The organism is Kitasatospora sp. NPDC091276 (genome assembly GCF_040684355.1).
Classification (GTDB): domain Bacteria; phylum Actinomycetota; class Actinomycetes; order Streptomycetales; family Streptomycetaceae; genus Kitasatospora.
This window is the reverse complement of record NZ_JBFBFU010000005.1, coordinates 113,090-168,154: the sequence shown is the minus strand read 5'-3', so window position 1 is coordinate 168,154 and position 55,065 is coordinate 113,090. Positions and strand designations below refer to the sequence as shown.

Genomic DNA, 55,065 nt, shown 5'->3' with positions numbered 1-55,065 from the left:
CAGCCGGCCGCGTACTGGCCGCGCACGGTGTGCCGGCCGAGGTCGGCCGGGAGCTTGACGGCGCTGAGCACCTTGAGCTTCTCGGCCACCAGCGCCTTCGGGTGGAAGGACGCCGGCTCCTCGATGGCGGTGAGCGCCATCAGCTGGAGCAGGTGGTTCTGGATGACGTCGCGGGCGGAGCCGATGCCGTCGTAGTAGCCGGCCCGGCCGCCGATGCCGATGTCCTCGGCCATGGTGATCTGCACGTGGTCGACGTACGACCGGTTCCAGATCGGCTCGAACATCTGGTTGGCGAAGCGCAGCGCCAGGATGTTCTGGACCGTCTCCTTGCCCAGGTAGTGGTCGATCCGGAAGACCTCGTCCCGGGGGAAGACCTCGTGGACGATCCGGTTCAGCTCCTGGGCGCTCTCCAGGTCGTGGCCGAAGGGCTTCTCGATGACCGCGCGACGCCACGAGCCCTGCGGGGGGTCGGCCAGGCCGTGCTTCTTGAGCTGCTGGACGACGGTCGGGAAGAACTTCGGCGGGACGGACAGGTAGAAGGCGAAGTTGCCGCCGGTGCCCTGCGCCTTGTCCAGCTCGTCGATGGTCTCGCGGAGCTTGTCGAAGGCGTCGTCGTCGTCGAAGGTGCCGTGGACGAAGCGCATGCCCTTGGCGAGCTGCTGCCAGACCTCCTCCCGGAACGGGGTGCGGGCGTGGTCCTTGACCGCGTCGTGGACCTCCTTGGCGAAGTCCTCGTCGTCCCACTCGCGCCGGGCGAAGCCGACGAGAGAGAAGCCCGGCGGCAGCAGACCGCGGTTGGCCAGGTCGTAGATGGCCGGCATGAGCTTCTTGCGGGACAGGTCGCCGGTGACTCCGAAGATGACCAGACCGGACGGCCCCGCGATGCGCGGGAGCCGTCGGTCGGCCGGGTCACGAAGCGGGTTGACGGGGGCCGGCGGGAGATCGTCCGCGTCCGACTCCGAGGTCAACTCGGGGAAATCAGTGCTCACTTGTTGGGCTCCGCTTTCGTGCGCTGGCTGTGTGAGCGAACGGTCACTTCTCGCCGGCGAAGGAGGCGAGCGAGGCGGTGACGGTGTCGAGCAGCTCGTTCCAGGACTGCTCGAACTTCTCCACGCCCTCGTCCTCCAGCACCTGGACCACGTCGTCGTAGTCCACGCCGGCGGCGGCGATGGCGTCCATCACGGCCTTGGCGTCGGCGTAGTTGGGGACGATGGTGCCGCCGGTGACCACGCCGTGGTCGGCGGTGGCCTCCAGGGTGGCCTCGGGCATGGTGTTGACCGTGCCGGGGGCGACCAGCTCGGTGACGTACAGGGTGTCCGGCAGAGCCGGGTCCTTGACACCGGTGGAGGCCCACAGCGGGCGCTGCGGCTTGGCGCCGGCGGCCTCCAGCGAGCGCCAGCGGGCGCTGCCGGCGGACTTGCCGTCGACCGAGCCGAAGACCTCCTCGTACGCCTGGTAGGCGAGGCGGGCGTTGGCCAGGGCGGCCTTGGAGCGCAGGTCCCGGGCGTCGCCGCCGATCTTCTCCAGGCGCTTGTCGATCTCGGTGTCCACGCGGGAGACGAAGAAGGAGGCGACCGACTCGATCTGGGAGAGGTCCAGGCCCTTGGCCTTGGCGGCCTCCAGGCCGGTCAGGTAGGCGTCGATGACGGCCTTGTAGCGCTCCAGCGAGAAGATCAGCGTGACGTTGACGCTGATGCCCCGGCCGATCACCTCGGCGATCGCGGGCAGGCCGGCCTTGGTGGCGGGGATCTTGATGAAGACGTTCGGGCGGTCGACCAGCCACCACAGCTGCTTGGCCTCGGCCACGGTGGCCGCGGTCTCGTGCGCCAGGCGCGGGTCGACCTCGATGGAGACCCGGCCGTCGCGGCCGTTGGAGGCGTCGTAGACCGGGCGCAGCACGTCGGCCGCGTCGCGCACGTCCGAGGTGGTGATCATGCGGACGGCCTCGTCGGTGGTGACCTTGCGGACGGCGAGGTCGCGCAGCTGGCCGTCGTAGGAGTCGTCGCCGCCGCCGATGGCCTTCTGGAAGATGGTCGGGTTGGTGGTAACGCCCACCACGTGCTTGTTCTGCACCAGCTCGGCGAGGTTGCCGGTGTTCAGCCGCTTGCGGCTGAGGTCGTCCAGCCAGATCGCCACGCCTTCGTCGCTGAGGCGCTTCAGTGCGTCAGTCATGGTGCTTCAGTCCTTTTTTGTTCTGCTTCGTGGGGTAGTCAGAGGGGGCCGTGCGCCCGCGTGCGGGCGGGCGCACGGCCCGGGGGGCGTCAGCGGTTGACGGCCTCAAGGGAACGGAGGGCGTTGTGGGCCTCGGCCACCACGCGCTCGGCGGTCAGGCCGAACTCCTCGAAGAGCACCTTGTAGTCGGCGGAGGCGCCGAAGTGCTCCAGCGAGACGATCCGGCCGTGGTCGCCGACCAGCTCGCGCCAGCCCTGGCCGATGCCGGCCTCGACCGACACCCGGGCCTTGACCGACGGCGGCAGCACGCTGTCACGGTAGGCCTGGTCCTGCTCCTGGAACCACTCGAAGGACGGCACCGAGACCACCCGGGTGGCGATGCCCTCGGCCTCCAGCACCTCGCGGGCCTTGACGGCCAGCTGGACCTCGGAGCCGGTGCCCAGCAGGATCACCTGCGGGTCGCCGCTGGAGGCCTCGGCCAGGATGTAGCCGCCCTTCGCGGTGCCCTCGGCGGAGCCGAAGACCTCGCGGTCGAAGGTCGGGACGTTCTGGCGGGTGAGCGCCAGGCCGACCGGGCCGGGGTGGGTGGTCTGGCGCTCGATGACGGTGCGCCAGGCGACGGCCGTCTCGTTGGCGTCGGCCGGGCGGACCATGGCCAGGCCCGGGATGGCGCGCAGCGAGGCCATGTGCTCGACCGGCTGGTGGGTCGGGCCGTCCTCGCCGAGGCCGATCGAGTCGTGCGTCCAGACGTAGGTGACCGGCAGCTTCATCAGCGCGGCCAGGCGCACGGCCGGGCGCATGTAGTCGGCGAAGACCAGGAAGGTGCCGCCGTACACGCGGGTCTTGCCGTGCAGGGCGATGCCGTTCATGGTCGAGCCCATGGCGTGCTCGCGGATGCCGAAGTGGATCGTCCGGCCGTACGGGCTGGCGCTCTTCAGCGGGTTGCCCTCGGGGAGGAACGAGCTGTCCTCGTCGATGGTGGTGAGGTTGGACTCGGCGAGGTCGGCCGAGCCGCCCCACAGCTCCGGGATGACCGCGCCGATCGCCTTGAGGGTCTCGCCGGAGGCCTTGCGGGTGGCGACGTCCTTGCCGGCCGGGAAGACCGGGACGGTCTTCTTCCAGCCCTCGGGAAGCTCGCCGGCCTGGATGCGGTCGAACTCGGCGGCGCGCTGCGGGTCGGCGGCGCGCCAGGCCTCCAGGGACTGCTCCCACTCGGCGTGGGCGGCCTTGCCGCGCTTGATGACCTCGCGGGCGTGCTCGATCACCCTGTCGGAGACCTCGAAGGTCTTCTCCGGGTCGAAGCCCAGGACCTTCTTGGTGGCGGCGATCTCGGCGGCGCCGAGCGCGGAGCCGTGGGCCTTGGCGGTGTTCTGGGCGTCCGGGGCCGGCCAGGCGATGATCGTGCGCATCGCGATGATCGACGGACGGGTGGTCTCGGCCTTGGCCGCGGCCAGCGCGTCGGCCAGGACGGCCACGTCGATGTCGCCGTTGGCCTTCGGGGCGACCCGCTGGACGTGCCAGCCGTACGCCTCGTAGCGCTTGAGGACGTCCTCGGAGAAGGCGGTCTCGGTGTCGCCCTCGATCGAGATGTGGTTGTCGTCGTACAGGGCGACCAGGTTGCCCAGCTTCTGGTGACCGGCCAGCGAGGAGGCCTCGGCGGAGATGCCCTCCTCCAGGTCGCCGTCGGAGACGATGGCCCAGATGGTGTGGTCGAAGGGGGACTCGCCGGCGGCGGCGTCCGGGTCGAACAGGCCGCGCTCGTAGCGGGCGGCCATCGCCATGCCCACCGCGTTGGCGATGCCCTGGCCGAGCGGGCCGGTGGTGGTCTCCACGCCCGCGGTGTGGCCGTGCTCCGGGTGGCCCGGGGTGCGGCTGCCCGCGACGCGGAAGGCCTTGAGGTCGTCCAGCTCCAGGCCGTAGCCCGACAGGTACAGCTGGGTGTAGAGGGTCAGGCTCGTGTGCCCGGGGGACAGCACGAACCGGTCGCGGCCGACCCACGAGGGGTCGGTCGGGTCGTGGCGCAGGAAACGCTGGAAGATCAGGTACGCCGCGGGGGCCAGCGACATGGCCGTCCCGGGGTGTCCGTTGCCGACCTTCTGGACGGCGTCCATGGCCAGGACCCGCGCTGTGTCAACCGTGCGCTCATCCAGTTCGGACCACTCGAATGCGTTCGTCGGCGTCGTGCTCACCCTGTCTCAGGGCTCCTTCCGTTGTGAAGAGTGACCCCGTGAAAGGGGACCGGGTCGGCCACGGCGCTGTGGTCTCGACGCTGGGTGGTGCCGGTCACGGAGGGTAGATCCCGCTTCTGCGTGCGAGCCTACCGTCCGCCCCGGGGCTCACCCTCCGTGCTGGGACAACCAGGAAATCCGGATGGTGATTCCCACCAGGGCGGTCTGCCTGATTTTGTCCCAGGCTCTCCTGTTTTACGGCACCCTGCCGCCCCGGTGGTCAGGACGGGTTGCGGCGGCGCGCCGGAACGGCTCCGTGGCTTCACCCGGTCGGTTCACCCGGGGGTGTGCCATCGGCCTCGCCGGGGGACCCCGGAGCCGGATGGGATATATGGAGCGTCTAAGGTGGCGTGGTACGCGCAGAGCGGACGATTTGGGACCCTTCGTTCCTGTGGACGCCTGCGAGGATTCATCTTCAGTTGGGGTGTTAGTGACCGCCGTCGAAACCCGTCCCGCCGGGGTCACCGGGGCGACTCCTGCGCACCGGCCCATCGGGGCCCGTGTCGGCGCCTTCGTCGCACTGACCAAGCCACGGATCATCGAACTGCTGCTGATGAGCACGGTGCCGGTGATGTTCCTCGCCCAGCAGGGCGTCCCGAACATGCTGCTGGTGCTGAAGGTCGTGGTCGGCGGCTACCTCTCGGCGGGCGGCGCCAACGCCCTCAACATGTACATCGACCGCGACATCGACGCGGTGATGTCCCGCACCGAGCGCCGGCCGATCGTCACCGGGATGGTGTCGCCGCGCGAGGCGCTGGTGTTCGGCATCGCCCTCGCGGTCGTCTCGACGCTGCTGCTGGGCTTCGGCGTCAACTGGCTCTCCTCCGGACTGGCGCTCGGCGCGCTGCTGTTCTACGTGTTCGTCTACACGCTGGGGCTCAAGCGGCGCACCTCGCAGAACATCGTCTGGGGCGGCATCGCCGGCTGCATGCCGGTGCTGATCGGCTGGTCCTCCGTCACCAACTCGCTGTCCTGGGCGGCGGTCGCGCTGTTCCTGGTGGTGTTCTTCTGGACGCCGCCGCACACCTGGGTGCTCTCGATGAAGGTGCGCGAGGACTACGAGCGGGCCGGCGTGCCGATGCTGCCGGTGGTCAAGGGCAACGTCGCCGTCGGCAAGCAGGTCGTCGCCTACTCCTGGGTGATGGTGGCGACCTCGCTGGCGGTGTGGCCGCTGGGGCACATGAGCTGGCTGTACCCCGTCACCGCGGTGCTGCTCGGCGGGTTCTGGCTGCGCGAGGCGCACGCACTGTACGGCCGGGCCAAGGCCGGGGTGGTGGGCGCGAAGCTGAAGGAGATGCGGCTGTTCCACTGGTCGATCACCTACCTGTCGCTGCTGTTCGTGGTGTGCGCGATCGACCCGTTCGTGAAGTAGGGCCCGTCCGACGTCGAAGAGCCCCGGTCCGGTGGACCGGGGCTCTTCGCGTTCTCACCGGGTCGGCAGCTCGGACGGGCCGACGTGGTCGTCCAGCCAGTCCCGGAGCGGCTGGGAGGCGCGCAGGAAGGCGGTGATCCGGGTGCGGGCGCCGCGGGTGCCGAGCCACTTCGCGGGCGCCCACTCCTGCCAGGCGACCAGGCCCTTGTGGCGCAGCAGCTCGATCCTCGGGTGGTCCTTGGGGAAGCCGCGCGGAGCGGTCCTGAGGGAGTCCCGGCCGTGCACCTGGGGGCCGTCCTGCTCCACCGCGGCGATCACCCGCTCCAGTTCGGCGCCGCTGACGTCCTCGGCGACGGCGGCGCGGTAGCGGTCCAGCTGGTCGGGGGCGAGCTGGTACATCCCGTTGCCGCAGGCCAGGCCGTCGGCGGAGAGCTGGACGTAGCCGCCGGTCTCCAGGTGGGCGCCGATGTGCGTCTTGTACGGGGACTTGTCGGCGCTGAACCGGACGTCGCGGTTGGGACGGAAGATCTTCCCGGGCCCGAACTCCGGTTCCAGCTCGGCGAGCAGCAGCTCCATCGGGGTCCGTACGTCGTTGTCGTACTGCTCCTTGTGGGCCTGCCAGAAGGTCTTGGAATTGTCGGCTTCGAGGTGCTCGTAGAAGTCGAGCGCCTCGGCCGGCCAGCCGGAGAAGGTCACGCCTCCAGTATGTGGCCCGGTGCACAGGGCGCTCCCGTCGCCAGCTCGACTACCGGTGGGTAGCATGCGGGCATGAGCAGCGCAGAGACCGCCACCGCCACCGCGCCGGACGCCCGTACCGAGCGCCGCGCCAAGCGCATCGCCAAGCACCTCAGCAGCTTCGCCCGCCAGCACGGGGGCGGCGTCGACGCGGTCGTCGAGTACGTCGGCGCCGTGGCCACCCGGATCGTCGTGGTGGGCGCGGACGGCGCCTGGGGCGACCAGGTGGCCCCGAGCTACGCCGTCGGTCGCCGGGCCGCCGAACTGGCCGGGCTGACCCTGCACGACGACTTCGAGGGCGAGCTGGCCCTCAAGGTGAAGACCGGCCCGTACGAGTGGAAGCGCATGGCCGGCATCCAGCTCGGCGGCTGATCACTTCGGCGCGCACGGCAACGGCCCGGCTCCCCCCGGCTTAGGTTCTAACGGTCCTCGCAACTCCCACAGATCGCGGGTGTTGCGAGGACCGTTAGAACCTAAGGAGGATGGGGGCCTTCGACGAGGTTCAGACGGTGGCAGCCTGTGGGGTCTGTGCGGGCAACTGCTCGGGGGCGGGGGCCTCGTCGGCGCGGGTGCGCAGGGCGAGGGGGATGCGGAGGGCGGCGATCCAGGTGAGGGTGGCGCCGAGCATGTGGAGGCCGACCATCAGCTCGGGGGCGTCCGTGAAGTACTGGATGAAGCCGAGGACGCCCTGGAGGAGCAGGACCGCCAGCAGTTCCCTGGTGCGGGCCTTCGCCGCCGGCGGGGCCTTGATGGCGGCGAAGACGAAGATCATCGCGATGGTCAGGCCGACCGAGACGAACGCGAGGTCGGCGTGGAACTGGGCCAGCCTGTCGTAGTCGATCGGGATCCGGGGGACGATCTTGTTGTCCTTCGGCGTGCCCGGGTGGTGGCCGGCGCCGGTGACCAGGGTGCCGGCCGCGACCAGCAGTCCGACGACCAGGACCAGCACGTAGGAGAGCTGGTGGATCGGGCGGGCCACGGCGAGCTCGGGGGTGCCGTCGCCCTCCTTCGACCGCTCCCACATCAGCAGCGCGACCCACACCAGCGCCATCGCGGCGATCATGTGCAGCGCGACGGTGTACGGGTTGAGGCCGGTCAGCACGGTGATGCCGCCGAGCACCGCGTTGCTCATCACCAGCCAGAACTGCGCCCAGCCGAGCTTGGTCATGCTGTGCCGCCACGGGCGGTGGCAGCGGGCGGCCAGGATGGCCCAGCCGACGGCGGCGCTCAGCACGTAGGTGAGCATCCGGTTGGTGAACTCGACGACGCCGTGGAAGCCCATCTCGGCGGTCGGGGTCAGGCTGTCGGCGGTGCAGCGGGGCCACGTCGTACAGCCGAGGCCGGAGGCGGTGAGGCGGACGGCGCCGCCGGTGACGACGATCACCACGCTCATCACCAGCGCGGCGAACGCGGCGCGCCGGACCATCACGGCGGACGGCTGCCAGCGGTCGGCGAGCAGGGAGAAGGGATTAGGCACGGGGTCAATCGTAGGCGGCCTTACAGCCGATCTTGGGGCGGGGCGCGGGTGCCGCGCGGGCGCCGCCCGCACCGGGCCGGATGGGGTGCAAACCGGACTCTTCGGTCAAGGCGGTCATTGGTCTTGACCAATCACCGGTGAGGCCGAAAGAGTGCGGATTGGTCCATACCTTTTTCGGACCTCTCCCACTCCTCCCGCACAAGCGGAGACCTGCACATGCGCATACCCACGTCCGCCGCCGCGCTCGCAGTCGGCGGCTCGCTCGCACTGGCCGGCCTGATCGCCCCCGCCGCCGCCCACGCCGCCGACCCCGGCCAGGAGTGCCGCAGCCTCGGGGTCGCCAACCTCTACGGCGAGTTCATCGAGGGCGACGACACCCACACCCCCGACGCCGAGGGCGCCGTCGCGGTGGGCGGCAACGCCGACTTCACCGGTGGCTTCTCGGTCGGCCAGGAGCTGACCCCCGCCGAGGTCGACGCCCTGCCCGGCAAGAACGCGCTGGTGGTCGCCGGCCGCATCACCGGCCACAACACCCAGGTGATGAAGGGCAACGGCGTCTACGGCTCCAAGGCCGACGGCGCCGTCGTCCAGGCCCACCAGGGCGCCACCGCCCAGGGCGCCTCCCCGATCGACTTCAAGGCCGAGTTCGCCAAGCTGCGCGCCGCCGCCACCGCGCTGGCCGCCGCGCCGCAGACCGCCGGCGCCACCGTCCAGGCCGACGGCGCCAAGCTCACGTTCACCGGCGGCGACGCGAAGTACAACAGCTTCACCGTCGACGCCGCGAAGCTCCAGGGCGCCAAGGACGTCTTCCTCAAGGTGCCGGCCGGTTCCGTCACCGTGGTCACCGTGACCGGCGGCTCGTACGACATGGCGGCCGCCGGGACCACCGGCTTCCACCTGTGGGACGAGGCCAAGGCGTCCTTCGTCCTGGACGACAAGCTGCAGAGCGCGGCCGGCGGGGCGATCCGCGCCAAGCTGCTGTGGAACTTCCCCACCGCGACCAAGGTGGTCAAGAGCAGCAAGGCCGCCTGGGCCGGCACCGTGCTGGCGCCGAACGCCGCCTTCGACCTCGGCAGCGGCGGCCCGGTCAACGGTTCGGTCATCGCGGCCTCGCTGACCGGCAAGGGCGGGGCGGAGACGCACCACTACCCGTTCGCCGGCTGCCTGCCCGGCATCGTCGTCCCGACGCCGTCCACCACGCCCACCGTGCCGCCGGTGGTGCCGAGCGGGACGCCGTCGGCCTCCACCACGCCCGGGACTCCCGGCACCTCGGCCACCCCCGGGACCTCGGCGAGCCCCTCGGCCACGCCCTCCGCCCCGGTGAGCGGCAAGCCGAGCGCGGGTGCCTCGGCCAGCCCGTCGGCCACCGCCTCGGCGGGTGTGCCGGCCGTCTCGGCCTCGGCCTCGGCGAGCCCGTCCGCCCAGGCGAACGCGGGCGGCAACCTCGCGCACACCGGTTCCGGGCCCGTCGTGCCGCTGGCGATCGGCGGCGCGGTGGTGCTCGCGGCCGGTGGCGCGATCGTGGTCGTCACCCGGCGTCGGGCGGCGAAGAAGGCCTGATCATTTCGCCGGTCGACCGGTGCTGCGCCCTCGGTGATTGAACCTGATCACCGAGGGCGCACGTATTTCAGTCAGGTGACGAAGTTCATTCAAGTTTGCCGAATCCGCGTTCCGCGAGGTGGCAGCTGTGATGGGCTGGTCATACACATCAGACGACGGACCAACAGACGAAATTCGGTCGTACGGCGGGGTGTGGAGAGGTGCGGGAGTGCCGGTAGAGTCCCCCGGACAGTCGTAGCGGGCCACCGCGAAACCTTCAACACGCCTGCTGCGCAAGACCGTTCTGAGGGGAACAGCGTAAATGGCGCGACAGCAGCGGCACATGCGGATCGGCGCGGCGGCACTCGCCGGGACGGCAGCGGCCGGAATTCTCCTGCCTCTGGCGCTGGCAACCAACGCCTCGGCGCACGTGCCGAGTTGGTCGGTGACCTGCGACAAGATCGTGATCGATCTGATCAACTACAGCCCGAAGCCCGACGTGAAGAACACCGTCAGCCTCACCATCGACGGCGAGAAGGTCCTGGACGCCAAGGCCTTCCCCGCGGAGTTCCACGGCACCTTCCCGGTGAAGGACCACACGGCCCCCGTCAAGGCGAACCTCGTGGTGAACACGACGGAGACGCCCAACGAAAAGGGCTGGAACATCAACGAGACCAAGACGATCGAGCCGTGCCACACGCCGACTCCGACGCCGACTCCCACGCCCACCAAGACCTCGACCCCGACTCCCACCCCGACCCCGTCGCAGACCACGACTCCGACGCCGACTCCCACCCCCACGCCCACCAAGACGCCGCCTCCGTCGGCCTCGCCCACCGCGAGCAAGACCGCGACCGCGACGCCGACCCCGACCCCGGTCCCGACGCCCACCACCAGTGGCCCGGCGCTCGCCCAGACCGGTAGCAACGACGCCACCCCGATGATCGCGGCGGCCGGCGGCGGCGTGCTGCTGGTCGGTGGCGCGCTCGTCCTGCTGGCCCGCAAGCGTCGCGGCAGCCAGAGCTGACGTTCCGTCGGTGACGTGAGACCGCCCCCCGGCCGAAGCGGCCGGGGGGCGGTTCCCGTGCGGGGCGGCCTCACGCGCGTGCGGCCTCATGCACGTAGCGGTTCACGTGCGGGGCCGGGGCTACTCCCAGCGGAAGAAGCGGGCCGCGGCGGCCAGGCCGAGAACGGCCCAGCCGGCCAGGATGCCGAGGTCGGACCAGGGCACCCCGGCGCCGTGCTGGAGGACCGACCGCAGGCCGTCCGAGAGCGCGGAGATCGGCAGCAGTTCCAGCACCGACTGCACGGCCGAGGGGAACCTGCTCAGCGGCACGATCACCCCGCCGGCCAGCAGCAGCAGGATGAACACCAGGTTGGCGGCGGCCAGCGTGGCCTCCGCCTTGAGCGTGCCGGCCATCAGCAGGCCCAGGCCGGAGAAGGCCGCGGTGCCGAGCACCAGCAGCGCGACGACCGACAGGGGGTTGCCGTGCGGGGACCAGCCGAGCGCCAGCGCGATCGCGGACAGCAGCGCGACCTGCAGCGCCTCGGTGACCAGGACGCAGCCGGTCTTGGCGGTCAGCAGCGCCCAGCGCGGGAGCGGGCTGGCGCCGAGCCGCTTCAGCACGCCGTAGCGGCGCTCGAAGCCGGTGGCGATGGCCTGCCCGGTGAAGGCGGTGGACATCACGGCCAGCGCGAGCAGGCCGGGGGCCAGGAAGTCGACCCGCTTGCCGGGCCCGTCCACCGCGACGATGTCCACGGCCGAGAACAGCACCAGCAGCACGGTCGGGATGACCACGGTGAGCAGCAGCTGTTCGCCGTTGCGCAGCAGCATCCTGGTCTCGAAGGCGGTCTGGGCGAGCAGCATCCGGCCGACCGGGGCCGCGCCGGGCTTGGGGGAGTAGTCGGTGGTCGTACTCACGAGCGCAGGTCCCGTCCGGTCAGGTCGAGGAAGACGTCTTCGAGGCTGCGGCGCTGGACGGACAGCCGTTCGGGCAGGACGCCGGAGGCCGCGCACCAGCCGGTGACGGTGGCCACCAGCTGCGGGTCGACGGGCGCCTCGACGCGGTAGCCGCCGGGGGTGGTCTCGGTGGCGGTGGCGCCCTCGGGCAGTTCCTTGAGCAGCGGGCCGAGGTCGAGCCCGGGCGGGCCGTCGAAGCGCAGGGCGTTCTCGGCGCCGCCGCGGCACAGCTCCTCGGGGCTTCCGGTGGCGATCACCCGGCCGCGGTCGATGACGGCGACCTGGTCGGCGAGCTGTTCGGCCTCGTCCATGTGGTGGGTGGTGACGACCACGGTGACTCCGTCCCGGCGCAGGTCGCGGACCAGCTCCCAGGTGGCGCGCCGGGCCTGCGGGTCGAGTCCGGCGGTGGGCTCGTCCAGGAAGACCAGCTCGGGGCGGCCGACCACGGCCATGGCCAGGGCGAGCCGCTGCTGCTGGCCGCCGGACAGGCGCCGGTAGGCGGTGCGGCCGCAGGAGCCGAGGCCGAGCCGTTCGACCAGCGCGTCGACGTCCAGCGGGTGGGCGTGCAGCGCGGCGGTGTGACGCAGCATCTCGACGGCGCGCGCGCCCGCGTACACGCCGCCCGATTGCAGCATGACGCCGATCCGGGGGCGCAGCGCGGCGTTCTGGGCGACCGGGTCGAGGCCGAGGACGCGGACGGTGCCGGCGTCGGGGCGGCGGTAGCCCTCGCAGGTCTCGATGGTGGTGGTCTTGCCGGCGCCGTTGGGGCCGAGGACGGCGGTGATCGCGCCGCGTGCGATGGTGAGGTCGAGGCCGTCCACCGCGGGCTTGTCGCCGTAGTGCTTGACCAGCCCGGCGATCTTCACCGCGGGTTCGGAGTGCATACCGGCGAGTGTAAGAGGCCCCGACGCCGGGCCCGGACGGCGCCCTCGATGATCGTTTTTGCAGGTCAGGTAAGGCTTACCTGCGTGACAGATGACACGAGTGAGGCCTGCATCACGGCTTGTCCTGTCGGAAGTAATTACGCAACACTGGTGTTGTGAAAAACATGCGCGAGCACGCCACGCCCCAGGAGGCCGAGTCGGCCCCCGGGTGCGACGTGCCCGTGACGGCGGCCGAGGTGCTGCTGGAGGGCCACCGCGCCACCCGGGACCGGGTCGCCCGGTCGATCCTCGACCACGGCCCCTCCTCCGCCGCCGACCTGGCGACCCGGCTCGGCCTCACCGCCGCCGCCGTCCGCCGCCACCTGGACGGACTAGCCGCCGCCGGCCTGGTCGAGTCCCGCGAACAGCGGGTCTACGGCAGCCGTGGCCGGGGCCGCCCGGCCAAGGTCTTCGCCCTCACCGACGGTGGCCGGGACGCCTTCTACCAGGCGTACGACCAGCTCGCCGCCGACGCGCTGCGCTGGATCTCCGACTCGGTCGGCGGCGGCAAGGCGGGCGAGGAGGCGGTCGCCGCCTTCGCCCGGGCCCGGTTCGGCAAGCAGGGCGAGAGGTACCTGGAGCTCCTGCGGCTGGCCGAGGCGGGGGAGCGCACCGAGGCGCTCGCCCAGGCGCTGAGCGCGGACGGGTACGCTGCCACGGTGCGGCGGGTCCCGCCGGCCGTGGCGAAGGCCCCGGCAGGCGCCCAGCTCTGCCAGCACCACTGCCCGGTCGCGCACATCGCCGAGCAGTTCCCGCAGCTCTGCGAGGCGGAGACCGAGGTCTTCTCCCAGCTGCTGGGCACCCATGTGCAACGGCTGGCCACCATCGCCCACGGCGACGGGGTCTGCACCACCTATGTGCCGGCACCCGGTGCCGCATCGTCGCCTGCCCGGCGTTCCGCGGGCCGCGGCTCCGATGCAGTGCCGACTGCCGGTACGTCCACCGAAGATTCAGCGTCCGCGCGTTAGGAAGCTCGCATGACTGACACCGTTTCGCACCCCGAGCTCGAGGGCCTGGGCACCTACGAGTACGGCTGGGCCGACCCGGACACCGCCGGTGCCGCGGCCAAGCGCGGGCTCAGCGAGGAGGTCGTCCGCGACATCTCCGCGAAGAAGAACGAGTCCGAGTGGATGCTGAACCTGCGTCTCAAGGGCCTGAAGCTGTTCGGCAAGAAGCCCATGCCGACCTGGGGCTCCGACCTCTCCGGCATCGACTTCGACAACATCAAGTACTTCGTCCGCTCCACCGAGAAGCAGGCCGAGTCCTGGGAGGACCTGCCCGCGGACATCAAGGCCACCTACGACCGGCTGGGCATCCCGGAGGCCGAGAAGCAGCGCCTGGTCGCCGGTGTCGCCGCCCAGTACGAGTCCGAGGTCGTCTACCACCAGATCCGCGAGGACCTGGAGGAGCAGGGCGTCCTCTTCCTGGACACCGACACCGCGCTGCGCGAGCACCCGGAGATCTTCAAGGAGTACTTCGGCACCGTCATCCCGGCCGGCGACAACAAGTTCGCCGCGCTGAACACGGCGGTGTGGTCCGGCGGCTCGTTCATCTACGTGCCCAAGGGCGTCCACGTCGACATCCCGCTCCAGGCCTACTTCCGGATCAACACCGAGAACATGGGCCAGTTCGAGCGGACGCTGATCATCGTCGACGAGGACGCGTACGTCCACTACGTCGAGGGCTGCACCGCGCCGATCTACTCCTCCGACTCGCTGCACTCCGCGGTCGTGGAGATCATCGTCAAGAAGGGCGGCCGCTGCCGCTACACGACCATCCAGAACTGGTCGAACAACGTCTACAACCTGGTCACCAAGCGCGCCGTGGCGTACGAGGGCGCGACCATGGAGTGGGTCGACGGCAACATCGGCTCCAAGGTCACCATGAAGTACCCGGCCGTCTACCTGATGGGTGAGCACGCCAAGGGCGAGACCCTGTCGATCGCCTTCGCGGGCGAGGGCCAGCACCAGGACGCCGGCGCCAAGATGGTGCACATGGCGCCGAACACCTCCTCCAACATCGTCTCCAAGTCGGTGGCGCGCGGCGGCGGCCGGACCTCCTACCGCGGTCTGATCGAGATCGGCGAGGGCTCCAAGGGCGCCAAGTCCAACGTGCTGTGCGACGCGCTGCTGGTGGACACCATCTCCCGCTCGGACACCTACCCGTACGTGGACGTCCGCGAGGACGACGTGTCCATGGGCCACGAGGCGACGGTCTCCAAGGTCAGCGAGGACCAGCTGTTCTACCTGATGAGCCGGGGCATGACGGAGTTCGAGGCGATGGCGATGATCGTCCGCGGCTTCGTCGAGCCGATCGCGCGCGAGCTGCCGATGGAGTACGCGCTGGAGCTCAACCGGCTGATCGAGCTGCAGATGGAGGGTGCGGTCGGCTGACGTCCAGCCGCTGACCGCCCACCGACTTTTCGAGCTTTTCGAGGAAGAGAGCACTACGACAGCCATGGCTGACGTCAACACCACCACCGGCTCCACCACCGCCGGGTCGATCGAGGTCGGCACCGCCGGCGCCGGCGCCCAGCTCGCCGGCCCCGGCACCGGCCGCGCCACCGTCCAGCAGCCGATCGACGCCCGGGTCGCCGTCAAGCCCTCGTTCGAGGTCGGCGACTTCCCGGTGCCCACCGGCCGCGAGGAGGACTGGCGGTTCACCCCGATGCACCGCCTGGGCGGCCTGCACGACGGCACCGCCGCCGAGGCGGCCAAGGGCGAGGACAAGGTCGAGCTGAGCCTGCCGGACGGCGTCACCGCCGAGACCGTCGGCCGCGACGACGCCCGCCTGGGCAAGGCCGGCAAGCCCGTCGACCGGGTCGCCGCGCAGGCGTTCAGCGCCTTCGAGCAGGCGCTCGTGGTCACCGTCCCCCAGGACGCGGTGCTCACCGGGCCGGTCAAGATCGACGTGCACGGCGAGGGCGGCACCCGCTTCGCCCACGTGGTGGTCGACGTCAAGCCGTTCGCCGAGGCCGTCGTGGTGATCAACCACACCGGGACCGGCACCCGGGCCGCCAACGTCGAGCTGCTCGTCGGCGACGGCGCCAAGCTCACCTTCGTCTCCGTCCAGGACTGGGACCGCAACGCCGTCCACGTCGCCCAGCAGACCGCGCTGGTCGGCCGGGACGCCTCGCTGAAGTCCGTGGTCGTCACCTTCGGCGGCGACGTCGTCCGGATCCACCCGCGGGTCAGCTACGCCGCGCCCGGCGGCGAGGCCGAGCTGTTCGGCCTCTACTTCGCCGACGCCGGCCAGCACCTGGAGCACCGTCTGGTCATCGACCACGACACCCCGCACTGCCGCTCCAACGTGGTCTACAAGGGCGCGCTGCAGGGCCAGGACGCCCACGCCGTCTGGGTCGGCGACGTGCTGATCCGCGCCGCCGCCGAGGGCACCGACACCTACGAGCTCAACCGCAACCTGGTGCTCACCGACGGCGCCCGGGTCGACTCGATCCCCAACCTGGAGATCGAGACCGGCGAGATCGTCGGCGCCGGCCACGCCTCCGCGACCGGCCGCTTCGACGACGAGCAGCTGTTCTACCTGCGCTCCCGCGGCATCCCGGCCGACGAGGCCCGCCGCCTGGTGGTCCGCGGCTTCTTCGCCGAACTCGTCCAGCAGATCGGCGTCGCCGAGATCCAGGACCAGCTGATGGAGAAGATCGAGGCCGAGCTGGAAGCGGCGGTCTGATCCAGATGACCTTCCTCCGTGCCTGCGCGCTGAGCGACCTCCAGGAGGACGTGCCCAAGCGCGTGGACCTCAACGGCGTGCCGGTCTCCGTCGTCCGCACCGACGAGGGGGTGTTCGCGATCAACGACACCTGCTCGCACGCGAACGTCTCGCTCTCCGAGGGCGAGGTCGAGGACTGCATGATCGAGTGCTGGCTGCACGGTTCCAGCTTCGACCTGCGCACCGGCAAGCCCTCCGGCCTGCCCGCCACCAAGCCGGTCGCTGTCTACCCCGTAAAGATCGAAGGGGACGATGTGCTCGTCTCCGTCAACCAGGAGTCCTGAGTACCCATGGCAACGCTTGAAATCCGCGACCTGCACGTCTCCGTCGAGGCCGAGAACGGCCCGCGCGAGATCCTCAAGGGCGTCGACCTGACCGTGAAGCAGGGCGAGACCCACGCGATCATGGGTCCGAACGGCTCCGGCAAGTCCACCCTGGCCTACTCGCTCGCCGGCCACCCCAAGTACACCGTCACCGGCGGCTCGGTGCTGCTGGACGGCGAGGACGTCCTGGAGATGTCCGTCGACGAGCGCGCCAAGGCCGGCGTCTTCCTGGCCATGCAGTACCCGGTCGAGGTCCCGGGCGTCTCGGTGAGCAACTTCCTGCGCACCGCCGCCACCGCCGTCCGCGGCGAGGCCCCCAAGCTGCGTCTGTGGGTGAAGGAGGTCAAGGAGGCGATGGCTGCCCTCCAGATGGACCCGGCCTTCGCCGAGCGCAACGTCAACGAGGGCTTCTCCGGCGGCGAGAAGAAGCGCCACGAGATCCTCCAGCTGGAGCTCCTCAAGCCGAAGATCGCGATCCTCGACGAGACCGACTCCGGCCTGGACGTCGACGCGCTGCGGATCGTCTCCGAGGGCATCAACCGGGTCCGCTCGACCGGCGAGGTCGGCACCCTGCTGGTGACCCACTACACCCGCATCCTGCGGTACATCAAGCCCGACTACGTCCACGTCTTCGCGGGCGGCCGCATCGTCGAGTCCGGCGGTGCCGAGCTGGCCGACAAGCTGGAGAACGAGGGCTACGAGGCGTATGTGAAGGGGGGCGCGTCCGAGTGACGCATCCGTTCACGGGTCTGCTCGACACCGACGCGATCCGCAAGGACTTTCCGATCCTGCAGCGTGTGCTGCACGAGGAGAAGCCGCTCGTCTACCTGGACAACGCGGCCACCTCGCAGAAGCCGCGCCAGGTGCTGGAAGCCCTGACCGCCTACTACGAGCGGCACAACGCCAACGTCCACCGCGGCGTGCACGTGCTCGCCGAAGAGGCCACGGCGCTCTACGAGGGCGCGCGGGACAAGGTCGCGGCCTTCGTCAACGCGCCCAGCCGCAACGAGGTGATCTTCACCAAGAACGCCTCCGAGTCGCTCAACCTCGTTGCCAACATGCTCGGTTGGGCCGACGAGCCGTACCGGGTGGACGCCGACTCCGAGATCGTCATCACGGAGATGGAGCACCACTCCAACATCGTTCCCTGGCAGCTGCTGTCGCAGCGCACCGGCGCGAAGCTGAAGTGGTTCGGGCTCACCGACGAGGGCCGGCTCGACCTGTCCGACATCGACGAGCTGATCACCGAGAAGACCAAGGTGGTCTCCTTCACCCTGGTCTCCAACCTGCTCGGCACCGTCAACCCGGTCGAGACGATCGTCCGCAAGGCCCAGTCGGTCGGCGCGCTGGTCGTCATCGACGCCTCGCAGGCCGCCCCGCACATGGTGCTGGACGTCCAGGCGCTGGAAGCCGACTTCGTCGCCTTCACCGGTCACAAGATGCTCGCCCCGACCGGCATCGGCGTGCTCTGGGGCCGCCAGGAGCTGCTGGAGGACCTCCCGCCGTTCCTCGGCGGCGGCGAGATGATCGAGACCGTCACCATGGGCTCGTCCACCTACGCCCCGGCGCCGCACAAGTTCGAGGCCGGCACCCCGCCGATCGCCCAGGCGGTCGGGCTCGGCGCGGCCATCGACTACCTGTCGGACATCGGCATGGAGAAGATCGCCGCGCACGAGCACGCGATCACCGCGTACGCGGTCGAGCGCCTGCTGGAGGTCCCGGACCTGCGGATCATCGGCCCGCGCACGGCCGTCGACCGCGGCGCCGCGATCTCCTTCACCCTCGGCGACATCCACCCGCACGACGTGGGCCAGGTGCTGGACGAGCAGGGCATCGCCGTGCGCGTCGGCCACCACTGCGCGCGGCCGGTCTGCCTGCGGTACGGAATTCCGGCGACCACGCGGGCGTCGTTCTACCTGTACTCGACGCCGGGCGAGGTCGACGCACTGATCGACGGCCTGCACCACGTCCGGAACTTCTTCGGCTGACGGGACAGGGCAGGACATGAAGCTCGACTCGATGTACCAGGACATCATCCTGGACCACTACCGCAACCCCCACGGCAAGGGGCTGCGGGACGGCGACGCCGAGGTGCACCACGTCAACCCGACCTGCGGTGACGAGATCACCCTGCGGGTGCGGCTCGACGGCTCGACGGTCGCCGACGTCTCGTACGAGTCCCAGGGCTGCTCGATCAGCCAGGCCAGTGCCTCGGTGCTGAACGACCTGGTCGTGGGCAAGACCGTCGGCGAGGCGCAGACCGTCCAGGAGGCCTTCCTGGAGCTGATGCAGAGCAAGGGCCAGGGCGAGGGCGACGAGGAGGTGCTGGAGGATGCGGTCGCGTTCGCCGGCGTCTCCAAGTACCCCGCCCGGGTCAAGTGCGCCCTGCTCAGCTGGATGGCCTGGAAGGACGCCACCGCCCAGGCGCTCGCCCAGCACCCCGCCGTGAACGACTGACCCGCAGAGGAGGACAGACCATGAGTGACGAAACCCCCTCCGCTGCGGAGGACCAGCCGAACGGCGTCGTCATCGTCGGCACCACCGCCGGCACCGTGTCCGTGGAGGACCTGACCGAGGCCCTGATGGACGTCGTCGACCCCGAACTGGGCATCGACGTCGTCAACCTGGGCCTGATCTACGGCATCCACATCGACGAGTCCGACGTGGCCACCATCGACATGACGCTCACCTCGGCGGCCTGCCCGCTGACCGACGTCATCGAGGACCAGGCCAAGACCGCCACCGACGGCCTGGTCCAGGACCTGCGCATCAACTGGGTCTGGATGCCGCCGTGGGGCCCCGACAAGATCACCGACGACGGCCGCGACCAGCTCCGCGCCCTCGGCTTCAACGTCTGACGGACGGCTTTTCCGTCAACCCGCTGCCGCGCAAACCTCTCCTTCGGGGGAAAGGTTTGTGCGGCAGTGGTGTGTCCGCGCCTCAGTGGGCGCTGGCCTCGCTGTGACGGGAGCCGGGGAAGGGTGTTCCGGTTGCGAGGAGTGCCCCGCGCTCGACGGCTCCGCGTAGGACGGTGGCGATCTCCTGGGGCAGGAGGCTGATCGCGTCGAGCGCCTCGGTGGTGAGGGGGAGCTCCTCCAGGAGGTACTCGCCTCGGCCTTCCTGGCTGAACTCGGGACCGCTGCGGTCCTCGAAGCTCCACTTGTCGATGGTGGCGAGGTAGAAGTCCTGGCGCTCGTCGTCCGTCTCGATGGTGTGGAGGAGGCTGACGATCTCGGCTTCGCCGGCGATCTCCTCGTGGACCTCACGTCGGAGGGCGTCCTCGGGGCCGGCGTCGGTCGGCTCGATCTTGCCGCCGACGATCACCCAGTACGGGTCGATGCCTGGGCGGATGCGCTTGATCAGCAGCATGGTGTCGTTCGGGGTGAGGAGGACGGCGCGGACGCGGTGCTGCATGGTGGCCTGCTTCCTGTTCGGTGGGACGGCGGGTCAGTGAAGGATCCAGCCGCCGTCGACGTGCAACGACTGGCCGGTGATGAAGGACGCGCTGGGTCCGGCGAGGAAGGCGACCGCGGCGGCGACGTCCTCGGGGCGGCCCCGGCGCTGGACGCACTGGCGGTGGATCTGGTCCTCGGGGCGGGCACGGTGGTGGGCGGGCAGGCCGTTCTCCGCCTCGACCTGGATGGCCCCGGGTAGGACAGTGTTCACGCAGATTCCGTCCGGTCCAAGCTCCCTGGCCAGTGACCTGGTGAGGCCGAGCAGCCCGGCCTTGGCGGTGCTGTAGGCGGTGAGCCCTGGGCGGCCGGTGCGGGCGTTGACACTGCCGATGTTGACGATGCGCCCCCATCGGCGCTCAGCCATGCCGGGGGTGATGGCCCGGCAGGTCCGGTAGTGGATGGTCAGGTTGGACTCGATGGCGCGGGCCCACTCGTCTTCGCCGAGCTGGTCCCATGGGATGCGGGGGTAGGCGCCGGCGTTGTTGACGAGGATGTCGATCGGGCCGAGTTCGGACTCGACCTGGCTGGCGAGCGCGGCGACGGCGTTGGGGTCGGTGAGGTCGGCGCTGACCTCGATGCCGGTGCGGCCCTCGCGTCGCACGTCGCCGAGGACGGTACGGGCCTGGCGGATCTGGGCGAGGTGGTTGACGGCGACGGTGGCTCCGGCGGCGGCCAGGGCCCGGCTGGTCATGGCGCCGATCCCGGTGGCCCCGCCGGTCACGAGGGCGACCCTGCCTTGGAGCGGGAGGACGGCGATGGGCAGTTCAAGCGGCGTGAGTGCGGTCATCGTCGGTCCAATCATCGGGGCCGGTGGCCGGTGAGGGCTGGGTGTGGGCGAAGGTCTCGCCGACGGCCTCGGGGTGCTGGGTCTCGGCGAGCTTGGCCAGCAGCAGGAGCAGGTCGTGGCCGGTGAGACGGGCGGGCGGGATCACGCCGAGGATCCGCAGGGCGAGGAAGTGGCGGATCTGGGCGAGGAACCGATCCGGATTGAGGTCGGCGGCCGGGGCGAGGTCGGCTCGTACACGCTCCAGCAGACGGGTGATCGCCGCGTGGCGCCCGGCGCCGACCGGCCAGGTGTAGCGGACTTCCAGACGGCGGTGGCGCTCGTCGTGGTCGATGTGTTCGAGGTGCGGGGTGGCGACCGGTGGCAGGTGCAGCGGCAGGGTGCGGGCGTACACGTCGGGCTGGTAGGTCGGCACCAGCCAACCGCCCATGCCGAGCAGGTACCAGAGGAGGGTCGCGATCTCACCGGCGAGCGTGTTCCGTCCGGCGTACTCGAAGTCGAGCCAGCACAGCGGGTCGGCGATGTTCGGTTCGGTCGGGTCGCCCTGGGTGAGGGCGGTGACCCAGGTACGGCCGGGATGGAGCGCTTCACGGATCTCCCAGACGATGGCGGGCAGATCGAGCCGCAGCGGGACGCCGTTGACGACGAAGATGTGGCCCGTGAGGGTGTGCACCGGCGGCGGCTGGTCGGTACGCGGGGCGGGGACGGCGAGGTGACCGGACAGGTACCAGGAGTCGATCCGACCTCCGGGGCGAATACGGTCCTGGTAGAGGCCGGGCACGCAGGCTGACAGCGGCTCGGTCCGGCCGCTGTCAGCCACTGCTGCAAGCAGGTTGTCGCAGACGGCATCGATCAGCGCGGTGACCCGGGGCAGGGTGCTCGGGTGGCGGTCGGCGGTCGAGATGACGTCGCCGAGCAGCATGCTGCACCGGCCGGTGGCGAACACGTCCTCGTAGGCCACGACGTGCTTGCCGGCTGTTTGGCCGCGGCCCAGCAGCCGTGGCACTGGCAGTGCGTGGGCGATGGCCTGCCAGCCCTGGACCTCGGCGTCCGCAGCGGCCGGGGCGAGGAGCTTGCGGAAGGCCGGCGTTGAAGTGGCAGGGGCGTTCATGCGCGGCTCGTGGGCAGGGCGATGGTCGACAGCCAGTGGCCCAGGACGATGTTGGCCAAGTAGACCGCTTTGTCACGGTGTTCGCGTGCCTCGCGACGCAGGCCGGGGTCAGCGCCGGGCTCGCGGTCGAGGAAGACGCCCAGCGCGTCGTCGTCGGAGGCCCGCTCGGTGCCCTCGAAGCGGAGCATCACCTTGGCCAGCAGCGCGGTGATCTTGAACAGGGCGCGGAGGTCGGGGGCACCCTTGAGGAGCTGGCGCCGGATCTCGATGGCCGCCTGAACGCCTGCCTCGACGCTGGCCGCCACGTCGCTGGCCGCGTCCGGGGCGGGCAGGGCCAAACCAGGGCGGCACCACAGCGGCACGAGGCCGCCTGAGCCGATCAGCGCGAGGACGTGCAGCAGTCGGGAGGTGACCGCCCCGGTGCGGCACTCGTCCTGGGTCAGGACGGTCAGGCCGAGCTTGACGCCGCCGAGTTCGGCTTCGAGTTCGGCAAGAGCCCGCCGGATCCCGGGGATGCTCTCCTGCCCGGCGACCACGAAGACGTCCAGATCGGACCAGCCGTGCTGGTACTTCCCGCGTGCTCCGCTGCCGGTGACCGCGAGGAGGTCGATGACGGGCGGCTGCTGAAAGGTTGTGCGGTCCAGCAGCGCGGACAGGTAGGACTCCAGATGGACGGGCAGGCCCAGCGTGTTGACCGGCGCGCTGGACGGCTGCCGCAGCGGCCAGCGGTGGGCCAGCGCGATGCCGTCGAGGCGGCGCTCCAAGTGCAGGCGGCCGCGGTTATTGTCGACGACCTCGTGCGCGAGCGCGGCGATCCCGGCAGCCCCGCGACGGGCTTTGACGGCGTCGCGCTCGACCACGTCCTCGGGCCCGGCGGTGCCGCGTTCTGCACGGACCTCCGGCGTCGCGTCGACGTACACGACGGTCAGCTGCTCGCCGAGCATCTTTCGAAGTTCGGTGGTCGCATCCTGGTCGTGCAGCGACTCGATGGTGACGTGGCCGAGGAAGTGGTGGGCCGCGCAGTACCGGTCGAGACCGTCGATCAGCAGCTCAGCCCGCACCACGGCCGGGATCTCGTACGGGTAGGCGATACCGGCGGGCTGGGCGGTGGCTTCGATCAGGTAGCCGATCTTGAGGCGGGCGTATCCGTGCCTCACCCGCAGGTACTCGCCCGCCGTGCTCTTGCCGCTCTCCGACATGCCGCCGAGCGCGATCACCCGGACCCCTGGCAGGGCGCGAGCCGGCACGAGCGGGGTGATCGGGTGCAGAAGCCGACGAATCTCGTCTTGGACGGCCACGACCCGGCGCTCGCCGATCACGATGGCCTCGGCCCACCGCCCTTCGTCGGCCAGGCGGTGCACCTGCAGGTGGAGGTGCCGCTGGTAGTCCGCGTAGATCGGGGTGACGTGCCGCTCGTGGGAGAGGCTGCGGGAGGTGCCGATCACCGGGTCGTCGTCGTGGAGGAGCACGATGCCGTGTTCGGCGGCCTCAGCGGAGCGCAGGTCGGCGGTGTAGGGCTCCAGCAGCTTGCCGGCCCGTTCCGCAGCCTCGGCGGGGCTGAGCCGTTCACGCACTGCGACGGTCGCTGCCAGCGAGGCTTCCAGCATCGGGATGCCCCGGTCCATCAGGCGCACCGGTGCGGTGGTGGGCCTGCGGGAGCGCTCCAGGTAGGAGCTGGCGAGCACGTCGACCACCTCCTCCATCGGGCCGCGCTCGAACCACCAGGCCCCCATGCCCGTGGACTTGATGCGGTCCCAGCGCGGGTCGTGGTCGTCCAGCGGCCCGGTGGCGTGGCCGCCGGGGCCGAGGCGGCGGGCCAGGATGCCGATCTGCTTGGTCTTGCCGACGTTGTCGGGACCGCTGAACGCGATGGTGACGGGCCGGGAAGACGTGGGGTCGTGCTCGGGGGAGATGGACACGATTTCCTCCAGGGGCTGCGCAACGACTGTGGGGCAGGGGGGCGGCCCTCGTCCGGGCGCCGCTAGGGCGTCCGGACGAGGGCCGGATCGGGCTACCGGCCCGGGTACGGCGGCTTCGGCGGACCTGGTGGTGCCGGGGGCGGAGGCGGTGGGGGCGGTGGAGGCTGAGGGGCCTCCAAGATCGGCACGGCCGTTTGCGGCACGGCGAATCTCCCTTCGGTGCGATGGGGTTCCCGGCCCGGCGGGTCGCCAAGGCCGGCGAAGAGGGGCGGCTCCGGCTGTCGGGGTTCACCCGGAGTCGCCTGGCCCCGCCCTGGGCCGGGGGTGCCGTTGATGCCGGGGCAGGAGTAAAGGGATCAGGCAGGCGATGGCGTGTCGAGAATCGACTCCGAGGGTTCGGTCCGGTCCATGGGGCCCGCCTGGACGTGGTGCTGGATCAAGCCGACAAGAGAGCGAGAACGACGGCGTGGCCGAGTACCCACAGCCCGGTGAGCACGTCGCCCACAGGGTCGCGGTGCGCGCCCCGGTGCCGGGGGTTCATGCTCGGTCCGCGGCGATGTCGGCCCGCATCGTCTTGCCGAGCGAGTCCAAGTCGACGCCCCAGGCGACGGACAGGCGGTCGACCAGGGCCAGGCCGCGGCCGCACTCCGCGTCGTGGGCGGCGCCGATCAGGACCGGCAGGGCGCGGGAGCCGTCTCGGACGGAGATCCGTACGGCCTGGCCTGCCCGGTTGGTCACCCGCGTGATACTGACCCGCATGGCGGTCAGGCAACCGGTCTTGGCGGCGTTGGAGACCAGCTCCGTGACGATCAGCTCGGCGTCGTCGGCCAGGTGGGGCAGGTTCCACTCGGTGAGCTTGGCGCGGACCATGCGGCGGGCAGCGAGGGCCGATGCCGGGGTGTAGGGCAGCCGCAGGGTCGCCAGGCTCGACGGAACGTGGGCGAGCGCAGGGCGCTGGTGATGGAGCGTCAACATGTGCCCAATGTCGCGGAGTTCTCACCGTCCGTGAACGGACGGCGTGTATCACTTCCCGAAGTCGTACCGGCGCCGGGTGATACGCCGCGTATCAGTCCTCAGTTGATGATCACGGATGTTCCGAGGATCGATGAGAGCTTGCGTAGCTTGGCCGTAGTTGCGCTGCCCGCGCTCGCCTTCTGCGCGATCACCCCGGGCAATCCCTGATGACGAGCCCAACCAGGGGCGGCCGAGCACACCTCAAGCAGGGTGTCCAGGGCGGTGTCGGACTGCCGGGTCTCGGCTTGTGCGAGCGCCACGTCCAGCATCATCCGGTTGCGCGCCGACGGGGTGAGCGAGCTCATGTCGGCGATCGAATCGAACAGGCCGAGCGCCCTCCCCGGCCGACTGGTCGAGACGGAGATGCCGATCGCCTGTGCGGTGACCGTCGCGGGCCCGAACGCCGTGCCGTTCACCATGACATCCCGGCCCATCCGAGCCGCGACCGCATGCCCCTGCGACAGCAGGTCGTCGGCGCCGTCCACGTCTCCTTGGCGGGCGGCGACGACGGCCGCGAAGGTCACGTGCCATCCGTAGGTGGCGAGCATTACGAGATCTCTGTCCCCGTACCTGGGCTCGATGGATTCGTACGACATGCGGGCGGTCTCCTCCGCCTGGTCGAGCCGGGCATCCCGCAGGTAGATCCACGACCGGCCGGATGCGACCATGGCCGAGCGGACGGTATCCCCGCCGCGGTCGGCCTGGTGCTGCGCATGCCCGATCCCGGCGTACGCGAGATCGCGGGCGCCGAACTGGTTTGCCACGTAGGCGGCGAGCCGGTAGGCGTCGGCGAGGATGCCCGCCGCCGCACTCCCCTGGTCGACCGGAGCGGCTTTCAGCGAGGCGGCGGCTTCGCGTAGCGCCGGGGCGACGCGCACTCCGGCGCCCACGAAGTCGCCGGAGCGGTAGGTCTTCCATGCGGAGGCGAGCCCGGCCGCGAGTTCGGCCGGGGGCGGGGGTTGCACATCGACGCCGACCCCGGCGGCGGTGTCGTGAACGGCGCGGGACAGCTCACGCATCATCGCCCGGTCGGCACCGTGCATCGCGCGGCGGGGGGCCTGTTGGCCGAGGATCACCGAGATGTCGGCGTGCAGCGCGGTCGAGATCCGCAGTAGCGTCTGGAGGCTGCCGCCGAGGTTGCGTTCCGCCTTGCGGATCGTCGCCACCGACAGGCCAGATGCTTCGGCAAGCTGTTCCTGTGTCATGTCCGGCCCGCGTAGCAGCTTGATGCGCTCGCCCGTGGTGTAGTCGGTCCACTGCGTCATCCTGGTCCCCTTCCGGGTACACGGCCGTACTCGGAAGGTACCCGTTCCCAGGGGTGGGCGGACACGCTTCAACCCGTCTGATGGACGGGCCTTCGTCAACCTGGTGCCGCGCAAACCTCCCCTTCGAGGGAAAGGTTTGTGTGGCAGCGGTATGTGTGCCAGCGGGCAGCAAAGGTGGGGCTATGTCGCCTTTTGTTGCGTTCGGGCAGTGGACCTTGCCCGAATCGCCCTACGCGCTCTGGGTTCGGGGCGAGCTCGATGAACAGCTGGGGCTACCCGAAGTGCTGCGGGTTGAGGTGATCGGTGGGGAGTTCGTTGTGACGCCATATCCGCCGGTGAACCACGCCCTGATGCTCAGGGACATTCATGAATGGCTGTTCCGCGCCGAACTCGGGGGTGAAGGTTTCCCGTGGCAGGTGGTGCAGCATGTCGGCGTCGATCTCGCGGAGATCGGAGATGGCTACTGCTCCGACCTCATTGTGGTAACCGCTGAGGTGGATCTGTTGGCAAGGGCAGAGGATCGATACCTCAGTCCAAGCGAGATCAGCTTGGTGGCTGAGGTCACCGCGCATCCCAGCGCACACAGTGACCGGCGCCCGGTATTCGGTAAGCCCACCAAATGGAGCGGGTATGCGCGGACCGGGGTGCCGTACTACCTGCTGGTGGACCGGGATCCGCGGCAGCCCGGTGTCACGCTGTTCGGCGAGCCGGACCGGAGTGAGGGGGCGTACGAGGTGTTGGGGGAGTGGAAGTTCGGAGAAGCCGTCCGATTGCCGAAGCCCTTTGACATTGAGATCGGCACCGGCAAATGGAAGCCCTGGACGTAGGCCGGGGTGAATGCGCCGCCGCCCGGGACTTCGGTCCCGGGCGGCGGTGTTTTTGGCTGCGGTAGGTCAGGACTGCCTGGGTTTGCGGGCGACGGCGAGGGCCAGGGCCGCGCAGAGGAGGGCGGCGACGGCGGCGAAGCCGCTGACGGCGGGGAGGAGGCCGTAGTGCTGGACCAGGGCGCCGACGATCACGATGGGGAGGGAACTGCCGAGGTAGACGATGACCCAGAGGGCGGAGAGCTCGGAACCGCGGCGCTCCGGGTCCATCGCGGCGGCCGCGCTGGTGAACAGGGAGCGGAAGGCGATGCCCTGGCAGGCGCCGCCGAGGATGCTGCCGATGAAGAGCAGGGCGGGCGTGCCGGTGTACTGGGCGGCGACGACCAGGGCCAGGCCGGCGGCCAGGCCGGTCATGCCGAGGGCGATCACCAGACGGTCGGAGGTCGGCGGGACGACCAACTGGGCCAGCGCGGAGGAGCCGAGCAGCAGGGCGGCCACGATCGCGCCGGTCAGGTGCGAGGAGGTGTGCAGCAGCTTGGCGGAGAAGGCCGGGGCGAGTGCCAGGTAGACGCCGAACACCGCGTACGAGATGAAGCCGGCCGAGGCGGCGAGCAGGAACTCGCGGCGGCCGGCGACCGGCAGGGCGAGTCGGCGCGGGCGCAGGTGGGCCGGGGTGGTGATGCGGGGCGGGGTGGTCGGCGGGCGGTTGCGGCCGGGCATCCGCGGGTGGACGAGGGCCAGCGGCACGCAGAGTGCCAGCAGGGCGATGGCGTGCAGCAGGAAGGGCGTCAGCAGCGGGTCCGCGCCGTTGGCGAGCAGGGCGCCGACCACCGGGCCGAGCGCGACGCCGCCGGCGGAACAGGCCAGGGTGAGCTTGGCGGCGAGCGTCGGGTGGTCGGGCAGCAGGTCGCCGAGGGCGGCCCCGGCGGCGCCGGTGGAGAGGCCGACGGCGATGCCCTGGACGGCCCGGCCGGCGGCGAGCTGCCAGAAGCTGCCCGAGGTGGCGAACACGACGTCGCCGGCGGCGGCCAGGGCGACGGCGGGCAGGATCAGGGCGCGGCGGCCGAGGTGGTCGGACCAGTGGCCGACCACGGCGAGCACGGGGACCAGCGCGAACACGTAGATCGTGAAGAGGATCGTGGTGTCGAGCGGGCCGAGGCCGAGGCGCTGCTGGAGGAGCGGGTAGATCGGCGTCGCCAGGTTGGCACCGATCAGCATCAGCAGCAGGGCGGCGGCGACGAGGCCGACGCGGACACCGCGCAGCGCGTTCCAGCGGCTGACCGCGGCGAGCTGGAGCTGGGCGCGGGGCGCGAGCTCCAGGGGAAGCAGGGCCTCCGAGAGTCGGCGTCCGTCGAGCTGCGCGGTGCGCAGGCCGGAGCCGGCGGGGGAGAGGTCCGCCATGTAAGGGATCTCCTGTGGCAGGGCACCACCGGGTCGGCGGGGTGTGCCGGCGCGCCCGTCCTGAGGCGCTGTGGTGGTGGCCGCGGTGCGGGGCTCCCTGGTGGAGCGGGTGAGCTGAGTGGGCCCCTCCTGCCCGGTGTCGGGCGGGGAGGGCGAAGGGCTTCATTGCCCGGTGGCCCGCGCGGGGTGTGCACGGTGCCAATGCGAAGGATAAAGGGTGGGCGCACGGTTGCGGCGCGCGCCCCTTGAGGCCGGGCATCGGGGGTGCCCGGCCTATACGCTGAGGTGGTGGATCGGGACGCTGAGCTGATAGGCGGACCGCTGGCTGAGGGAGAACGCACAACGATGGCCGGACGACGTCGGAAGAACGCCGGGGCTTCGCCGGGGGAGAGTGCGGCCGAGCCGGTTCTGCCCGCCGACCTGGAGCTCCAGGACCTCTACGGGGCGTTCGCCGCGCACGGGCTGGACGACGAGGACCTGGACGACGCGGCAGTCCTGGTACCGCCGGTGAAGCTGCCCGCCGAGGAGGAGTTGGCCGCCCTGGCGAAGGCCGTGCCGATGTTCGGGTACGCGCTGGCGCTGGCCCGCTGGGCGGCCCCGCACCGGGTGGTGGACGAGTTCGGCGACCTGGTGGAGGAGGACCGGGCTCCCGCGGCGCAGCTGCTGGGCCTGGCCCCCGCCGAGGGGGAGGTGCCGGAGGAGGCGGAGGTCGAGGCGATGCGGGCCTGGTCGCTGGCCTGCGACCTGGACCTGGTGGAGATCGGGACGACGGCGGCCGGTGAGCACGTCGCCGTGCCGGGCCCGGATCTGGAGCCCGCCGAGGAGGGTGACCCGGAGACCGTCCTGGAGCTGTGGCTGACCGCCGCCGGAATCGTCCGGGAGCTGGCCGTGGAGGCTGACTCGCTGCCGGAGGAGGAGGCCGCGCGGGCCGCCGAGGGCGGGGAGGCCGGGGAGGCCGGGGAGGAGGACGAGGACGCCCTGAGCGAGGTCGAGGAGGCCCGGGACGCCGCCGCCGAGCTGCTGGACGAGGCGTTGCAGGTGCTGTACGAGACCACCGCCTTCGCCGATCCGGGCAACGAGACCGTGCCGCTGGGCGTGCTGGCCGCGCTGCTGGTGGTGCCGGAGGGCGAGGAGCCGAGCGAGGAGCTGCTGGGCGACATCACCGATGTGATGGTCGCACTGGACCCGATGCTGGGCGACCTGGCCGAGCTGGGCCTGCTGGAGTACCGGCCGATCGACCCGGAGCTGTTCGACGAGGAGGAGGGCCCGGAGGGCGAGGAGCCCGCCCTGGTCGGCGAGGCGCCGCTGGACGAGGAGGAGTCGGCGCGCTTCGGGCTCGTCCGGCTCACCCCGCTCGGCCAGTACGGCATCCGGCAGTGGCTGCTGGAGGACGGCTACGACGCGCCGTTGGTCGGCGAGCTGGCCCAGGGCGACGCGGCCGAGCTGCTGCGCGGGGTGTGCGAGGCCGCCAACGTGCTGCCGGACGAGGAGCTGCGGGTCTGGATCACCGGCCGGGAGCCGGTGGCGGCGGCGCGCGAGCTGCTGGCGGCGGCGCGCGGCGACGACGCGTACGCCCCGATGCGGCGGATGCTCGGCGTCTCGGCGCTGAACATGCTGGGCACGGCCGCCGAGCCGGCCGTGCGCGACGTGCTGGACGACCCCGAGCTGGGCGGCGCCGCCCGGGCCTGGCTGACCTCGAAGGGAGCGACGGACGTGCCGGTGCCGGAGCGGACGATGGCGCTGTGGACGGTGGTCGACACCTTCGCCGCCCAGCTGCTGGACAGCGGCGGCGACGCCGAACTGCTGCGCGAGCTGATCGCGGACCTGCCGGTGACCGGCAACCCGGCGTCCTACTTCGGCGAGCTCTGGCGGGTCGACCACCCGTACACGGCGGACGTCCTGGAGGCCGTCGGGGAGCTGCACCTGGACCGGGCGGTGGCCAAGGAGGCGCGCAAGGCGGCCTTCAAGGCGCGGTCCAAGGGCTGACGGGCCGATGGGGGGGGCTTCGACGGGCTGATGGGCGGGCGGGTCAGGGGAGATCCAGGGAGCCGTCCTCGGCGAAGGGGAAGAACGGGTTGTGGGCCAGCTCCCAGAGGTGGCCGTCCGGGTCCTCGAAGTAGCCGGAGTAGCCGCCCCAGCTGGTCGGGACCGGCGGCTTGACCACCACGGCGCCGGCCTCGACCGCCGTCTTCAACGCGGCGTCCACCAGCGCGGGGGACTCCAGGTTCACCGCGAGGGTGACGCCGCGGAATGCGGGCTCGCCGGTGGCGGGCACGCCCGCGTCGGCGGCCAGCTCCTCGGTGGGGAAGAGGCCGAGCGCCGAGTCGGCGGTGCGGAACCAGACGATCTCCGGGCTGGAGGCGGAGGACCGCCGCCAGCCCAGGCCTTCGTAGAAGCGGGCGCTGCGGTCGAGGTCGGAGACCCCGAGGGTGACGATGCTGATCCGGGCCGGGAAGCTGCTGTCTGCTGTCATGCCGCCAGGGTAGGGAGGGCGGCTGACAACCGCGCCTCCTGACACGGCCCGTGCCCGTTGGCGACCGGGCGTCCCGGGGGCCTGCGCCGGTGCCCGGCACCCGAGCTGATGACCCGGCAGGTCCCGGGCACTAAGGTGGCGTCGGCGGTGCGGGCGCGAGGACGGGGGTGCGGCACAGGATGATGCGGGAGAGTGGCGGCAGGCCCCCGGAGTGGAACGCCGGGCGGACGGACCCTGCGCGCGTCCCGGACCCGAGGAGCAGGGAGGAGCGTCTCGCCGCGGTGGAGGACTTCTCCCGCCGGACGGTGGCCGCGGCCGACTTCCCGGTGTACGGCGTCGTCGCGGGGCTGTCGCGCGGGGGCGGCGCGACGGGCGGCTGGGGCGAGGCGCTGGCCGCCTTCGAGACCTCCGGCGGCGAACTCGCCTGGGTCGAGGTGCAGTCCGGCGACTGGAGCTCGGTGGCCGGCCCGTACGTCAGCGTGCGCACCTACCGGCCGGGCGCGGAGCACGGCGAGGACCTGCCCGAGCTGGAGGACGTGGTCGAGGACGAACGGGACCGGGTCTACGACCACCTCGGGGTCGACGAGGGCGACGGGCCGGGCCGGGTGCGGGCGCTGCGCGAGTGGATCACGGTGGACGGCGAGCCGTACCCGGTGGAGGTGCACGAGGACCGGCCGGTGCTCTGGCCGGGCGCGTCGGCCGCCGACGGGGCGGCACCGGTCTGGGCCGGGCGGCTGCGGATCGGCGGGCTGACCGTGACGGTGTGCGGGCGCGGGGTGCCGCCCGGCGGCGTTGAGCTCGGCGGGATCGCGGACTTCGAGCCGTACCTGCGCGGCCGGGCCGAGCTGCTGGGCGAGCTGGCCGCCCGGCGGGCCCGGCAGGTCCCGGTGGAGGAGCGCGAACTGCCGCCCGCCGTCGGGCTGGAGGCGCACCGGGAGCTGATCGCGCAGAGCGTCGCCGAGTCCGCCGCCGTCGAGGCGCAGGTCCGGGCCGGGCGGACGCCGCGGCGCCCGCGCGGGGACGCCTACGAGGTGCGCTGGGAGGTGGCGGTGCGCCAGCAGATGCGGCTCGCCACCGAGACCCGGGAGGAGGCGGTGACGGCGCTGACCGCGATGGTCAACCACCTCAACCGGCTTGCCCGGCACACGCATTGGCTGATCGGCACGCCGGAGGGCGGGGCGGCCGTCGAGGAGGTCGTCCGGTACACGGTGTTCGCCAGCGAGGTGGCGAGCCTGCCGGCGCAGCGGGCCTGGGAGCAGCTCTGGCGGGAGCGGCGGGGCGGCGGGCCGGACGTCTGGGAGGAGCACCGGCTCGCCGAGCAGCTGTGGCTGTCGGCCTGGGAGCAGTGGCGGACGACGCGGTCGGGGTGACCCTCGGCAGGGCGCCGTAGGCAAAGCGGAGGTCATGTGTCGGTCATCGGTTGGCAAATGGCCGCCTGGGCGTGAGGTGGGCGTCATGCCGGGTTCATCCCCGCGGCGGAGTCTGCTGGTCGTCGACGCCCCGTCTCGACGCCCCGCCCGCCGGGCACCGGGCCCGCCCCCGGTCCGGCGGCCGATTCCTCAGGAGTTGCTGCCATGCCGCTGTCCCGCCGGGACTTCGTCAACCGTTCCACCCTCGTCGGGGCCGGCGTGCTGATCGCCGGCAGCGCGGAGGCGCTGGCCAGCGCTCCGGGCGCGATCGCCGCCCCGGTCGGCGGCGAGCTGCCGGCCGCGTCCGCGGCGGGTGACACCGGTGCCGCGCGCGCCGCCGTCGGCTACGGCCCGCTGGTGCAGGACCCGGCCGGGCTGCTGTCGCTGCCCAAGGGCTTCGCGTACAAGGTCGTCAACCGTGCCGGCGTCACCCGGCTGCGCACCGGCGAGTTCACCCCGAGCAACCACGACGGCACCTCCGCCTTCGAGGACGAGCGCGGCGGCAACCTGCTGGTCGTCAACCACGAGCTGTCCGGTGCCCGCGCCAACTGGCCGTACCCGGTGCCGCTGACCGAGGGCCACGTCTACGACCCGGGAGCGGCCGGCGGCTGCACCATCGTGCACGCCAAGCGGAACGGCTCGGTCGAGCAGTGGGTCGGCATCGCCGGCACCTCCACCAACTGCGCGGGCGGCGTGACCCCGTGGGGCACCTGGCTGTCCGGCGAGGAGACCGAGGACAAGGCCGGCAAGAACGGCTTCACCAAGGACCACGGGTACATCTTCGAGGTCGACCCGTTCGACGACGACTACAACCGCGACCCGCAGCCGGTGAAGGCCTTCGGCCGGTACGCGCACGAGGCCGTCGTGGTGGACCCGAAGCGCGGCCACGTCTACCTGACCGAGGACGCCTCGAACCCCAACGGCCTGCTGTTCCGCTGGACCCCGCCGGCCGGCTTCAAGCACGGCCGCTACCAGCTGCGCAAGCTGGCCGCCGACGCGGGCGTGCTGGAGGCCTTCAAGGTCTTCGACTCCCAGGGCAAGTTCGTCGACGACCTCTCCCGCGCCACCAAGGTCGGCACCACCTACGGTGCGGACTGGGTCAAGGTCCAGGACCGCGACGCCAGGACCGTCTCGGTCCGCAAGCAGTTCAAGGACGGCGAGGTCACCCGCGCCCGCAAGCTGGAGGGCATGTGGTGGGGTGACGGCGGCTTCTACTTCGTCTCCAGCTTCGCCCGCTCGGAGAGCCCGGTGCAGCACGACGGCCAGGTCTGGTTCTACAACCCGGCCCGCCGCACCATCACCCTGAAGGTGCTGCTCGGCGTCAACACCGACGTGCTCGGCGACCACGACAACTACGACGGCCCGGACAACATCACCGTGTCGCCGTACGGCGGCGTGGTCATCGCCGAGGACGGCGAGGGCGTGCAGCACCTGTTCGGCGCCACCGAGGACGGGCTGACCTACCCGATCGCGCGCAACGAGCTGAACATCGGCAGCGCGGCCAAGCCCGAGTTCAGCGAGTTCACCGGGGTGACCTTCTCGGACGACGGCAAGACCCTCTTCGCCAACATCCAGGAGCCGGGCATCCAACTGGCCATCACCGGCCCGTGGCACCGGCTGAACGAGCACAAGCGCGGTCAGGGCTACGGCGAGTGACGTAGCGCGCGATGAGGGGGCTGCCCGCGGTCATTCGTCTGCGGGCAGCCTCAGTTGCAGCATCGCCAGCAGGCGCTGCTGCGGCTGGGCGAGGTCGATGCCGGTCAACTGCTCGGCGCGGCGCACCCGGTAGCGCAGGGTGTTGGGGTGGATGTGCAGGGCGTCCGCGGCGACCCGGACCTCGCCGAGCGCGTCCAGCCAGGCCAGCACCGACTCGGCGAGCCGGGTGCCGTGCCGGCGGTCGTACGCGGCGAGCGCGGTGAGCCGGGGGTCGCGCAGGCCGGAGCGCTCCTGGAGCAGCGCGAGCATCTCACTGACCAGCACCTCGGCCTGGACGTCGATCAGCGCCGCCACGTCGAGGTCCACCCCGCCGCGGCCCATCGCGTCCAGGATGCGGTCCGCCTGCGCGCGGGAGTCCGGCACCTGGGCCAGGCCGTCCACGGTCGAGCCGATCGCGGCGCGCAGCGGGACGCCGAGGTGCTCCCGGGCGGCCGCCACCACCTCCTCCGCCCAGCCGCGCACGGTGGCCATCGGCAGGCCGGGCGGGAGTTCGGGCAGCAGCACGTACACCCGGGACTCGATCGGGGCGAGCAGTGCGGTGCGGTGTCGGGCGGCGGCGTGCACCGAGATCAGGCCGGTGACGTCGGAGCGGTGCAGCGCCTCGGTGGTGTGCGCGCTGTAGGCGAGCACGGTGGCCGGGCGCCGCAGGTCCAGCCCCAGGTGGGTGGCGAGCGACTGCGGGCCGGTGGAGCCCTCCAGCAGGCCGGTGAGCAGCGTCCGGGTGAGTCGCGTGTCGGCGGACAACTCACGTCGGCGGCGCACCAGTTGGGCGGCGGCCACCCGGGCGGCGCCGACCAGGGCCTGATCGGCGAGCGGCGCCAGCGGCTGCGCCCCCTCCTGCACCCAGATGGTGCCGAGCGGCTGCGCCCCGGCCCGGATGCCGATCGCCAGGCGGCGGCGCAGGCCGAGTTCGGGGTGCGGTTCGACCGCGATCGGGGCGTCCGAGGTGCGCAGGTGCTGGAAGATGCCCCACTCGCGGAGCTTGGACAGGTACGGCTCGGGGCCCTGCCAGCCGAGGATGGAGAGCCGGCGCAGGTCGTCGACCTCGTCCGAGTCGGAGGATCGGGAGTACGCCAGCACCCGGCTGGAGGTGTCCTCGATCGAGACGATGCCGTTGGTGAGCACGGCGACGGTCTGCGCGAGGGAGAAGAGGTCGCCCGCGTTGGGTTCGGGGGCGCCGGGGGTGTCCGGGGCGTCCGGGCCGGCGATGATCGCGCGGGCCAGCGAGTCGAGGTGCTCCCAGCGGGTCTCGCGGCGGACCGAGAGCAGGGCGACGCCCGCCTCGGTGGCGGCCTCGCGCAGTGCGTCCGCCTGGCCGGGGCCGTCCAGTTTGACCGCGACCGCCGCGGCGCCGGCCCGTCCGGCGGCACGCAGGGCGGGGAGGGCGGCGCGGCCGCGGGCGCCGATCGCGAGGACGAGTTCGCCGGGGGCGGCGGTCGGCGGGTCCTCCGGGTCGAGGATCGCGACGTCGCGGACCGGGACGTCCAGGCCCTGCGGGGCGGCCTGGAGTTCGACCAGGGGTTCGCCGAGGGACATCAGCAGCCGGCGGAGCGGGAGGCCGGAGGTGGGTGGGAGTCCGGAGGTGGGTGGAAGTCCGGAGGTGGGCGGGAGTCCGGGGGTGGCGGGGAGGCCGGGGGTCGTCATCGGGCCTCCTTCATCCGCTCGGACAATGCCGTGTGGTTGATTTTAGCCGGGCGGACAGAGTCGTGGCCCGGCTTTCGTAAATAGTTGACTCTGACTATTCAGGAGTGGATAGTCAGTAATGACCAAGAGATGAGGACGTCTCGTGGCGAAGCGACGCAAGGTATCGAACCCGCTGGCCCTCGCGGTCCTGGCCGAACTCGTGGCCGGGCCGATGCACCCGTACGAGATGGGGCGCCGGCTCAAGGAGCACGGCAAGGACCGCAACATCAAGTACAACCGCAGCTCGCTGTACATGGTCGTGGAGCAACTGCGGAAGGCCGGGTTCGTCGCCGAACAGGAGACCGTCCGCGACACCCAGCGACCGGAGCGCACCGTCTACGCCGTCACCCCCGAGGGCCGGGCGGAGCTCACCGACTGGATGCGCGAACTCGTCGCCGAACCGCAGCACGAGTACCCCGCGTTCGGGGTCGCGCTGTCGCTGCTCATGGTGGTCCCGCCGGCCGAGGCCGTGGAACTGCTGGAACAGCGGCGGGCCGCGCTGGCCGCCGAGGTGGCGGGCATCCGGGCGGCCCTGCGGAAGGCCTCGGACGACGGCGTGGCCTGGATCTTCCTGATCGAGGAGGAGCACCGGGTCGGCGCGCTGGAGGCCGAGGGCCGCTTCGTCGAGCACCTCGTCGGTCGACTCAAGGAGCCGGAGTTCATCCGGACCTGGCACGAGATCTTCGGGAGCCTGGAATGAGTACGAGCAACGGGGAGAAGAGGGCCCTCGTCATCGGCGGCGGGATCGCCGGGCCGGTGACGGCACTGGCCCTGCGCAAGGCCGGCGTCGAAGCCGTCGTCTTCGAGGCCTACGAGTCCTCCGCCGAGGGCATCGGCGGCACCTTCATGATCGCCCCCAACGGGCTCGACGCCCTGGCGACCGTCGGGCTCGGGGCGGAGGTCGGCGCGATCGGGCAGCCGATCGGCCCGATGCTGATCGAGGACGGCCGGGGCGGCGTGCTGGCCGAGTTCGCCGGCCTCCCCGACCTGCCGCCCGGCCGGGTCATGCGCCGCGCCGAACTGTACGAGGTGCTCCAGCGGCGGCTGCGCGAGAGCGGCATCGAAGTCCGGTACGGCAAACGGCTGGTCGGCGCCGAGGAGGGCGCCGACGGCATCACCGCCCGCTTCGCCGACGGCGACACCGCCACCGGCGACCTGCTGATCGGCACCGACGGCACCCGCTCCACCGTCCGCACCCTGATCGACCCGGCCGCACCCGGCGCGCGGTACACCGGCCTGCTCGGCGTCGGCGGCTACAGCCCGCACCGGCTGCCCGGCCGGGCCGGACACGGCGAGACCATGCACTTCGCCAACGGCGCCCGCGCCTTCTTCGGCTACTGGGGGCTGCCGGACGGCGCCGGGACGGCCTGGTTCAGCAACATCCCGCAGCCCGATCAGCTGACCGCCGAGCAGGTCCGCGCCGTCAGCCCGGAGCAGTGGCTGCGCCGGGTCCGCGACCTGCACGCCGACGACCTGCCCGCCCGGGACGTGCTGCGCGAGGCCGCCGCCGACACCGTCGAGGTCTTCCCGCGGCTGGAGATCATGCCGTCCGTCCCGCACTGGTACCGCGGCCGGATGGTGCTGGTCGGCGACTGCGCGCACGCCCCCTCCAACAGCTCCGGCCAGGGCGTCTCGCTGGCCGTCGAGAGCGCCGTCGAACTCGCCCGCTGCCTGCGGGACCTGCCCGACCACACCGCCGCCTTCGCCGCCTACGAGGCGCTGCGCCGGCCCCGGGTCGAGAAGATCGCGGCCGACGCGGCGCGCACCAACAACCAGAAGTCCTCCGGGCCGGTCGGCCGGGTGCTGTTCCGGCTGCTCGCGCCGATCGCGATGCGGACCTTCCTGAGCCCGGAGAAGATGCTCCGCCCGGTGCACGGCCACCGGATCGACTGGGACCGGCCGGTGCTCCCGGTGGCCTCCGGCGCGACGGGCCGGCAACGGCGCGCCGTGACCGCGCCGTGACTGCGCCGTGACCCCTTCGTCGGGCCGGACAACGCCGTACGGGGGAATTTAGCCTTCCGGCCAATCAAGTGGCCCCAGGGGCAGGAATAGCGTTCGTGCTGTGGCCGACGTGCGACCCGCGCCGGCATCCCCCCGCATCAACGAAGGAGAGCGTGCGCTCTATGGACGCTGTGACCCAGGTCCCCGCGCCGGTGAACGAGCCGGTCCACAGCTACGCCCCGGGCAGCCCGGAACGGGCCCGTCTGGAGGCCAAGCTGAAGGAGCTGGGCGGCCAGGAGCCGGTCCAGCTGACCATGACGATCAACGGTGAGCGCCGCATGGGCGGCGGCGCCGAGATCCACGTCGTCCAGCCGCACAACCACGCGGCGAGGCTCGGCACCCTGCGCAACGCCACCCAGGCCGACGCGCAGGAGGCCATCGACACTGCCCTGGCCGCGGCCCCGGCCTGGCAGGCGCTCTCCTTCGACTCCCGCGCCGCGATCTTCCTCAAGGCCGCCGACCTGCTGGCCGGCCCCTGGCGCGAGACCCTGGCCGCCGCCACCATGCTCGGCCAGTCCAAGACCGCCCAGCAGGCCGAGATCGACACGCCCTGCGAGCTGGTCGACTTCCTGCGCTTCAACGTGCACTTCGCCCGCCAGATCATGGCCGAGCAGCCGATCTCCTCGGACGGCGTGTGGAACCGCAGCGACCACCGCCCGCTGGAGGGCTTCGTCTACGCGATCACCCCGTTCAACTTCACCGCGATCGCCGGCAACCTGCCGACCGCGCCCGCGCTGATGGGCAACGTGGTGCTCTGGAAGCCGTCCCCGACCCAGCAGTACTCCGCGCACCTGCTGATGCAGCTGCTGGAGGAGGCCGGCTTGCCCAAGGGCGTCATCAACATGGTGACCGGCGACGGCCTGGACGTCTCCGCCGTGGCGCTCAAGCACCCGGCGCTGGCCGGCATCCACTTCACCGGCTCCACCGCCACCTTCCAGCACCTGTGGCGCTCCGTCGGCGAGAACATCGCCGGCTACCGCACCTACCCGCGGATCGTCGGCGAGACCGGTGGCAAGGACTTCCTGGTCGCCCACCCGTCCGCCGACCCGGCCGTGCTGAAGACCGCGATGACCCGCGGCGCCTTCGAGTTCCAGGGCCAGAAGTGCTCGGCGCTCTCCCGCGCCTACGTCCCGGCCTCGATCTGGGCCGGCCTCAAGGACGAGTTCGCCGCCGAGGTCGAGGGCCTCACCATGGGCGACGTCACCGACCTGGCGAACTTCATGTCCGCCGTCATCGACGACCGTGCCTTCGCCAAGAACAAGGCCGCCATCGACCGCGCCCAGGCCGACCCCGCGGTCGAGGTCCTGGCCGGCGGCACCTACGACGACTCGGTCGGCTACTTCGTCCGCCCGACCGTCCTGGTCTGCGAGGACCCGGCGTCCGAGTACTTCCGCGAGGAGTACTTCGGCCCGATCCTCGCCGTGCACGTCTACCAGGACGACAAGTACGACGAGATGCTGGCCCAGATGGAGTCGGCCTCCGCCTACGGCCTGACCGGTGCGATCATCGCCCAGGACCGCGCGGCCGCCCAGGACGCCATGCACAAGCTGCGCTTCGCGGCCGGCAACTTCTACATCAACGACAAGCCGACCGGCGCCGTCGTCGGCCAGCAGCCCTTCGGCGGCGGCCGGGCCTCCGGCACCAACGACAAGGCCGGTGCCAAGCAGAACCTGGCGCGGTGGACCTCGACCCGCTCGGTCAAGGAGACCTTCGTCCCGCCGACGGACTACCGCTACCCGCACATGGGCTGAGTGCCCCTCCCGACCGTTCCGGTCGCCTGACCGTCCAGGTCACGTGGCCGCGCCGGTCACCTGACCACTCCGGTCGCCTGACCACTCGGTCACCCGCGACGCCCGGCCCCGCAGCCGGGCGCCGCCCGCCGGGGCGGCGGTGTCACATACCCGCCGCCCGCCGCCCCGGCCCCCCTTCTGCCACCCTTAGAAGCACCAGCTCCAGGAGTCACGATGCTCCGTTCCGCCCTTCTCGCGGCCTCCCGGTCGCCGCAGGTCCGCACCGTGGTCGAGAAGTTCCCGCCGACCCACGCGATAGTCGAGCGCTTCGTCGCCGGTGACGTCCTCGACGACGCCGTCACCGCCACCGACGACCTGATCGCCACCGGCCGCAAGGTCACCCTGGACCACCTCGGCGAGGACACCCAGGACGCCGCCCAGGCCGCCGGCACCGCCGAGGCCTACGAGCACCTGCTCAAGGCGCTCAAGGAGACCGGCCTCGCGGCCGGCGCCGAGGTGTCGGTCAAGCTGTCGGCCGTCGGCCAGTTCCTCCCGGTGGACGGCGAGAAGATCGCGCTGGAGAACGCCCGCCGCATCTGCGAGGCCGCCGCCGACGCCGGCACCACGGTGACCCTCGACATGGAGGACCACACCACCACCGACTCCACCCTCGGCATCGCGCGCGAGCTGCGGGCGGACTTCCCCTGGCTGGGCGTCGTGCTCCAGGCCTACCTGCGCCGCACCGAGGCCGACTGCCGCGAGTTCTCCGGCCCCGGCTCGCGCGTGCGCCTGTGCAAGGGCGCCTACAAGGAGCCCGAGTCGGTCGCCTTCCAGGGCAAGCACGAGGTCGACCTCGCGTACGTCCGCGCGCTCAAGGTCCTGATGGCCGGCGAGGGCTACCCGATGATCGCCTCGCACGACCCCAACATGATCAAGATCGCCGGCCAGCTCGCCCAGTGGAACGGCCGCAAGCGCGACTCCTTCGAGTACCAGATGCTGTTCGGCATCCGCCCCGAGGAGCAGCTGCGCCTCGCCGGCGAGGGCAACACCATGCGCGTGTACCTGCCCTACGGCCAGGAGTGGTACGGCTACTTCATGCGCCGCCTCGCCGAGCGCCCGGCCAACCTCACCTTCTTCCTGCGCGCCATGGCCACCCGCGGCTGACCCGCGCGCACCCGCACGACGACGGCCCGCACCCCCGGTGGAAGGGGGAGTGCGGGCCGTTTGTCGCGTTCTTGGGACTTCTAGAGGAAGTCCTTGGTGTCCGACTCGAACTCGAACGGGGCGGGGAGGGCGAGCGGTTCGCCGAAGGCTGCCAGGTGCACCTCGGCGTACTCGTCGCGGTGGGGAGTGCTGAAGAGGCTGGCCTGGGCCCGCTCGCGGTCGATTGGTTGGACGCGCCAACAGAATAGGTGAGCTCGGAGTGGCACGTCGGGTGGATGGACGACGATCGCTCAATGGGGTGAGGCGGAACCCCGGATTAGGATCGAGGCAGCGTGAACTGAGCTTTTGGCGGGAGGAGTTGGGGATGCTGAAGGAGTTCGCAGGGTTGTCGACGCCGTTGGTGGCGGATGCGTGTGTGCGGTTGGGGGTGGGGCTCAGGGCGGCGCCGGTGGGGGTGGCGGCGGTGGCGGCCGGGGGGAGGGTCGCGGGGCGGGTGCTTCCGGTGCGGCACTACGGGAGCGTGGACGTGTTCCTGGAGGCGTACGGGGCGGCCCGGGACGGTGACGTGCTGGTGATCGACAACGGTGGGCGCACGGACGAGGCCTGCATCGGGGACCTCGCGGTGCTGGAGGCGCGGGCCGCCGGGATCGCCGGGATCGTGGTGTGGGGGCTGCACCGGGACACTCCCGAACTGGTGGAGATCGGGCTGCCGGTGTTCAGCTACGGCGCGCTGCCGCTGGGGCCGGTGCGGCTGGACGGGCGGGAGCCGGAGGCGCTGGTGACGGCGCGGGTCGGGCTGCACCTGGTGAGCGCCGGGGACGTGGTGTTCGGCGACGCGGACGGGGTGCTGTTCGTGCCGGCCGACCGGGCCGGGGAGGTGCTGGATACGGCCGCCGGGATCGCCGGGACCGAGCGCGCGCAGGCCGGGCGGATCGCCTCCGGCGACACGCTGCGCCGGCAGACCGCCTTCGACGAGTACCTGGAGCGCCGCGCCGCCGACCCGTCGTACAGCTTCCGGCAGCACCTGCGGCGGGTCGGCGGGGCGATCGAGGAGTAGCGAACTCCCTTACAGTGCCCGGTGCATGACGTGCAGGCCGACGTAGCCGTCGACGGGGTGGTGGAAGGCCTCGGGGACGGTGCCGACGATGTCGAAGCCGAGGGACCGGTAGAGCTTCACGGCGTGGTGGTTGTTGGCGACCACGGCGTTGAACTGCATGGCGCGGTAGCCGTTGGCGCGAGCCCAGTCGAGGGTGTACTCGACCAGGGCCCGCCCGATGCCGCGGCCGTGGTGCGCCGGGTCGACCAGGTAGCTGGCGCTGGCCACGTGCGCGCCGTTGCCGGGGCGGTTACGGGTCATGTTGGCGGTGCCGACGACCGTGCCGGCCTCGTCCACCGCGACCACCGTGCGATGGGGTGCGGCGAGCATCCACCACTCCCGGCCGAGGTCGGAGGAGAGGTCGAGGGGGTAGGGGAACGTCTCACCGGCGGCGATGACGGTGTGGAAGAAGGGCCAGACGGCAGGCCAGTCCTCGGGGGCGGCTTCGCGGATGAGCATCCGCTCAGCATGATCCGCGACGGGAGGGCCTGCCACTGGTTTTCGATCGGTTCTCGATGCGCGGGCGTTTCCGGCGCGGCTGCTTCCGGCGCGGCTGCTTCCGGTTCGGCCGCTTCCGGTGCGGCCGGTCAGTTCAGGACGGCGTCCTCGACCAGGGCGGCCGCGTGGGCCTGGCCCTTGGCGTTCGGGTGCACCAGGGCGTAACGCAGCGGGATGATGCTGGTCAGCACGCCGTCCAGCCAGTGGTCCTGGTCGCACACGCTGTGGCCGGTGGTGGAGGGGTAGAGGTCGACGAAGGTGTCGCCGCGGGCGGCGGTCCGCTGGGCGATGATCGCGTTGAGCGGCTCCAGGATGGCCGTCCGCGCCCAGGCGAGGTCGCCAGTGGTGAAGGTGGCGAACTGCTCCAGGTTGCCGTAGGTGCAGCGGGTGGCGTCCTCGGGGACGAGGTGGGGGTAGCCGACGGCCAGCAGTCGCGCGGACGGGGCCTTGGCGTGCAGGGCGCCGAGCATCTGGTCGAAGTCGCCGCGCAGTTGGTCGAAGCGGTCGGGCAGGCTCGCGTCGAACTTGTCCTTGCAGGGCGTGCCCTGGCCGAGGACCGCGGCGCCGAGTTCGATGCAGCCCTTGAGGATCTCGGCGAAGCCGAGGGTGTTGCCGCCGATCTCGACGGTGATCACGTCGGCGCTCGGGGAGACGGCGTCGATCTGCGACGGGACCGGTGGGAAGGGGGCGCCGGGGTTGGTCCCGAGCGGCGGGAGCGGGCGGCCGGGCGGGGCCTCCTTGGTCTGGTAGACGTCCTTGACGGTGGCGCCGGAACAGCTGGCGTTGCGCAGTTCGACCAGGGGGCCGAGGCCGCGGCGGATCAGCTCGGGGTAGGAGCCGGTGGTGCGGGCGCAGCCGTCGCGGGGTTCGGTCTCGTCGCCGGCGGCCTCGACGAAGCCGGCCGTGTAGGAGTCGCCGAGCGCGGCCCAGGCGAGCGTCCGGACGCGGCCGGACGGCTCGGCGGCGGCCTGGGCGGCGGACGGGGTGATCAGGCCGGCGGTGAGCGCGACGGCGGTGCCGGCGACGGCGAGGCGGGACAGGAAGCGTGGCACGGTCTCTCCCTCAACGAGTGCGCGGGAGAGCGCGATTCACCCCCCTAGAGGTAAATCGAGTCGGCGGGTGGACGACTTGATCCCTCAGGAGGGTGAATTCGCGTGTGCGGCCATGACATTGGGCCGATCGGCCCTGGGCGTCAGGGCGGGTCGGTGAGGGGTGGGGCGGAGCGGTGTGGGGTGGGGGCGAAACGGTTCAGAGCAGGGCGGCGGACGGATCGACCATCGCCCGGGCGGTCTTGGCGTCGACGTACTCGCCGAGCGCGGTCATCACCCACTCGCCGGACGACTGCCGGACCAGCTTGCACATCACCACGCCCGTGTGCGGCTCGGAGTGGGTGAGGTCGAAGCGGACCAGCTCCTCCTCCGTCCGGGCGTCCAGCAGGCGGCAGTAGGCGTTCTTGACCTCGGTGAACCGCTGGCCGGAGAAGGAGTTGACGACGAAGACCAGGCCGGTGACCTCGGCCGGCAGGCCGTCCAGATGGACGGTGATCGACTCGTCGTCGCCGGCTCCGCCGCCGGTGAGGTTGTCGCCGGAGTGGGCGATCGCGCCCTTGAAGACGGTCAGCTTCATGAACCAGGCCGTCTCCAGCTTCTTGCGCCGGGCGTCGAAGGCGAGGCAGGAGGCGTCCAGGTCGACGCTGCGGCCGCGGCCGGCGGGCTCCCAGCCGAGCGCCATCCGGACCGAGGAGAGGAACGGGCGGCCGTTCTTCACCAGGGAGACCGAACTGCCCTTGACCAGATTGACCCGGCCCTTGTCCAGGGTGACCTTGGCGGGGGCGGCCGGGGCCGGCGGGGCGACCGGGGGCACGGGGGGCGCGGGCGGGGTGGCGGCGAGGGCGATCCGCGGGTCGACGGGGGGAGCAGGGGGAGCCGGGGGCGCGGCCGGAGGGGTGGGCGGGGCCGCGGGGGGAGTGGCGGGGGCCGGGGCCTGGGCGGCCGGGGCCGCGGCCGGAGAGTCGTCGACGGAGACGCCGAAGTCGGTGGCGATGCCCGCCAGGCCGTTGGCGTAGCCCTGGCCGACCGCGCGCACCTTCCAGGCGCCACCGCGCTGGTAGACCTCGACCACGATGAGCGCGGTCTCCTGGCCCAGCTGCGGCGGGGTGAAGGTGACCAGGGCCTGCCCGGTGTCGGCGTCGCGGACGGTGGCGGTCGGCTCCATCCCGGCGAAGGTGGAGGACTGGTCGGCGGGGCTGGCGGTCACCACGATCTTGGTGATGCCGGCCGGGACGGCCAGGGTGTCGACGGTGATCGCGTCCGGCGCTCCGGCGGCGGCCGGGCGGTGGCTGACGCCGGGGCCGTGCGGGGCGTTGAAGAAGACGAAGTCGTCGTCCGAGCGCACCTTTCCGGCGTCGGTCAGCAGCAGGCCGGAGACGTCCAGCGCCTTGGGCGCGGTGACCTCGACAGTCACCCGCGCGGCGGTCAGCGGGGCGTTGCCGCCTTGGGTCAGGACGGTGGACACGGACTCCTCCTCGGATGCGGAACGGCGGCCGGCCGGGGCCGCTGGGACCGCCGGGCCGGGTGCTGCCCACAGTAACGAACGGGCGCGTCGGGATGAGCCCGTCCGGGGCGGTGACCTGTCGGATCGTCGGACGGTACGGCCGGACGACGGGGTCGGGCGGCAGATCCCGGCGAGGTGGCGAGGCTGCGAGGTGGCGAGCCTGCGGGACGGCGCGGCCGGAGAGGTCAGCGGGGCGTGAAGGCCGTCGGCGTGCCGGGGCGCGGCGGGAGCCCGGGTGCCTCGGGCGCGGCGGGCCGCGGTGTGACCGGCTGGGGCGCGGCCGGCTCTGGTGCGACCGGGTCGAAGGCGCCGAGCGCGGCGACCGCCCGGGGCCGGTCGATGCCGAAGGCGGCGGCGCTCCAGCTCTCCGCCGCGGCGGCCTTGCGGACCGGGCCGGACGAAGCGGGCCAACCGGATGAAGCGGGCCAACCGGACGGGAGGGATGGGCCGGACGGGAGCGAGGGGCCGGACGGGCCGGTGGGTCCCGAGGGTTCGGCGGCGGGGCGGGTGCCGCGCACGCCGAAGGCGTAGTGGCCGGGCGGGACGTCGATGCCGGCCGGGGTGGTGAAGCGGTAGACGAGGGTGCCGCGCTCCTGTTGGGCGGTGACGACCGCGCCGGGCAGGTCGGTCCAGGCGGCGCCGCTTCCGGGGGCCAACTCGCCCGGGGTGAGGCGGAATTCGGCCTGAAATGCGGTGAGCGGCTCGGTGGCGGTGAGGTCGAGCTGGTGCCGGAGGCCGTCCCGGCCGAGCGGTGTGACCGTGGCGACGCCGGTCAGGGCCTGGTCGGTGCCCGGGTCAGGGGTGTCGGCGCCCGGGGCAACCGCGCCGGGCGGTGGCGGTGCGGGCTGTGCCGGGGCGGCCGGGCGGGGTCCGGGCGCGTGCGGCGTGGTCGGCGAGGGGGAGGGCGAAGAGGGGTCGGCCGGCTGCTCGGCGGCGGGCGCGACGGGCTGGGCCGACGGCGAGGGCGCGGCGGCGTCGGCCGGCGTGGCGGGCTCGCCGGTGCCGGCCGGCCGGGTGCCGGGGCCGTGGTCGGCCATGGGTTCGGCCGCGGCCTGTCCGCCGGCGGGTTCCGGGGGTGCCGACCGGGTGCCGGGCACGCTGGGCGAGGCGCTGGGCGAGGCAGCTCCGGCGGCCGTGCCCTCCGCCGCCCCCGGGCGGTGCGCCGAGGGGCTCGGTGCGGGCGGTCGGCCGGTGGCCGGGAGGTCGGTGGGGTTCGGCGCGGTGGGGTTCGGCGCGGTCGGGGCCCGGTCGGCGGCCGCCTCGGCCTGGTCGCCCGCGGCGGGGGTGGGCGGCGGGGTGGTGCCGACGCGTGCGACCCCGGCCCGCCGGCCCACACCCTGCTGCTCGTTGAGCAGGAGGGTGGTGGCGATGCTGATGCCGACGACCGTGGACATCGCCATCGCGGCACCGGAGAAGCGCAGGGTGGGCAACCGGAACCGGCCGCCGAACGGGCGTGGCCGCCCGTGCCGGCCGTGCCGTTCGGGTTCGTGCCGAACGTCCCGCGCAGTGTCCTCGCGCGCAGCCACCGGACCCCTCCCTCCCCGAAGTCGCCGTCGCGGTCGCGGTATTCTCCCATGCGCTGCCACCGGGCCGGCATCGGCCGCCCGGGGTCGGTCGGCCGGGGTCCGGGTGGGGCCCGTGCCGGGAGGGGGAGAGCGTACCAGCGGCTCGTCGCGGCCTGGACGGTTTTGATCCGTTTCGTGGACACCCGTTCGACAGAAGGAAGTTGACGATCCGTCTGATAAGTCGGTGAGGACGGCCGGGTCCGCCCGGGCGGGGATCGATGCAACCTCCTTGCAACCCTTGCCCGGCCGGCCGGAAGTGGCTCAGGCTGAGGTCATCCCACGCCGTCCCGGAGAGACCGTCATGCCGCCCGACCCGCTGTCCGCAGCCTCCAGTGCACCCCTCGCCGCCACCCCCACGGGCGGCGATGGGGACGGCTCCACCGCCGCTCCGGCGGCGGTGGAGGAGGTGCTGATGCTGCGGATCTCGCTGGGCGAGGAGGTGGTCGGCGAGGTGCGCACCCGGTTCCGGTTCGAGGCCGCGCGCCCGTACGAGGTGCTGCTGACCTTCCATCTGGGGCGGCCGGACGAGGCCGACTGGGTGTTCTCGCGCGAGCTGCTGCGCGACGGTCTCCAGGCGCTGAGCGGCCAGGGCGACGTCAAGCTGTGGCCGGCGTACTGCCCGTGCCACGGCTCGACGCTGCACCTGGCGCTCGAATCACCGCACGGCAGCGCCCTGCTGGAGGCCTCCAAGCCCCGGGTGCAGGCGTGGCTGGACCGTACCTACGCGCTGGTCTCCGCCGAGGCGGAGCGCGCCTGCGGCCCGACCGACGCCCAGCTGGCCGCGCTGCTCGCCGGCGGCTGAGGCCCGGCCGGGGCACCGGTGGGCCCGCGCGGCGGCGGGACGGGCACCGTACCCGGCAGCCGGACCGTCCCCGTGGCCAGCCCGGCCCGCAGCCGCCGGACGGCCGGGGCCGAGGAGGCCGGCAGCAGGTCGTACGGGTCGTCCGGCCCGTCCACCGTGACCAGCACCGACTCGGCGATGCGGTACGGCCGGTGGGCCAGCAGGCCGCCCAGGTAGCGGCGCAGCCGGGACAGCTCGGCGCGGACCGTCACCGTCCGGCCCGGGTCGCCGAACAGCGCCTCCGCGAGCTGCGCGGCCGTGCTGCCCTCGCGTCCGGTGGCGAGCAGGAGCAGCAGTTCGGCGTGGCGCGGGCTGAGCGGGTGCGACCAGCTGCCGGCCGCGCCCCGGACGGTCAGCTCCGGGCGGTCCTGGCGGCGCAGGTCGAGCCGGAGCCGGGCGCCCTCGGCCTGCTCGGCCTGTTCGGCCGTCACCGTGCCGGAGCCGTCCGCCTCGGGTGGCCGGACCGGTCGCACCAGCCAGCCGTCCGCGAGCGGTTCCAGGGCGCACTCGCCGAGGCCCGGCACCCAGTGCACGGCGGCGGTCCCCCAGCCGCCGACCGGCACCCGCAGCCGGCCGGGCGGCGGCAGCCCGGCCGCGGCGGCGGTCCACCCGGCGGAGTCCACCACCAGGGCAGGGCCGGCCACCCGGGCGAGCATCGGCGCGGCCAGGGTGCGCAGTTGGTGCAGCGCCTCCAGCCGGTGGGCGCGCAGCTCGGTCTCGGCGAGCCGGGCGGCGGTGGCGGTGAGCTGCAGCAGGTACGGGCGGACGTTGCGGGCCGGGCCGCTGAGGTTGATCGCGCCGACCAGCCGCCCGGTGCCCGGGTCGTGCACGGGAGCGGCCACGCAGGTCCAGGAGTGGTGGCTGCGCAGGTAGTGCTCGGCGGAGTGGACGTGCATCGGGCGCTGGGCGCGCAGTGCGACGGCGATGCCGTTGGTGCCGACGCTCTCCTCGATCCAGCGGGCGCCGGTGAGGAAGCCGATCCGGTCGGCGCTGCGGCGCAGGGCGCGCTCGCCCTCCTGCCAGAGCACGTGGCCGTCGGCGTCGGCGATGGCGAGGATCAGCGGACTCTGGCCGACCGGCTGGAGCAGGGTGTCGCGCAGCACCGGCAGGACCGCGTCCAGGCCGCTGGTGCGGCGGCGCTGCTCGATCTCGGCGGGGCCGAGGTGGACGGCGGCGGCACCGGCGTCGGGGTCGAGCCCGAGGCGGCGCAGCCGGGCCCAGGAGTCGCCGATCTCGGGGCGGGGTTCGAGCAGGCCGGGGGAGCCGGGGTCGGGGTAGGGGGGCTGGGCGAGTTCGCGGGCGGCGGCTTCGGCGAGGGTGCGGTCGTGGACCCTGGCCAGCTCGGCCGTGCTCGGCGCGGTGCGGCGTTCTGGTCGTCGGGACTGCCGTCCGGTCTGCCGCACTCGCGTTGCTCCTCGCCGCCGTTCGAGGCCGCGCCGGGGTCGACGCGCTGACGAAAGCGTACGGGGGCGGTGAGTGTCTGGGGACGGGGTCTGCCAACTCGGCATACCGGACGGTATGACCGTGGACATGCCGGGGTGTGATGACTAGCGGGGGTCCTGGGGTGGGCCTGCTGTGAGCCTGACGCGGGCCTGGTGCGAGGCCTGGTGCGGGACCTGATGAGGGCCTTGCGTGGGCCTGGTGCGGGCTCGGTGGATCGTGCCGCGGTCAGCGGTCAGCGGTCAGCGGTCAGCGGTCAGCGGTCAGCGTTCAGCGGTCAGCGTTCAGCGTTCCGCGCCGGTGCCGCGCTGGGCCGCCTCGACGGTGTGGTGCAGGTCGGCGGTGGCCTCCAGGGAGGCGGCGGTGCTCAGCGCCAGGCAGGCGGCCAGCGCGATCGCCACCGCGCGCAGGCGGGTGCCGGTGGCGGTGGCCGCCGGGCGGGGCTGGAGCAGGGCGGCGACCCGGCGCGGGACCGGCCCGGAGTGGGCGGCGGGGACGAGCCGGGGCCGGGCCGGCCAGGGGGAGCGGCTGGCGGCCAGGGCGGCCCGGCCGACCGCGCGGGCGGTCACGGCGCGGTCGCCGACCCGGGCGGCCGCCACCTCGTCGGCCCAGCGCTCCAGGTGGTACCCGAGGGGCGCGCGCAGCGGACGCAGCGCCGGGTGGAGGTCGGCGGCGTGCTCGGCGAGGGCGAGGAAGACGTGGTGGCGGGCGGTCAGGTGGGCGCGCTCGTGGGCGAGCAGGGCGGCCCGCTCGGGCCCGGTGAGGATGCGCAGCATGCCGGAGGTGACCACGATCCGGCCGGGCTCGCCGGGCCGGCCGGGGAGGGGCAGGCGCCCCGGCAGGGCGAAGGCGTCGGCGCGCTCGTCGTCGAGGACGGCGAGCGGGTGCTCGCTCGGCTGGAGCAGGGCGCGGGCGCCGGCCAGGACGGCCTGCGGGGTGCGCGCCCGGCGCATGGTGACGTGCCCGGGGCGTGCGTCCGGATGCCGGCCCTCGGTCGGCGTGGGGCAGTCCGGCGTGGGGCCGGCCGGCGCGGGGCAGGCCGGGAGGGCGGCCCGGGCCTCGCGCAGTTCCAGCCGGTGGCGGCGGGCGGTGCGGACGGCCCGGGCGGTCAGCGCGGCGAGCACCAGGCCGGCCGCGGCGGCCGCCACCGGCGCGTCGGGTGCGGCGGCGGTGAGCCAGGGGAGCGACAGGTGGCCGATCGCGGCGACCGGCGGTAGCTGGAGCAGCCCGGCGGCGGCGAGCAGGCCGAGCGAGCAGAGGGTGCCGCCGGCCAGCACGGCGGACGTCCCGGCGAGCATCCAGGCGGCGGCCCGGGGCGGCAGCGCGTCGGCGAGGCGGCGGGCCAGCGGGGCGGCCAGGAACGGCAGCAGCAGCGGGGCCCAGACGGCGATCATCACGATCCGGCCGCCCCGGGGGTGCCGTGGCCGGAGGTTCGGTGGCCGGGGGCGGGGGCGATCCCCGGGGTGGAGTCGAGACCCGGGGCGCCGTCGCCGAGCAGGTCGCGCAGCAGCTGCTCGTCCTCGGCGGAGAGGTCGGAGACGAAGCGGGCGAGCACGGTGGAGCGGTCGGCCTCGCGGCCGAGCTCGGTGTGCATCCGGCGGGCGGCGAGGCCCGCGGTGTCCTGGACGGTCGGGGTGTAGGCGTAGGCGCGGCCGGCCCGGGTGCGCTCCACGGTGCCCTTGTCGTGGAGGCGGGCGAGGATCGTGGCGATGGTGGTGCGGGCGAGGTCCCCGCCGAGTGCCGACTGGACGTCCTGCGGGGTCATCGGCTGCCGGGCCGACCAGAGCGCGGCCAGCACCTCGGCCTCCAGCTCCCCGGCGGGCCGGCGGGCGGACGGTACGTCGGACATGGCGGCGCTTCCTCCAGGTTTCGTCTACAGTCATGTAGACCGTCTACGTCACTGTAGACGGTCGGGGTGGGTTCCGCTGTGAACCGCCCCCCAACGTACGGGAGGTCCGCCAGCCTTGCTTCAGTTCCTCGCCGATCCGGCCGCTCACCTCGCGGTGAACCCGTTGGACGCGTCCTCGCTGCTCGCCGCCTTCGGCGCACTCGGCATCGCCGTCGTGCTCTTCGCCGAGACCGGCCTGCTGGTGGGCTTCTTCCTGCCCGGAGACTCGCTGCTGTTCACCGCGGGCCTGCTGTGCGTGCCCGGCGCCACCAAGGGCCCGCAGCTGGAGCTCTACCAGGTGCTGCCCGCCGCCCTGGTCGGCGCGCTGGCAGGCGCCCAGGTCGGCTACCTGATCGGCAAGCGCGGCGGCCGCGCGCTGCTGCGCCGCACCGAGCGCAAGAGCCTGCTGGAGGGCGTCGAGCGGGCCGAGGAACTGCTGGGCAAGTACGGCCACGGCAAGGCGATCGTGCTCGCCCGCTTCATCCCGGTGGTCCGAACGGTGCTGAACCCGCTCTGCGGCGTGCTCGAAGTGCCGGCCCGCTCGTTCACGTTCTGGCAGGTGACCGGCGGCGCCGTCTGGACCGTCGGCGTCGTGCTCGCCGGGTACGGGCTCGGATCGTCGATCCCCAGCATCGACAGATATCTGCTCCCGATCATCGGTCTGGTAGTAGTTGTCTCCGTGCTCCCCATTGTTCTCGAACTGTTCCGCGCCCGTAAGGCGCACCGTCACGGAGGTGACAAGTGACGTCTTCCCGGGCTCTCGCCGTCTACGACGGCAGCGGCATCGACGGCAGCCTCTACACCCGGGTGAACGGGTGGGCGCAAGCCGCCCCGCACTGGCTCGACGAGCTGATCAAGGTCTGGTCGGCGCTCGGCCTCGGCCTGTTCGCGGTCTTCATGCTCTACGCCTGGTGGCGGGCGCGCGGCGCCGACTCGGCCGTGATGGCCAAGGTGCTCGCCTCGCCGGTGATCGTCGTCGTCGCGTACGGCGTCAACTCGGTGCTCAAGGGCATGGTCGAAGAAGTCCGGCCGTGCGCCCAGATCCCCGGCAGCGTCTCGCTGGAGACCTGCCCCGGCGCCGGTGACTGGTCCTTCCCCAGCAACCACACCGTGATCGCCTTCGCCGCTGCCACCGCACTCTGGTTCGCCGACCGGCGGCTCGGCTGGATCGCCGGGATCTTCGCGGTGCTGATGGGCGCCTCCCGGGTCTGGGTCGGCGTGCACTACCCGCACGACGTGGCCGTCGGCGCGCTGGTCGGCCTCCTGGTCGCGGCGGTGCTGGCGCCGCTCGCCGGCCGCTGCGGGCCGCTGGTGGACCGGATGCGGACGGGTGCGCTGCGCCCGCTGCTCGGCCCGGGCGCGGTGCCGGTGACGGCCGGCCGCCATGCCGCGTACGGGACGCGGCAGCACTGAACGGCGGGCGCCGGCGGCACTGTTGGCGGGTGCCGGTGACACTGACGACGAGACCCGACAGCGCTGATTCCGTAGCCTCCCCGTAGCCCGTCCGACCCTTGTCTGGCCGGGGTGGCGGGTAGAGCATGTGAGCCGGGCGTGGGGCCCCTTCGCGGGGAACCCGCCCGGCTCAGTCGTGCCGGGGCGCGGGAGCGCCGGGCGTGCCAGCGGAGGGAGTGCCAATGCCGTACCGACTCGACATCACGCAGGGGGACTGGCCGGGCGAGTCGCCGCACAAGGGCGTCGAGGGCCTGCTCGCCGAGGCCATGGTGCTCACCCTCGCCACCGCCGGCCACGAGCACGGCCCGCACGCCAACCTGGCCTTCTTCGCGTACGACGACGACCTCGTCCTGTACTTCGTCAGCGAGCGCTCCACCCGGCACAGCCACCACCTCGCCGAGGAGGCCCGGGCCGCCGCCACCGTCTTCCTGCCGCCGCCGGTCTTCGGCGAGCAGCTGCGCGGCCTGCAGCTGGCCGGCGGCGCGAGCGAGGCCTGGGGGCGGCAGGCCGAGGCGGCGCTGGCCGCCTACCAGGGGCGGTACCCGTCCTTCGCGCAGGACGAGCAGGTGCGGCGGCAGTTCCTCACCGGGGGCGGGGCGGCGGCGCTGTACCGGTTCCAGGTGGAGGAGCTGACGGCGGTGGACGAGCCGAACTTCGGGCGGCGCAACTACCTGCGGGCGCGGGTGCTGCGGCCGTAGGCCCTGTCCGGCCCCCAGGGTTGTCTGTACAACTTTTCGGGTGATTCATCTGCGGGACGCTGCTGGGACGCCCCCAGGACACCTGGGCGCACCAGCCTGGCCGCATGAGAGTCATCGTCGTAGGAGCAGGCGTGCTCGGCACCATGCACGCCTGGCAGGCCGTCGAACGCGGCCACGAGGTCGTCCACCTGGAGCGCGAGACCGAGGCGCGCGGCGCCTCGGTGCGCAACTTCGGCCTGGTCTGGGTCAGCGGCCGCGCGCAGGGCGAGGAACTGGACACCGCGCTGCGCGCCCGCGAACTGTGGGAAGGCATCGGCGCCCGGGTCCCCGACCTCGGCTTCCGCGCCAACGGATCGCTCACCGCGATCCGTACCCAGGCCGAACTCGCCGTCGCCGAACAGGCACTCACCCTGCCCGACGCCACCGCCCGCGGCTACCGGCTGCTCGACGCCGACCAGACCAGGGCCGCCAACCCCGCCCTGCGCGGCGAACTCCTCGGCGCCCTGTGGTGCGAGCGCGACGCCGCCGTCGAACCCCGCACCGCCCAGCCCGCGCTGCGCGCCGCCCTCCAGGCCACCGGCCGCTACACCTTCCTGCCCGGCCGCGAGGTCCGCGACGTGATCGGCGAGAACGCCGTCCGCGACGACCACGGCGACATCCACACCGGTGACCTCGTCATTCTCTGCACCGGCGCCTGGCTCGGCGGCCTCGTCCGCGAACTCGCCCCCTCGCTGCCCGTACGCAGGGTCCGGCTGCAGATGATGCAGACCGACCCGCTCGGTGAGACCCTCACCACCTCCGTCGCCGACGGCGACAGCTTCCGCTACTACCCGGCCTTCGCCGGCACCGCCCTGGACCGCCTCCGCGACACCCAGCCGCAGCCCGACGTCGCCGCCGAACACAAGATGCAGCTGCTCATGGTCCAGCGGCGCGACGGCGGCCTCACCATCGGCGACACCCACGAGTACGACCAGCCGTTCGGCTTCGACGTCGTCGAGGACCCGTACGACCACCTGGTCGCCGTGGCCGAGGACCTGCTCGGCCGCCCCCTGCCGCGCGTCCGCCGCCGCTGGGCCGGGGTGTACGCGCAGTGCGTCGACACCACCCGGGTCGTCCACCGCGAACGACTCCGCGACGGCGTCTGGCTCGTCACCGGCCCCGGCGGCCGCGGCATGACCTGCTCCCCGGCCATCGCCGAAACCACCGCCGAACTCGCAAACCTGTAATGGTAGTTGACATGTCCTTTGATATCCGCCTGGTCGTCCTCGACATGGCCGGCACCACCGTGGCCGACGACGGCCTCGTCGAACAGGCCTTCACCGCCGCCGCCCGGACGCTCGGTGTCGAGGCCGGCAGCCCGGGCTTCGGCCCCATGCTGGAACATGTCCGCGCCACCATGGGCGAATCCAAGATCTCCGTCTTCCGGCACCTCTTCGGGGACGAGGACAAGGCCCGGCGGGCCAACACCGCCTTCGAGGCCGCCTACCACGACCTCGTCGACGCCGGGCACTGCGCCGCCCTGCCCGGCGCCGCCGAAGCCATCGCCGAACTGCGCGGCCAGGGCCGGAAGGTCGCCCTCACCACCGGCTTCTCCCGGGCCACCCAGGACCGCATCCTCACCGCCCTCGGCTGGCAGTCCGTCGCCGACCTCACCCTCAGCCCCGCCGAGGCCGGCCGCGGCCGCCCCTACCCGGACCTCGCGCTCACCGCGCTGCTGCGGACCGGAGTCGAGTCGGTGCGGCAGATCGCCGTCGCCGGCGACACCGGCTACGACATGCTGACCGGCGTACGGGCCGGAGCGTCCGTCGTCGCCGGCGTGCTCACCGGCGCCCACGACGAGGCCCGGCTGCGCGCCGACGGAGCGACGCACGTGCTGGGCTCGGTCGCGGAACTGCCCGCTCTGCTGGGCTGATCGATCCTTTTCCCGGAGCAGGAAGTCGGCCCGGCCGACTTCCTGCTTCCCGGGTCGGATCAGGACACCTGCCCGGCCGCTCCGCCGCCTCGCCGCCGGGCCGACTCGCGGCACAGCCAGGTGACGGCGAGCATCAGGGCGGCCGTCAGCCCGACGGCGAGCCCGAGATCCCGGGGAAGGCTGATGTCCCCCGGGCGCTGCGGGTCGGCGCGGCCGGCCGGATCGAAACGGACCGTCACCCGGTCACCGACCGCGAGCGCGCGCAGCCCCGTCGACAACTCGCCGCCGGGCAACGCGGTGCCGTCCTCGGCCGCGAGGTCGTACATCGAGGACGGGTGCTTCCCGGCGAGGCGGTCCGTCTCCCCGGTGACCCGGGCCGTCACCGTCTCGCCGGACAGCCGCAGGATCACGTCGTCCCGCGCCATGGCCACGGCCCCCGTCGCCACGCCCGCGAGGACGACGGCGAACAGCGCCACCCAACAGCCCACCCACCGCCCCAGCAGCCGCACCAAACCCACCACCCAGGCCACCACCAGCACCAGCCCGAGCAGCGACGCGGCAGCCCCACCGAGGTAGGTGCCCGCGAGCACCAGCCCGAACGTCCCCACGGGGACGCCCAGGATCAGGACAGTGCTCAGCGCGGTGGCCCGGCTGCGGTCCCTGGTCGTACCCATGACTCTCCCCGCGTGCGTCCGATCGGGCTGGAAGAGTACGA

The 55,065-nt window shown here is 72.4% G+C and carries 52 protein-coding genes (1 of these 52 running past the window's edge); 27 read left to right on the top strand and 25 right to left on the bottom strand.

The window, feature by feature from the left end; translation table 11 throughout:
• The 3 genes from zwf to tkt form a co-directional block, all read right to left on the bottom strand.
• Positions 1-968 carry the 5' portion of a glucose-6-phosphate dehydrogenase gene (gene zwf, locus AB0O19_RS08410; RefSeq protein WP_363618841.1) on the bottom strand. It extends 589 nt beyond the left edge of the window, so only the first 968 of its 1,557 coding nucleotides appear in the window; the start codon lies at positions 966-968; its stop codon lies beyond the left edge, outside the window.
• Between the two features lie 64 nt (positions 969-1,032).
• Complete coding sequence (gene tal / locus AB0O19_RS08405; RefSeq protein ID WP_063349514.1) at positions 1,033-2,172, bottom strand: transaldolase; 1,140 nt, start codon at positions 2,170-2,172, stop codon at positions 1,033-1,035.
• An 89-nt stretch (positions 2,173-2,261) separates the two neighbouring features.
• Positions 2,262-4,361: a transketolase gene (gene tkt, locus AB0O19_RS08400; RefSeq protein WP_363618710.1), complete on the bottom strand. Its 2,100-nt coding sequence runs from the start codon at positions 4,359-4,361 to the stop codon at positions 2,262-2,264.
• Positions 4,362-4,824: 463 nt separating this feature from the next.
• On the opposite strand from tkt, the gene AB0O19_RS08395 reads away from it, so the two are divergent.
• Positions 4,825-5,772, top strand: coding sequence for a heme o synthase (locus AB0O19_RS08395; protein ID WP_363618708.1), 948 nt, complete (start codon positions 4,825-4,827; stop codon positions 5,770-5,772).
• A gap of 54 nt (positions 5,773-5,826) precedes the next feature.
• Here the strand turns inward: AB0O19_RS08395 and AB0O19_RS08390 are convergent, their stop codons facing one another.
• A complete protein-coding gene (locus tag AB0O19_RS08390) occupies positions 5,827-6,468 on the bottom strand; it encodes a DUF2461 domain-containing protein (protein ID WP_363618706.1) in 642 nt (213 codons plus the stop codon).
• 72 nt (positions 6,469-6,540) lie between these two features.
• On the opposite strand from AB0O19_RS08390, the gene AB0O19_RS08385 reads away from it, so the two are divergent.
• Entirely contained in the window at positions 6,541-6,879 is a 339-nt protein-coding gene (locus tag AB0O19_RS08385) for a hypothetical protein (RefSeq protein WP_363618704.1), read from the top strand.
• A 130-nt stretch (positions 6,880-7,009) separates the two neighbouring features.
• Here AB0O19_RS08385 and AB0O19_RS08380 read toward each other — a convergent pair whose 3' ends face one another.
• Complete coding sequence (locus AB0O19_RS08380; protein ID WP_363618840.1) at positions 7,010-7,933, bottom strand: COX15/CtaA family protein; 924 nt, start codon at positions 7,931-7,933, stop codon at positions 7,010-7,012.
• 267 nt (positions 7,934-8,200) lie between these two features.
• On the opposite strand from AB0O19_RS08380, the gene AB0O19_RS08375 reads away from it, so the two are divergent.
• On the top strand, positions 8,201-9,544 hold the full coding sequence (locus AB0O19_RS08375) for a choice-of-anchor A family protein (RefSeq protein ID WP_363618702.1): 1,344 nt from the start codon (positions 8,201-8,203) through the stop codon (positions 9,542-9,544).
• Positions 9,545-9,845: 301 nt separating this feature from the next.
• Positions 9,846-10,550 carry an LAETG motif-containing sortase-dependent surface protein gene (locus AB0O19_RS08370; RefSeq protein ID WP_363618700.1) on the top strand — a complete coding sequence of 235 codons (705 nt, stop codon included), beginning with the start codon at positions 9,846-9,848 and terminating at the stop codon, positions 10,548-10,550.
• A gap of 120 nt (positions 10,551-10,670) precedes the next feature.
• Here the strand turns inward: AB0O19_RS08370 and AB0O19_RS08365 are convergent, their stop codons facing one another.
• Entirely contained in the window at positions 10,671-11,390 is a 720-nt protein-coding gene (locus AB0O19_RS08365) for an ABC transporter permease (RefSeq protein WP_363580676.1), read from the bottom strand.
• 50 nt (positions 11,391-11,440) lie between these two features.
• Positions 11,441-12,367, bottom strand: coding sequence for an ABC transporter ATP-binding protein (locus AB0O19_RS08360; RefSeq protein WP_363580457.1), 927 nt, complete (start codon positions 12,365-12,367; stop codon positions 11,441-11,443).
• Between the two features lie 164 nt (positions 12,368-12,531).
• On the opposite strand from AB0O19_RS08360, the gene AB0O19_RS08355 reads away from it, so the two are divergent.
• The 8 genes from AB0O19_RS08355 to AB0O19_RS08320 all read left to right on the top strand — a co-directional run bounded on the left by AB0O19_RS08355 (position 12,532) and on the right by AB0O19_RS08320 (position 19,316).
• Positions 12,532-13,374: a helix-turn-helix domain-containing protein gene (locus AB0O19_RS08355; protein WP_350880459.1), complete on the top strand. Its 843-nt coding sequence runs from the start codon at positions 12,532-12,534 to the stop codon at positions 13,372-13,374.
• A 9-nt stretch (positions 13,375-13,383) separates the two neighbouring features.
• Positions 13,384-14,799 carry a Fe-S cluster assembly protein SufB gene (sufB, locus tag AB0O19_RS08350; RefSeq protein WP_063349524.1) on the top strand — a complete coding sequence of 472 codons (1,416 nt, stop codon included), beginning with the start codon at positions 13,384-13,386 and terminating at the stop codon, positions 14,797-14,799.
• Positions 14,800-14,863: 64 nt separating this feature from the next.
• Positions 14,864-16,096: a Fe-S cluster assembly protein SufD gene (sufD, locus tag AB0O19_RS08345; RefSeq protein WP_363618698.1), complete on the top strand. Its 1,233-nt coding sequence runs from the start codon at positions 14,864-14,866 to the stop codon at positions 16,094-16,096.
• A 5-nt stretch (positions 16,097-16,101) separates the two neighbouring features.
• On the top strand, positions 16,102-16,419 hold the full coding sequence (locus AB0O19_RS08340) for a bifunctional 3-phenylpropionate/cinnamic acid dioxygenase ferredoxin subunit (RefSeq protein WP_063349526.1): 318 nt from the start codon (positions 16,102-16,104) through the stop codon (positions 16,417-16,419).
• 6 nt (positions 16,420-16,425) lie between these two features.
• Positions 16,426-17,190: a Fe-S cluster assembly ATPase SufC gene (sufC, locus tag AB0O19_RS08335; RefSeq protein ID WP_030290237.1), complete on the top strand. Its 765-nt coding sequence runs from the start codon at positions 16,426-16,428 to the stop codon at positions 17,188-17,190.
• Positions 17,187-18,446 carry a cysteine desulfurase gene (locus AB0O19_RS08330; RefSeq protein WP_350880453.1) on the top strand — a complete coding sequence of 420 codons (1,260 nt, stop codon included), beginning with the start codon at positions 17,187-17,189 and terminating at the stop codon, positions 18,444-18,446. The genes sufC and AB0O19_RS08330 overlap by 4 nt, the downstream gene beginning before the upstream one ends.
• A gap of 16 nt (positions 18,447-18,462) precedes the next feature.
• The gene (gene sufU / locus AB0O19_RS08325) at positions 18,463-18,915 is read left to right on the top strand and encodes a Fe-S cluster assembly sulfur transfer protein SufU (protein ID WP_063349529.1); all 453 of its coding nucleotides are present in this window, start codon (positions 18,463-18,465) and stop codon (positions 18,913-18,915) included.
• 20 nt (positions 18,916-18,935) lie between these two features.
• The gene (locus tag AB0O19_RS08320) at positions 18,936-19,316 is read left to right on the top strand and encodes a metal-sulfur cluster assembly factor (RefSeq protein ID WP_350880450.1); all 381 of its coding nucleotides are present in this window, start codon (positions 18,936-18,938) and stop codon (positions 19,314-19,316) included.
• 82 nt (positions 19,317-19,398) lie between these two features.
• Here AB0O19_RS08320 and AB0O19_RS08315 read toward each other — a convergent pair whose 3' ends face one another.
• The 6 genes from AB0O19_RS08315 to AB0O19_RS08290 form a co-directional block, all read right to left on the bottom strand.
• Positions 19,399-19,872: an NUDIX domain-containing protein gene (locus AB0O19_RS08315; protein ID WP_363618696.1), complete on the bottom strand. Its 474-nt coding sequence runs from the start codon at positions 19,870-19,872 to the stop codon at positions 19,399-19,401.
• A 33-nt stretch (positions 19,873-19,905) separates the two neighbouring features.
• Complete coding sequence (gene fabG / locus AB0O19_RS08310; protein WP_363618694.1) at positions 19,906-20,700, bottom strand: 3-oxoacyl-ACP reductase FabG; 795 nt, start codon at positions 20,698-20,700, stop codon at positions 19,906-19,908.
• A complete protein-coding gene (locus AB0O19_RS08305; protein ID WP_363618692.1) occupies positions 20,678-21,808 on the bottom strand; it encodes a hypothetical protein in 1,131 nt (376 codons plus the stop codon). The genes fabG and AB0O19_RS08305 overlap by 23 nt, the downstream gene beginning before the upstream one ends.
• Complete coding sequence (locus tag AB0O19_RS08300) at positions 21,805-23,727, bottom strand: nucleotidyltransferase domain-containing protein (protein ID WP_363618690.1); 1,923 nt, start codon at positions 23,725-23,727, stop codon at positions 21,805-21,807. The genes AB0O19_RS08305 and AB0O19_RS08300 overlap by 4 nt, the downstream gene beginning before the upstream one ends.
• Positions 23,728-24,264: 537 nt before the next feature.
• Entirely contained in the window at positions 24,265-24,702 is a 438-nt protein-coding gene (locus AB0O19_RS08295) for an ATP-binding protein (protein WP_363618688.1), read from the bottom strand.
• A 98-nt stretch (positions 24,703-24,800) separates the two neighbouring features.
• Positions 24,801-26,006, bottom strand: a complete 1,206-nt coding sequence (locus AB0O19_RS08290; protein WP_363618686.1) for a helix-turn-helix transcriptional regulator — start codon at positions 26,004-26,006, stop codon at positions 24,801-24,803.
• Positions 26,007-26,188: 182 nt separating this feature from the next.
• Here AB0O19_RS08290 and AB0O19_RS08285 point away from each other — a divergent pair, with 182 nt between their 5' ends.
• Entirely contained in the window at positions 26,189-26,833 is a 645-nt protein-coding gene (locus AB0O19_RS08285; RefSeq protein ID WP_363618684.1) for a Uma2 family endonuclease, read from the top strand.
• 66 nt (positions 26,834-26,899) lie between these two features.
• Here the strand turns inward: AB0O19_RS08285 and AB0O19_RS08280 are convergent, their stop codons facing one another.
• Complete coding sequence (locus AB0O19_RS08280; RefSeq protein WP_363618682.1) at positions 26,900-28,231, bottom strand: MFS transporter; 1,332 nt, start codon at positions 28,229-28,231, stop codon at positions 26,900-26,902.
• A gap of 345 nt (positions 28,232-28,576) precedes the next feature.
• Between AB0O19_RS08280 and AB0O19_RS08275 the strand changes: the two genes are divergently transcribed.
• Positions 28,577-30,217, top strand: coding sequence for a hypothetical protein (locus AB0O19_RS08275; protein ID WP_363618680.1), 1,641 nt, complete (start codon positions 28,577-28,579; stop codon positions 30,215-30,217).
• A gap of 43 nt (positions 30,218-30,260) precedes the next feature.
• Here the strand turns inward: AB0O19_RS08275 and AB0O19_RS08270 are convergent, their stop codons facing one another.
• On the bottom strand, positions 30,261-30,704 hold the full coding sequence (locus AB0O19_RS08270; RefSeq protein ID WP_363618678.1) for a VOC family protein: 444 nt from the start codon (positions 30,702-30,704) through the stop codon (positions 30,261-30,263).
• 281 nt (positions 30,705-30,985) lie between these two features.
• On the opposite strand from AB0O19_RS08270, the gene AB0O19_RS08265 reads away from it, so the two are divergent.
• Together AB0O19_RS08265 and AB0O19_RS08260 are read left to right on the top strand one after the other, a co-directional pair.
• On the top strand, positions 30,986-32,074 hold the full coding sequence (locus AB0O19_RS08265) for a hypothetical protein (RefSeq protein WP_363618676.1): 1,089 nt from the start codon (positions 30,986-30,988) through the stop codon (positions 32,072-32,074).
• Positions 32,075-32,278: 204 nt separating this feature from the next.
• A complete protein-coding gene (locus tag AB0O19_RS08260) occupies positions 32,279-33,769 on the top strand; it encodes an alkaline phosphatase PhoX (RefSeq protein ID WP_363618674.1) in 1,491 nt (496 codons plus the stop codon).
• A 30-nt stretch (positions 33,770-33,799) separates the two neighbouring features.
• Here AB0O19_RS08260 and AB0O19_RS08255 read toward each other — a convergent pair whose 3' ends face one another.
• Entirely contained in the window at positions 33,800-35,473 is a 1,674-nt protein-coding gene (locus tag AB0O19_RS08255) for a helix-turn-helix domain-containing protein (protein ID WP_363618672.1), read from the bottom strand.
• 142 nt (positions 35,474-35,615) lie between these two features.
• Here AB0O19_RS08255 and AB0O19_RS08250 point away from each other — a divergent pair, with 142 nt between their 5' ends.
• From AB0O19_RS08250 to AB0O19_RS08235, 4 genes are all read left to right on the top strand, one after another.
• Complete coding sequence (locus AB0O19_RS08250; protein ID WP_063349534.1) at positions 35,616-36,212, top strand: PadR family transcriptional regulator; 597 nt, start codon at positions 35,616-35,618, stop codon at positions 36,210-36,212.
• A complete protein-coding gene (locus tag AB0O19_RS08245; protein WP_363618670.1) occupies positions 36,209-37,474 on the top strand; it encodes an FAD-dependent monooxygenase in 1,266 nt (421 codons plus the stop codon). Before AB0O19_RS08250 ends, AB0O19_RS08245 begins: the two co-directional genes overlap by 4 nt.
• A gap of 161 nt (positions 37,475-37,635) precedes the next feature.
• Positions 37,636-39,264 (top strand): L-glutamate gamma-semialdehyde dehydrogenase, encoded by a 1,629-nt coding sequence (gene pruA / locus AB0O19_RS08240; protein WP_363580481.1) that lies wholly within the window; start codon positions 37,636-37,638, stop codon positions 39,262-39,264.
• Positions 39,265-39,477: 213 nt separating this feature from the next.
• Positions 39,478-40,407 carry a proline dehydrogenase family protein gene (locus tag AB0O19_RS08235; RefSeq protein WP_363580483.1) on the top strand — a complete coding sequence of 310 codons (930 nt, stop codon included), beginning with the start codon at positions 39,478-39,480 and terminating at the stop codon, positions 40,405-40,407.
• A gap of 80 nt (positions 40,408-40,487) precedes the next feature.
• Here the strand turns inward: AB0O19_RS08235 and AB0O19_RS08230 are convergent, their stop codons facing one another.
• A complete protein-coding gene (locus AB0O19_RS08230; RefSeq protein ID WP_363618668.1) occupies positions 40,488-40,673 on the bottom strand; it encodes a hypothetical protein in 186 nt (61 codons plus the stop codon).
• A 98-nt stretch (positions 40,674-40,771) separates the two neighbouring features.
• Between AB0O19_RS08230 and AB0O19_RS08225 the strand changes: the two genes are divergently transcribed.
• Positions 40,772-41,464 (top strand): RraA family protein, encoded by a 693-nt coding sequence (locus tag AB0O19_RS08225; RefSeq protein WP_363618666.1) that lies wholly within the window; start codon positions 40,772-40,774, stop codon positions 41,462-41,464.
• A gap of 9 nt (positions 41,465-41,473) precedes the next feature.
• On the opposite strand, the gene AB0O19_RS08220 is transcribed toward AB0O19_RS08225, so the two are convergent.
• From AB0O19_RS08220 to AB0O19_RS08205, 4 genes are all read right to left on the bottom strand, one after another.
• The gene (locus tag AB0O19_RS08220; protein WP_363618664.1) at positions 41,474-41,962 is read right to left on the bottom strand and encodes a GNAT family N-acetyltransferase; all 489 of its coding nucleotides are present in this window, start codon (positions 41,960-41,962) and stop codon (positions 41,474-41,476) included.
• Between the two features lie 128 nt (positions 41,963-42,090).
• Entirely contained in the window at positions 42,091-43,053 is a 963-nt protein-coding gene (locus tag AB0O19_RS08215; protein ID WP_363618662.1) for an SGNH/GDSL hydrolase family protein, read from the bottom strand.
• 196 nt (positions 43,054-43,249) lie between these two features.
• Entirely contained in the window at positions 43,250-44,503 is a 1,254-nt protein-coding gene (locus tag AB0O19_RS08210) for a TerD family protein (RefSeq protein ID WP_363618839.1), read from the bottom strand.
• 236 nt (positions 44,504-44,739) lie between these two features.
• Positions 44,740-45,954 carry a hypothetical protein gene (locus AB0O19_RS08205; RefSeq protein ID WP_363618660.1) on the bottom strand — a complete coding sequence of 405 codons (1,215 nt, stop codon included), beginning with the start codon at positions 45,952-45,954 and terminating at the stop codon, positions 44,740-44,742.
• A gap of 466 nt (positions 45,955-46,420) precedes the next feature.
• On the opposite strand from AB0O19_RS08205, the gene AB0O19_RS08200 reads away from it, so the two are divergent.
• A complete protein-coding gene (locus tag AB0O19_RS08200) occupies positions 46,421-46,921 on the top strand; it encodes an SsgA family sporulation/cell division regulator (protein WP_363618658.1) in 501 nt (166 codons plus the stop codon).
• Here AB0O19_RS08200 and AB0O19_RS08195 read toward each other — a convergent pair.
• From AB0O19_RS08195 to AB0O19_RS08185, 3 genes are all read right to left on the bottom strand, one after another.
• Entirely contained in the window at positions 46,840-48,363 is a 1,524-nt protein-coding gene (locus AB0O19_RS08195; protein ID WP_363618656.1) for a GAF domain-containing protein, read from the bottom strand. The genes AB0O19_RS08200 and AB0O19_RS08195 overlap by 82 nt on opposite strands.
• A gap of 321 nt (positions 48,364-48,684) precedes the next feature.
• Positions 48,685-49,794 carry a M56 family metallopeptidase gene (locus AB0O19_RS08190; RefSeq protein ID WP_363618654.1) on the bottom strand — a complete coding sequence of 370 codons (1,110 nt, stop codon included), beginning with the start codon at positions 49,792-49,794 and terminating at the stop codon, positions 48,685-48,687.
• Positions 49,794-50,249, bottom strand: a complete 456-nt coding sequence (locus AB0O19_RS08185) for a BlaI/MecI/CopY family transcriptional regulator (protein WP_363580501.1) — start codon at positions 50,247-50,249, stop codon at positions 49,794-49,796. The genes AB0O19_RS08190 and AB0O19_RS08185 overlap by 1 nt, the downstream gene beginning before the upstream one ends.
• 115 nt (positions 50,250-50,364) lie before the next feature.
• Here AB0O19_RS08185 and AB0O19_RS08180 point away from each other — a divergent pair, with 115 nt between their 5' ends.
• The 5 genes from AB0O19_RS08180 to AB0O19_RS08160 all read left to right on the top strand — a co-directional run bounded on the left by AB0O19_RS08180 (position 50,365) and on the right by AB0O19_RS08160 (position 54,350).
• Entirely contained in the window at positions 50,365-51,033 is a 669-nt protein-coding gene (locus AB0O19_RS08180) for a DedA family protein (protein WP_363618652.1), read from the top strand.
• A complete protein-coding gene (locus tag AB0O19_RS08175) occupies positions 51,030-51,701 on the top strand; it encodes a phosphatase PAP2 family protein (RefSeq protein ID WP_363618650.1) in 672 nt (223 codons plus the stop codon). The genes AB0O19_RS08180 and AB0O19_RS08175 overlap by 4 nt, the downstream gene beginning before the upstream one ends.
• 221 nt (positions 51,702-51,922) lie before the next feature.
• On the top strand, positions 51,923-52,438 hold the full coding sequence (locus AB0O19_RS08170) for a pyridoxamine 5'-phosphate oxidase family protein (RefSeq protein WP_350880400.1): 516 nt from the start codon (positions 51,923-51,925) through the stop codon (positions 52,436-52,438).
• 104 nt (positions 52,439-52,542) lie between these two features.
• On the top strand, positions 52,543-53,664 hold the full coding sequence (locus tag AB0O19_RS08165; RefSeq protein WP_363618648.1) for a TIGR03364 family FAD-dependent oxidoreductase: 1,122 nt from the start codon (positions 52,543-52,545) through the stop codon (positions 53,662-53,664).
• Positions 53,665-53,675: 11 nt separating this feature from the next.
• Positions 53,676-54,350 (top strand): phosphonatase-like hydrolase, encoded by a 675-nt coding sequence (locus tag AB0O19_RS08160; protein WP_363618646.1) that lies wholly within the window; start codon positions 53,676-53,678, stop codon positions 54,348-54,350.
• Positions 54,351-54,409: 59 nt separating this feature from the next.
• Here the strand turns inward: AB0O19_RS08160 and AB0O19_RS08155 are convergent, their stop codons facing one another.
• The gene (locus AB0O19_RS08155) at positions 54,410-55,024 is read right to left on the bottom strand and encodes a hypothetical protein (protein ID WP_363618644.1); all 615 of its coding nucleotides are present in this window, start codon (positions 55,022-55,024) and stop codon (positions 54,410-54,412) included.
• Positions 55,025-55,065 lie beyond the last annotated feature (41 nt).

What these genes read in the sequence shown, in the direction of transcription:
- AB0O19_RS08385 (WP_363618704.1), top strand. Translation starts at nt 6,541, where the DNA reads ATGAGCAGCGCAGAGACCGCCACCGCCACCGCGCCGGACGCCCGTACC.
- AB0O19_RS08255 (WP_363618672.1), bottom strand. Translation starts at nt 35,473, where the DNA reads ATGACGACCCCCGGCCTCCCCGCCACCCCCGGACTCCCGCCCACCTCC.
- sufD (WP_363618698.1), top strand. Translation starts at nt 14,864, where the DNA reads ATGGCTGACGTCAACACCACCACCGGCTCCACCACCGCCGGGTCGATC.
- AB0O19_RS08315 (WP_363618696.1), bottom strand. Translation starts at nt 19,872, where the DNA reads ATGCAGCACCGCGTCCGCGCCGTCCTCCTCACCCCGAACGACACCATG.
- AB0O19_RS08160 (WP_363618646.1), top strand. Translation starts at nt 53,676, where the DNA reads ATGTCCTTTGATATCCGCCTGGTCGTCCTCGACATGGCCGGCACCACC.
- AB0O19_RS08270 (WP_363618678.1), bottom strand. Translation starts at nt 30,704, where the DNA reads ATGACAGCAGACAGCAGCTTCCCGGCCCGGATCAGCATCGTCACCCTC.
- AB0O19_RS08340 (WP_063349526.1), top strand. Translation starts at nt 16,102, where the DNA reads ATGACCTTCCTCCGTGCCTGCGCGCTGAGCGACCTCCAGGAGGACGTG.
- AB0O19_RS08190 (WP_363618654.1), bottom strand. Translation starts at nt 49,794, where the DNA reads ATGATCGCCGTCTGGGCCCCGCTGCTGCTGCCGTTCCTGGCCGCCCCG.
- AB0O19_RS08320 (WP_350880450.1), top strand. Translation starts at nt 18,936, where the DNA reads ATGAGTGACGAAACCCCCTCCGCTGCGGAGGACCAGCCGAACGGCGTC.
- AB0O19_RS08280 (WP_363618682.1), bottom strand. Translation starts at nt 28,231, where the DNA reads ATGGCGGACCTCTCCCCCGCCGGCTCCGGCCTGCGCACCGCGCAGCTC.
- AB0O19_RS08260 (WP_363618674.1), top strand. Translation starts at nt 32,279, where the DNA reads ATGCCGCTGTCCCGCCGGGACTTCGTCAACCGTTCCACCCTCGTCGGG.
- AB0O19_RS08290 (WP_363618686.1), bottom strand. Translation starts at nt 26,006, where the DNA reads ATGACGCAGTGGACCGACTACACCACGGGCGAGCGCATCAAGCTGCTA.
- sufC (WP_030290237.1), top strand. Translation starts at nt 16,426, where the DNA reads ATGGCAACGCTTGAAATCCGCGACCTGCACGTCTCCGTCGAGGCCGAG.
- AB0O19_RS08185 (WP_363580501.1), bottom strand. Translation starts at nt 50,249, where the DNA reads ATGTCCGACGTACCGTCCGCCCGCCGGCCCGCCGGGGAGCTGGAGGCC.
- AB0O19_RS08275 (WP_363618680.1), top strand. Translation starts at nt 28,577, where the DNA reads ATGGCCGGACGACGTCGGAAGAACGCCGGGGCTTCGCCGGGGGAGAGT.
- AB0O19_RS08285 (WP_363618684.1), top strand. Translation starts at nt 26,189, where the DNA reads ATGTCGCCTTTTGTTGCGTTCGGGCAGTGGACCTTGCCCGAATCGCCC.
- AB0O19_RS08380 (WP_363618840.1), bottom strand. Translation starts at nt 7,933, where the DNA reads ATGGTCCGGCGCGCCGCGTTCGCCGCGCTGGTGATGAGCGTGGTGATC.
- AB0O19_RS08205 (WP_363618660.1), bottom strand. Translation starts at nt 45,954, where the DNA reads ATGGCGATGTCCACGGTCGTCGGCATCAGCATCGCCACCACCCTCCTG.
- AB0O19_RS08245 (WP_363618670.1), top strand. Translation starts at nt 36,209, where the DNA reads ATGAGTACGAGCAACGGGGAGAAGAGGGCCCTCGTCATCGGCGGCGGG.
- AB0O19_RS08360 (WP_363580457.1), bottom strand. Translation starts at nt 12,367, where the DNA reads ATGCACTCCGAACCCGCGGTGAAGATCGCCGGGCTGGTCAAGCACTAC.
- AB0O19_RS08225 (WP_363618666.1), top strand. Translation starts at nt 40,772, where the DNA reads ATGCTGAAGGAGTTCGCAGGGTTGTCGACGCCGTTGGTGGCGGATGCG.
- AB0O19_RS08375 (WP_363618702.1), top strand. Translation starts at nt 8,201, where the DNA reads ATGCGCATACCCACGTCCGCCGCCGCGCTCGCAGTCGGCGGCTCGCTC.
- AB0O19_RS08355 (WP_350880459.1), top strand. Translation starts at nt 12,532, where the DNA reads ATGCGCGAGCACGCCACGCCCCAGGAGGCCGAGTCGGCCCCCGGGTGC.
- pruA (WP_363580481.1), top strand. Translation starts at nt 37,636, where the DNA reads ATGGACGCTGTGACCCAGGTCCCCGCGCCGGTGAACGAGCCGGTCCAC.
- AB0O19_RS08200 (WP_363618658.1), top strand. Translation starts at nt 46,421, where the DNA reads ATGCCGCCCGACCCGCTGTCCGCAGCCTCCAGTGCACCCCTCGCCGCC.
- AB0O19_RS08165 (WP_363618648.1), top strand. Translation starts at nt 52,543, where the DNA reads ATGAGAGTCATCGTCGTAGGAGCAGGCGTGCTCGGCACCATGCACGCC.
- AB0O19_RS08220 (WP_363618664.1), bottom strand. Translation starts at nt 41,962, where the DNA reads ATGCTCATCCGCGAAGCCGCCCCCGAGGACTGGCCTGCCGTCTGGCCC.
- fabG (WP_363618694.1), bottom strand. Translation starts at nt 20,700, where the DNA reads ATGACCGCACTCACGCCGCTTGAACTGCCCATCGCCGTCCTCCCGCTC.
- AB0O19_RS08295 (WP_363618688.1), bottom strand. Translation starts at nt 24,702, where the DNA reads ATGTTGACGCTCCATCACCAGCGCCCTGCGCTCGCCCACGTTCCGTCG.
- AB0O19_RS08235 (WP_363580483.1), top strand. Translation starts at nt 39,478, where the DNA reads ATGCTCCGTTCCGCCCTTCTCGCGGCCTCCCGGTCGCCGCAGGTCCGC.
- sufU (WP_063349529.1), top strand. Translation starts at nt 18,463, where the DNA reads ATGAAGCTCGACTCGATGTACCAGGACATCATCCTGGACCACTACCGC.
- AB0O19_RS08365 (WP_363580676.1), bottom strand. Translation starts at nt 11,390, where the DNA reads ATGCTGCTCGCCCAGACCGCCTTCGAGACCAGGATGCTGCTGCGCAAC.
- AB0O19_RS08170 (WP_350880400.1), top strand. Translation starts at nt 51,923, where the DNA reads ATGCCGTACCGACTCGACATCACGCAGGGGGACTGGCCGGGCGAGTCG.
- AB0O19_RS08305 (WP_363618692.1), bottom strand. Translation starts at nt 21,808, where the DNA reads ATGAACGCCCCTGCCACTTCAACGCCGGCCTTCCGCAAGCTCCTCGCC.
- AB0O19_RS08370 (WP_363618700.1), top strand. Translation starts at nt 9,846, where the DNA reads ATGGCGCGACAGCAGCGGCACATGCGGATCGGCGCGGCGGCACTCGCC.
- AB0O19_RS08155 (WP_363618644.1), bottom strand. Translation starts at nt 55,024, where the DNA reads ATGGGTACGACCAGGGACCGCAGCCGGGCCACCGCGCTGAGCACTGTC.
- tal (WP_063349514.1), bottom strand. Translation starts at nt 2,172, where the DNA reads ATGACTGACGCACTGAAGCGCCTCAGCGACGAAGGCGTGGCGATCTGG.
- sufB (WP_063349524.1), top strand. Translation starts at nt 13,384, where the DNA reads ATGACTGACACCGTTTCGCACCCCGAGCTCGAGGGCCTGGGCACCTAC.